Consider the following 57671-nt stretch of genomic DNA (forward strand, 5'->3'; position numbering starts at 1 on the left):
ATCGGTCACTTTGCCATTCGGTACATCGCTGGCCCAGCATTCAACAATGCGCAGGGCGCCAAACTCTTTAAACAGCGGCGCGGCCTTTGCGGCCATTTCACGATAGGCATCCTTTTTGTCGGCAGGAACGGCAACCACAAAACCATCAACATACTTCATCAGACATACCTCCGAAGCGTACTGCGCAGCCAGAAAATTCTTGCGGCATCAGTCGTGATTAAAGTTTAGCCATATTGGGATTTTTTGACGAAACGGTGGGGAGGCAGAAATGGGTGGGGGCCCTGCCAGCTACATCCCGGCACACGCGTCATCTGCCTTGGCTGCTTCCTTCCGGACCTGACCTGGTAAACAGAGTAGCGTTGCGGGAGAACCAACAGAGCCCCCATTGAGAGCGTTGAGAACCAACGCGCAGGCGCATTATCACTGCTGCCCCGGCTAATTGCAACCCATTGCGTGCCGGATGCTGGTTTCTTGCGCAATGCGGCTTCACTCGGACGTTTTTCCAGATTATGCTGAAAAATTACCTCAGGAAGAAAAGATGGAAAAAGAAGATTCATTTCCCCAACGCGTGTGGCAAATCGTAGCCGCTATTCCCGAAGGGTATGTCACTACTTACGGCGATGTCGCGAAACTGGCAGGATCGCCCCGTGCCGCGCGCCAGGTGGGCGGTGTGTTAAAGCGCCTGCCCGAAGGCAGCACTTTGCCCTGGCATCGGGTGGTTAACCGCCACGGCACAATCTCATTAACCGGACCAGATTTACAGCGTCAGCGGCAGGCATTACTGGCAGAAGGCGTGATGGTATCGGGAAACGGACAAATCGACTTACAGCGTTATCGCTGGAACTACTAACCCTCTCCGGGCGGAGAGGGTTAACTTCGCTTAATATTGCGTTGGAGCTGGAACTGCCGAAGACGGATTCACCTGAGTTGGTGAAGTCGAAGGTACGGTGGTCATTGCGCCACCGCTGGTCTGAACCGGCACGGCGGTTTGCTGTACCGGCACCAATGTCAGGTCGGCTTTAGTTCCGCCCTGGTTGATCACCGGCTGAACGGTATCGGTAATAAACACCAATTTGTCATTTACGGTAATCGCCGCACTTAACAGAATACGCGCGTTCGGCTGAACGTCTGCCGGGTTAAATGGCAAAACAAAGCTGAATGGCGACTGTTTACCTTCGGTACGCACCGCTTTTTGCGCCAGTACTTTAGACGGCGCATCGGCTAACGACGCGTCAGAAAGTGTCACGGTCAGCACAGCATCGGGAGGCAGTGCGACTTTCTGACGGATCCAGACCGTACCGGAGACATTAGGTTGCTGTATAGCAGGTTGTTGTGTCGCCGCAATAGAGGTATTTGCAGCAGGTGCTGGCGTCTGGATATCCGCGCTTTTATCAGCGCAAGCCGCCAACGCAATCGCAACCGCTAAACCACTGGCCATGTGCACGAGTTTCATTCACTTCTCCTTATTATCAATGCACCAGCGGGCTAACTTTCCTCGCCGGAAGAGTGGTTAACAAAATCGTAACGTCAATAAGTGTGGCACAAATCACGTATTTACGCCTGCATTTAGCCCGTAATTCAGACCATTGCACCCATCGGACCAGTGACAATATTGCGTTATACTCAACTCACTTTGGCTTGCTGCGGCAGCTTTGTTACTGGAGAGTTAATATGAGTCAGGCCTTAAAAAATTTACTGACATTGTTGAATCTGGAAAAAATTGAGGAAGGACTCTTTCGCGGCCAGAGTGAAGATTTAGGTTTACGCCAGGTGTTTGGCGGCCAGGTCGTGGGTCAGGCCCTGTATGCCGCAAAGGAGACAGTACCCGAAGAGCGTCTGGTGCATTCATTCCACAGCTACTTTCTTCGCCCTGGTGATAGCAAGAAGCCGATTATTTATGATGTCGAAACACTGCGCGACGGCAACAGTTTCAGTGCTCGCCGTGTGGCAGCGATTCAGAACGGCAAACCGATTTTTTATATGACAGCGTCTTTCCAGGCGCCAGAAGTTGGATTCGAACACCAAAAAGAGATGCCTCTGGCCCCAGCGCCTGATGGTTTGCCCTCGGAAACACAGATCGCCCAGTCGCTGGCGCACCTGCTGCCGCCAGTGCTGAAAGATAAATTCATCTGCGATCGTCCGCTGGAAGTGCGTCCGGTGGAATTTCATAACCCACTGAAAGGTCACGTCGCCGCGCCGCATCGTCAGGTATGGATCCGCGCAAATGGTAGCGTACCGGATGATCTGCGCGTTCATCAGTATCTGCTGGGGTACGCTTCTGATCTTAACTTCCTGCCGGTAGCTCTACAGCCGCACGGCATCGGTTTTCTCGAACCGGGGATTCAGATAGCCACCATTGACCATTCGATGTGGTTCCATCGACCATTTAATTTAAACGAATGGCTGCTGTATAGCGTGGAGAGCACGTCAGCGTCCAGCGCACGCGGCTTTGTGCGCGGTGAGTTTTATACCCAGGACGGCGTGCTGGTTGCCTCGACCGTTCAGGAAGGGGTAATGCGTAATCACAATTAAAAAAACAGCCGGAGGTGAAAACCGTCCGGCTGCCAGATAGTTGGTAACATGCTTTTGTTGATGCCGGATGCGGGGTAAACGCCTTATCCGGCCCACCAATTATTGTAAATTCAACAAATTGTGATTTTTATTGTAGGCCTGATAAGCGCAGCGCATCAGGCGAAATTGCATTTGATTGCTTGTTACGCGTTATAGGCATTTTCGCCGTGGCTGTTGACGTCCAGCCCTTCTCGCTCCTGTTCTTCCGGCACACGCAGGCCAACCGTCAGATCCGCCAGTTTGTAGCCGATAAATGCCACCACACCGGACCAGACGATCGTAATGGCGATGCTTTCCAGCTGTATCAGCAACTGATGGCCCATCGTCACACCTTCAGCGAAGCCCACGCCGCCCAGCGAGCTGGCGGCAAAAATCCCGGTCATGATACAGCCGACAATGCCACAAACGCCGTGCACACCGAAGACATCGCAAGGATCATCGACCCGCAACAGGCGTTTGAGCATGGTAACGCCCCACAAGCCCGCCAGACCCGCTACCACGCCGATAATCAACGCGCCGCCAACCCCAATGTAGCCACAGGCTGGCGTCACGCCGACCAGACCGGCAATCGCGCCAGAACACGCCCCCAGCAGTGAAGGTTTACCACGCAGCGCCCATTCACCGAAGATCCAGCCAAGAATTGCCGCCGCCGTTGCCACCACTGTATTCACAAATGCCAGTGCTGCGATTTCATTCGCCGTACCCGCTGACCCGGCATTAAAGCCAAACCAACCGATATAGAGAATGGCAGTTCCGGTGAAGACCATCGGCAGATTGTGCGGTTTAAACGCCTCTTTGCCAAAGCCCACGCGTTTACCTATCAGATACGCGCCCACCAGACCGGCGATTGCGGCGTTAATGTGCACCACCGTGCCACCCGCGAAATCCAGCGCACCATGAGAAGCCAGCAAACCACCGCCCCAGACCATATGCGCAATCGGAATGTAAGAGAGCGTCAGCCATACCACCACGAAAATCAGCACTGCTGAGAAGCGGATCCGTTCCGCCAGCGCCCCGACTATCAAGCCGACGGTAATGCAGGCAAACGATCCCTGAAACGCCACGTGGATATACTGATAAATGCTGCCCATCACCGCCGTCAGTTCGATGTTTTTCAGCATCAACCAGTTGATGTTGCCAAAGAAGTTGTTGCCCTCACCAAACGCCAGCGAGTAACCGTAAACCACCCAGAGAATACAGACCAGTGCAAACGTCACGGTCACCTGCGTTAGCATCGACAGCACGTTTTTGCCGCGAATCAACCCGCCGTAGAACAGGGCAATCCCCGGAATAGTCATAAACAGCACCAGCGCAGTACAAATCATCATAAACGCATTGTCGGCTTTATCGGCCACCGCAGGTGCAGCCATGACCAGTCCCGGCAGCATCGCCAGTGAAGCAAGCCCAGTTTTTATCGTCGCTATCTTCATTTTTCGTTCCTGTTGCTGTGTGCCAGAGATTACAGCGCCGCTTCGTCGGCTTCGCCGGTACGAATACGAATGACGCGTTGCAATTCAGCGACGAATATTTTGCCATCGCCAATTTTTCCGGTGTAAGCCGCCTTACTGACGATATCGATCACTTCATCGAGTTGGTCATCAGCAATCGCCACATCAATTTTTACTTTTGGCAGGAAGTTGACACTGTATTCCGCTCCACGGTACAGCTCGGCATGCCCTTTCTGACGCCCGAAACCTTTCACTTCGGTGACGGTCAGGCCCTGAATACCAATGGAAGATAACGCTTCACGAACGTCTTCCAGCTTGAATGGTTTGATTATCACGGTCACCAGCTTCATAGATCCCCTCCGGTCAGAATTCGGTAATGGTTCTGCTACACGAAGAAGGTATTGCAAGCGGTGTGCCAGAAATGAAAAACGAGAAAGAGAGCAGGAAGTTAAGAAGATTGAAAATAAAAACGCACTATGACAGTGCACAGTGCGTTACATTTTTGCACCAACGATGAAATATTGCGCTAATCAGGCGCTCAGAGATTCATCTTCACGCACGCTGGCTGCCAGCTCTTCGCCCGCAAGTTGCAGTTGATACATCTGCCAGTAGCGCCCCTGGGCGGCCAGCAGTTGCTGGTGAGTACCCTGTTCCACAGCCTGACCACGATGAAGCACCAGAATGGTGTCGGCATCAACAATGGTCGATAAGCGGTGAGCAATCACCACCAGCGTAGTATGTTCACGCACCGCCGCCAGAGCATGTTGAATCGCCTGTTCAGTACCGGAGTCAATGCTGGCGGTTGCCTCATCAAGGATCAGGATTTGCGGCGTCTCCACCAGCACGCGTGCCAGTGCCAGCAGTTGCTTTTGCCCGACTGAGAGATTATTCCCCTGCTCGCCCAGCGGCGCATTAATACCGTCGCTCATGCTACGCGCGAGTTCCGCCAGTTGTACCGTTTCCAGCGCCTGCCAGACGCGCTCTTCGGAGATATCACGTCCCAGCGTCACATTGGCAAGGAAAGTATCCGCCAGCACCACCGGATCTTGCTGCACCATCGCCACGCCCTGACGCAGCGCGCTATGACTGAGCGAACTTAACGGACGTCCATCAAGGCGAATCTCACCTTCTGTTAGTGGGTAATAGCCCATCAGCAAACTTGCCAGGGTACTTTTTCCGCTACCGGTATGCCCCACCAACGCCACAAAGCTGCGCGAAGGAACGGCAAGATTAATATTTTTCAGCACCAGATTGTCATCGCGATAAGCAAATGACACGTTATCAACTTCAATGGTGCCGCTCTGTAACGGGCGATCATCATTGCCATATTGCTGCCGCGGACCGTCCATCAGCTCAAACACACGTTCGCCAGCAACAACAGCCTGTTGCAGCATCGCCTGTTGCGTGGTCAGTTCGATTAAGGGTTCGTTAAGTCGCCCAAGATAGCTGATAAACGCATACAACACGCCCACTTCAATGGTGCCGCTGGCGGAGAAGCCAAACAGCATCAACAAGCCACAAAGAATGAGCGATGAAAACAGACTCAGCAAGGGACGCAGTAAAAAGCCGTCCAGCCGTAGCGTTTGCATTCGCGCCATATAGTGTGAACGGCTGGCTTCGCCCATACGTTCGCCAAATCGCGCCTGCTGGCGGAACTGCTGGATGACGCTCATGCCGTTAATAACTTCGTTAAAGCCGTCGTTGATATCCGCCAGATAGGCGCGTACACGGCGGACAATCGGCGTACTGTAACGCTGGTATATCACCATCACCACCAGCACAACCGGGAATATCATTATCGCTACCAGCGCCATTCGCCAGTCGAGACTGAACATCGCTACCAGCATCGCCCCTACCAGGGCGGCACTACGCAAAACGGTCGCGACCACGGTAACGTAGAGATCGCGGATCACTTCAGTGTCATTAGTGACGCGGGAAATCACCTGCCCGACGGGTTGGGTATCAAACTCGCTTAATGGCTGGCGTAACGCAGCATCCATCACGTCGGTACGCAACTGTTGTACAACGCCTACTGCCGCACGGTTAAACAACAGCGACTGCGCGTAATGTAGCCCGGCGGCAAACAGTTGCAGTACGACATATGCCGCTGCCAGCCCGACAACCATTTTCAGCGGTAGATTATTTTTGGCCACCATATTGTCGATAAAGTAACTGACGAGCAGCGGGCAGCTCACTTCTGCCGCCGCTGCCACCCACATCATCAACACTGCGATACCCAGCGGTTTACGCCATGGTGAACCGTAAGCTAACAGGCGCTTCAGAGTCGGCCAGAGTTGGCTAAAACTACGCATCAACGGCCTCCTCATGATTTTCCGGAGCATCGTTGAGCGCCGCTTCCAGTTGTTGATAGCGATACATATCGCGATACCAGCCGCTTTGCTGCGCCAGCACATCATGATCGCCGCGCTGGGCAATATGCCCATGCTGCATCACAATAATTTCACTCGCTTCGGTCAGGGCAGAAAGGCGATGGGCGCTGATAATCACCGTTCTCCCCTGCCCCCACTGGCGCAGGTTATGGAGAATCTGGTATTCCGTGCGACCATCTACCGCCGATAGAGCATCGTCAAGAATGAGGATTTCCGCATTCACCAGCAATGCCCTGGCAATGGAGATTCGCTGTTTTTGCCCGCCGGAAAGCATCACGCCGCGCTCGCCCACTTCTGTGTCGTAACCTTGCGGCAGACGCAAAATATCGTCATGCACGCTGGCTAACCGCGCTACGTGTTCAATTTCTTGCTGGGTGGCATTTGGGCAACCCAGCGCGATGTTATTAGCAACCGTGTCAGAAAAAAGGAACGGTGTCTGGCTAACTACCGCCAGGCGACTACGCCAGCTGTCGAGTTGCAACTGCGTCAAAGGAATATCATGAAAACGGATATCACCCTCGGTGACATCAAAATGACGTTGAATTAATGACAGCACAGTACTTTTGCCGGAGCCAGTCGGCCCACAAATTCCCAGCATCTGACCCGGTTTCAGCGCAAAACTGATGTTCTCGAGCGCAGGGTGATGAGTTTGAGGATAGGTAAACTGGCGAATATTCACATCCAGTTCACCACGACCTTCTGGCACCTTATCTTTACCATCAATAACGACTGGCGCTTCGGCCAGCATGGTACGAATTCGGCTATACGCCGCGCTGCCGCGCTCCACAATGTTAAACATCCACGCCAGCGCCAGCATCGGCCAAATCATCAAACCAAGGTACATCATAAAACTGGTGAGCTGGCCCAACGTTAAGCTGCCCTGCACGACCATCCAACTACCACCGCCAATCGCCAGTAAATTCGCCATGCCAATCGCGATATAAATGGTCGGGTCGAAACGAGCATCAATGCGCGCTACTCGCATGTTTTTCTTACCGGTATCTTCAGCATCTGCGGCGAACAGCGCAGACTGGCGATCCTCCAGACCAAAGGATTTAATCATGCGAATACTGGTCAGACTCTCCTGGGTACGATCGTTAAGGCTGGAAAAGGCGGCTTGTGCCAGCTTAAAGCGTTCATGCAACGCGTCGCCGTTGCGTTTAATCATGATTGCCATCACTGGCATCGGCAACAGCGCTATTAAAGTTAACTGCCAGCTAATCTGCGTTGACATCATTATCAGCACTGCGCAACCCATCACCAGCGAATCTACCAGCGTTAGCACCCCTTCACCGGCGGCAAATACCACACGATCGACGTCATTTGTCGCACGGGCCATAAGGTCGCCCGTACGATGACGCAGATAAAACTCTGGATGCTGGCGGCTTAGCTGGCGGTAATAGTCTTCACGCAGTTCAACAGCCAGTTGATAAGACGCGCCGAACAGCAGTACGCGCCAGACGTAACGCAGGAGATAAACCACCACTGCAATCAACACCATGGTGGCGATCCACATCAGGATCTGCCCGGTAGTAAAGTGTTTTTCTGTCACGCCATCGACAACAATACCAACGACTTTTGGCGGGATCAGTTGCAGAATCGCAATAATGACAAGCAAGGCGACAGCCCCGAGATAGCGGCGCCATTCCCGGCGGAAATACCAGCTTAGTTGAGCAAATAATCGCACGCGTTATGTCCTGACCTGATCCTGGATAATTATTCGATAGGTAACGAGGTAGTGTACTTAATCTGTTCCATCGCGAAGCTGGAAGTGACGTCCGAAAGCCCCGGCACACTGTTAACCAGACGCTTATAAAACTCATCGTAGCGCTTCATATCAGCAACCTGGACCCGCATCAGATAATCGTATTCACCGGCCATGCGCCAGAAACCGAGAACTTCCGGCATTTCCGTGACGACCGTAACAAAGCGACAATACCATTCACTGCTGTGATGTTGCGTTTTAATCAGCACAAAAGCCGTCAGACCCAGGCCAATTTTTTCCGGATCCAGCAACGCGACTTTGCCGATAAGAATACCGTCATCTTCCAACCGTTTCAGACGCTTCCAGCAAGGCGTGGTTGTCAGATTAACGGCTTCTGCCAGTGCCTGCAAAGAAAGGGTGCAATCCTGCTGTAATAAGGCCAGCAGCTTACGGTCAATTTTATCTAACATAGCCAATCCACAGAGAATTATTTTCTCTTTTGATTCTATTTTAAAGGCCAAATAGCGACAATTTATTCCGTGCGATTTCACAGAGAATGCACAAAATGACAAATTCGGGGCAAAAAAAACCGGGCAGTTGCCCGGTGCTGGAAGGAATCTCGTTATTCGGGGGAATAAGGTAGATGTGGATTATCCAGCCAGTGCGTCAAAAAGTGAGAGACAGCCTGATTACGGCAGTGTCCAATCACCGGTAAATGAGGGAGTTCCGCACGCAATTGCGGCATCGCATTACCCATAATGAAGCCCTTACCGACGCTGCCTAACATTTCGCGATCATTCATCGCGTCACCAAAGGCCATACAGTCACGCAGCGAAAAACCTAAATGTTGGGTCAGCACCGTCAACGCAGCGCCTTTATTGCAGCCCACCGGCAGCACTTCCAGGCAATCAGTCGCGGAAAAACACAAATGTGCATGCTCACCTAAAGCTTCGTGTAGTTGGATCTGCAAGCGTGCAAGATCGTCGTGATCGCCACAGAAACAGATCTTGGTGACACTGCCGAGTGGCATTTTTTTGACATCGATTATCTGATAACGAAAACCGCTATAGACAAATGCCTGCAACAGCGCAGGGATCTCTTTCCCGGTAAACCAACCATCGTCATTGAAGATATGCATGCTGGCTCGGGTATCCCATTGCTGATACAGCACCAGCTCCGCCACATCCGCAGGTAAATCATCACGATGTAAAAGTTCGCCTTCCAGAGAGTGCACACGCGTGCCGTTGCCGGTAATTAAATACGCATCCAGCGATAGCGCCCCGAGAATATGCTGCATCTCCAACGCATGACGCCCCGTAGCAAATGTAAGGGTAATATCGCGTTCACGCAGGCGCGCCAGAGTAGAGAGAGTTTTCTCACCTAAATGATGGTCAGGCATCAATAAAGTGCCGTCCATATCAAATGCTGCCAGACGAGCCATTTCTTTCTCCACTCTGTGACACGATTAATGGTGATTGAGTATCACTTGATATATACGGAAGTAATAGTGAATAGATAAAAAATATTGTTCCGGGTTTATATGCGACTGCTTAATCGTCTTAACCAGTATCAACGTTTGTGGCAACCTTCCGCCGGAACACCACAATCCGTTACCGTCAGCGAACTGGCAGAACGTTGCTTTTGCAGCGAACGCCATGTACGCACATTGTTACGTCAGGCGCAGGAGGCGGGATGGCTGGAGTGGCAGGCGCAATCCGGGCGCGGAAAACGCGGGCAACTGCGCTTTCTGGTGACGCCGGAATCCTTGCGCAATACGATGATGGAACAGGCGCTGGAAAGTGGAAAACAACAGGATGTGCTGGAACTCGCGCAGCTGGCGCCTGGCGAACTGCGTACCCTGTTACAACCGTTTATGGGCGGGCAATGGCAAAACGATACCCCGACATTGCGTATTCCTTATTATCGCCCGCTCGAACCACTGCAACCGGGTTTTTTAGCCGGACGTGCCGAACAGCATCTCGCCGGGCAAATTTTTTCCGGCCTGAGCCGTTTCGACAATAACTCCCAACGCCCAATTGGCGATTTAGCGCATCACTGGGAAACGTCTGCTGACGGGTTACGCTGGGATTTTTATCTTCGCTCAACCCTACACTGGCATAACGGTGATGCAGTAAAAGCAACACAGCTACATCAACGCTTGCTGATGCTGCTACAGTTGCCTGCCCTGAGGCAGTTATTTATTAGCGTGCAGCGTATTGAAGTCACCCACCCGCAGTGTCTGACCTTCTTTTTAAATCGCCCCGATTACTGGCTGGCACACCGACTGGCGAGCTATTGCTGCCATCTGGCGCATCCGCAATTACCACTGGTAGGAACCGGACCTTTCCGCTTAACACAATTCACACCGGAACTGGTGCGCCTCGAAAGCCATGATTATTACCATTTACGTCATCCGCTACTAAAAGCGGTTGAGTACTGGATAACCCCGCCGCTTTTTGAAAAAGATTTGGGTACGAGTTGTCGGCATCCCGTCCAAATCACCATCGGCAAACCAGAGGAATTGCCACGGGTCAGTCAGGTCAGTAGCGGCATCAGTTTAGGTTTTTGCTATTTAACGTTGCGCAAAAGCCCCCGACTGACCCTCTGGCAGGCACGAAAAGTGATCACCATTATTCATCAATCCGGTTTACTACAAACGTTAGAAGTCGGAGAAAATCTGATCACCGCCAGTCATGCATTGCTGCCAGGCTGGACTATTCCACAATGGAAGGTACCGGAGGAAGTCAAACTACCTGAAACGCTGACGCTGGTTTATCACCTGCCGGTGGAACTTCATGTGATGGCAGAACAGTTACGAACGACGCTGGCAGCAGAAGGTTGCGAGCTAAAGATTATTTTTCATAACGCGAAAAACTGGGATGGAGCCACGCCACTGGCGCAAGCAGACCTCATGATGGGCGACAGATTAATTGGCGAAGCGCCGGAATATACCCTTGAACAGTGGCTGCGCTGCGATCCGCTGTGGCCACATGTTTTTACTGCCAGTACATACGCACATCTACAATCGACACTGGATGCCGTGCAAATAATGCCTGACGAAGAAAGCCGATTTAATGCCCTGAAAACAGTGTTTAGCCAGTTAATGGCTGACGCAACGCTGACACCACTGTTCAACTATCACTATCGCATTAGTGCGCCGCCAGGCGTGAACGGTGTGCGACTGACACCGCGCGGCTGGTTTGAATTTACCGAGGCCTGGCTACCCGCACCGTCGCAATGAAGAGCTGGCCCGGGTTAACCGCAGGCGTTACCATAACGTTTTATCGATTTAGCAGGATGATTTATGAAACGTGCTGTCGTTGTATTCAGTGGGGGCCAGGACTCTACAACCTGTCTGGTGCAGGCATTGCAACAATATGATGAAGTCCATTGCGTGACGTTTGATTACGGTCAGCGCCATCGCGCAGAGATCGACGTCGCGCGCGATCTGGCGCTGAAACTGGGCGCACGCGCGCATAAGGTGCTGGATGTCACCCTGCTTAACGAGCTGGCAGTCAGCAGTCTGACGCGTGACAGCATTCCCGTGCCAGATTATGAACCTGAAGCCGATGGCATCCCGAATACGTTTGTTCCAGGGCGTAATATTTTGTTCCTGACGCTCGCGGCGATTTACGCATATCAGGTGAAAGCCGAAGCGGTGATCACCGGCGTCTGCGAAACAGATTTCTCCGGCTACCCGGATTGCCGCGATGAGTTTGTGAAAGCACTAAACCATGCCGTCAGTTTGGGCATGGCGAAAGATATTCGTTTTGAAACGCCGCTGATGTGGATTGATAAAGCGGAAACCTGGGCGCTGGCGGATTATTACGGCAAGCTGGATTTAGTGCGTAACGAAACACTGACCTGCTATAACGGCATCAAAGGCGATGGTTGCGGTCATTGTGCTGCATGTAATCTGCGTAGTAATGGGTTGAATCATTATCTGGCCGATAAACCAGTTGTGATGGCGGCGATGAAGCAGAAGACCGGGTTGAAGTAATTATTCCGGGTGTTGCCGGATGCTCAAGCCGCATCCGGCACAACAAAACGTTTACTTAACCATCTGCTCCAGCTTTTCGCGCAGCTCCCCTTCCAGAGCTAAAGCCTTCTGCGTTTTAAGATCGATACAAACAAACGTGATAAGCGCATCTGCCACCACCTGCCCTTCCGGCTCCAGAGTGATGACCTGGCTTAAGATGCCGCTTTTACCGTTTAATTGCTGTAACTGGCTCGTAATGGTTAACAAGTCACTTAATACCGCCGGGCGGCGATAGTTGATATTGATATTCACCACCACGAAAGCGATGTTATGGGCGGTCATCCATTGAAAACTGTCGCTGTTTTCCAATCCATCCCAGCGGGCTTCTTCGAGAAACTCAAGGTAGCGGGCGTTGTTTACGTGCTGGTAGACGTCGAGATGATATCCACGAACTTTGATTTGTGTTTGCATAGCGCAATAACCTTACGTTGTTGTTATAAGTACAGAGGCCATAACTGGTATGACCTCTTCAGTCTGGCAAAAAATTGCCACTATGCAAATTAATTACAGGGTTAATACCGCCAGATTACGTTCCACCAGCGAATTACCCATCCCCGGCACCTGCTTTAGATCCTCCACCGTTTTAAATGGGCCATACTCTTCGCGATAACTGACAATCGCCTGCGCTTTCTTCAGGCCAACGCCATTCATCGCGCGGGCTAGCTCTTCCGCGCTGGCATTATTAATGCTGACTCTGGTGCCTTCTTCATCACTGGCTTTCGCCGGTACTGCCGCTTTGCTTTGTGCCGCAGGGGCTTCCGCTTTGGTTTCGACCGCCGCCGGTTTCGCTGCAGGAGCTGCCGCCAGCGCGCCATGAGACATTCCGGCACAGGCCAGGGACAGGGTAATGAGCAGTGCTTTGATTCCGTGTTTCATACTGTTTTCTCCTTGTTTGTTAACAGTGGAATCACCTTAACGGCAGTGAAAACAGTAAACAAATGGCAATGTTCAGAAATGGAAAAGGCCGCGAAAGCGACCTTTTTCTTGTTACAGCTACAAAGCATTTTTTTGCGAGGCGGCTTCAGGATTATTGCTGTTCCAGCGCATCGCCAATTTTGATTTTCGCCTCTTTACGCAGGTTACTCATCAGAGCTTCAAAGACGATTTGTGCGTTGTTTTGGGTAATGCCCTGCACCATCGCTTTTTTCTGCTCTTCCGGCATTGAACCTTGTTTCACTTCGTCCAGCGCCAGCAGAACGACATTGCCCTGCATATCGGTCGCCATACCGTAGCTCGGTTTGTCTTTCGCTGGCAGAGGCAGTGCAAATGCCGCCAGGCTAATCGGGTCACGACCAGAACGGCTTAAGGTTTTCGGCTCACCAAATTTCACACCGGCAGCCTGCATAGCTTCCGCACCCTTGCCCGCTTTCAGATCAACCAGCAGTTTTTCAGCATCGATTTTCGCTTGCTGTTCAGCTTTGTTGTGCTGAACCATTGCTTTAACCTGTTCCTGAACATCTGCCAGCGGTTTAACCGCTTCCGGTTTATGCTCACTGATACGCAGAACGAATGCACGATCGCCGTCTACGGTGATGATGTCAGAGTTGATGCCCGGTGCGCCGTTTTCACCAATCAGACCGCCGTTAAAGATAGCGTCCGCCACCGGTTTGAAGTTTAACTCTTCCGGTAGCTTATCTTTGCTGAACCAGCCAGTCTGAGTAGCTTTAACGCCCGCTGCCTGCTCTGCACCTGCCAGAGATTCAGTGTCGTTGCTTGCTGCATCGCTTATTTTCTGTTGCAACGCGTAGTATGCATCCAGCGCTTTTTCGTGTTTCACTTTCGCTGCGATTTCGTCACGAACTTCGTCTAACGACTTCACTTTTGCTGGCTGAATGTCATCCAGACGGACGATCAGGAAACCTACCGAGGATTTGATCACGCCAGAAAGCTGACCTTTTTCTTTCAGACCGGCATTTTTCAGTTCGTCCGGTGTGGTGGCGTCTTCTAACCAACCCATATCACCGCCGTTACGGGCAGAGATAATATCAGCAGATTTTTCTTTTGCTAACGCGGCAAAATCACCGCCTTTGTTCAGCGCATCAAGTACGGCTTTCGCTTCATCTTCAGTTTTGGTCTGGATGATGCTGTAGCGCGTGCGCTGTGGCTGGGTGAATTGATCCTGATGCTGATCGTAGTAGCTCTGGATATCCGCATCGCTAACCGATTGCTGCATCGTGGCAGCATCCAGCTTGATGTAGCTCACGCGGAACTGTTCCGGAGTCATGAAATTGTTTTTGTTTTGCTCGTAGTAGCTGGCGATTTCTGCTTCGGTCACAGCTTGCTTAGCCGCCAGCGCATTAACGTCGATAGTCGCTTCACGCACTACACGTTGTTGAGCGACCAGCGCGGCCAGTTCGTCAGTTTCACCTTTCAGCATAAAGTCGGTGCCGGCAACGCCATTAATCAGCTGTTGGGTGGTGAGCTGGTTACGCAGCGCCTGCGCGTACTGATCGGCACTCATTCCCATTCGGTTGAGGATATCGTTGTAGCGGCTGTTATCGAACTTGCCGTCCACCTGGAAAGCCGGGGTCGCGAAAATCGCTTGCTTGACCTGCTCATCGCTGATACCCAGTTTCAGTTCGCGAGCGTACTGATCCAGTAGAGCCTCGTCAATAAGACGATTCAGCACCTGTTGACGCAGGGTTTTCATATAGCCTTCGTTCGCCGCCAACTCGGAGTATTGATCGCCCAGCTGTTGCTGCATGCGATTACGCTCGCTGTTGAAGGCGTTCTCGAACTGCCCACGGCTGATTTCCTGGTCATTCACTTTTGCGGCGTAGTTATTGCCTCCGCCAATCAGGTAACCACTCACGCCGGTCAATATGAACGACACGATAATGATACCGAAAATAATCTTGAGCACGAGACTGTTTGCAGCCGTGCGTAAGCTGTCCATCATGGTGTAACAACACTCCGCTGTAGATGACTGTATACCTCACGCAACTTATCGCTGCGCGCAAAGGCCTATTGTGACAAGAAACGGGGGCAATTGTCAGCCCACAATGCGCAGAAAGTCACGGAATACAAATAAAAAAGGCACATCAGTAGATGCGCCCTTGAACTTCGTCACATCCCCAATGGGGACAACACTTAGTTTACCGCGTCTTTCAGTGCTTTACCTGCACGGAAGCTCGGTACTTTAGCTGCAGCGATGGTGATCTCTTTACCGGTCTGCGGGTTGCGACCAGTACGGGCAGCACGCTCTTTAACGGCAAAAGTACCAAAACCTACCAGTGCTACATCATCCCCTTCTTTCAGGGATTCAGTTACGGAAGCAATAATAGCATCTAACGCACGGCCAGCCGCAGCTTTAGAGATATCAGCCCCTGCAGCAATCTTGTCAATCAATTGAGATTTATTCACTCTTCTCTTCCTCTTTATAATTTATCTCGCACTTGAATCCTTCAAGGTGCGAACGCGCAGCAGTTATATCAGGCCAGCCATCCCCTTACAACACCCCTTAATAAGGGCAAGCCTAATCCGCCCTCTAACTTAACGAGACAAAAAAAGGCTGGCAAGTCCGAATTTACCTGCCAGCCCTTTTTTTATTAGTGCATTTTGCGCGAGGTCACTATTTTGCGGTTACAACCTGCATGCCAGACGGCTCATTTTGCAACGCGAGAGTCAGAACTTCCTCAATACGTTTCACCGGATGAATGTCCAGATCGGCAATAACATTGTCTGGAATCTCTTCCAGATCGCGTTTATTTTCGTACGGAATTAACACAGTTTTAATTCCACCACGATGCGCCGCCAGCAGTTTTTCTTTCAAACCGCCGATTGGTAACACTTGGCCACGCAAGGTTATCTCGCCCGTCATCGCCACATCGGCGCGAACCGGGTTACCGGTCAGGCAAGAAACCAGCGCAGTGCACATGGCAATACCAGCGCTCGGACCATCTTTCGGCGTCGCACCTTCCGGTACGTGCACATGGATGTCGCGTTTTTCGTAAAAATCTGGATTGATCCCCAGTTTTTCCGCACGCGCACGAACCACCGTTAACGCCGCCTGAATGGACTCTTGCATCACTTCGCCCAGAGAACCGGTATAAGTGAGTTTACCTTTGCCTGGTACACACGCAGTTTCGATGGTCAGTAAGTCGCCGCCGACTTCTGTCCACGCCAGACCCGTTACCTGACCGACGCGGTTTTCGTTATCCGCGCGACCATAGTCGAAACGTTGTACGCCGAGGTAGTCATGCAGGTTATCGCCGTTAATTTCGATATGTTTTAATGACTTATCGAGAAGTAACTGCTTAACCGCTTTACGGCACAGTTTGGAGATTTCACGCTCCAGACCACGCACGCCTGCCTCACGGGTGTAGTAACGAATAATGCCGATAATGGCGCTATCGTCGACGGTCAGCTCACCTTTTTTCAGCGCATTACGTTCAATCTGCTTCGGCAGCAAGTGACGTTTGGCGATGTTCAGTTTTTCATCTTCGGTATAACCGGAGAGGCGAATCACTTCCATACGATCCAGCAGCGGTGCCGGAATGTTCATGGAGTTCGACGTCGCGACAAACATCACGTCACTCAGGTCGTAATCCACTTCCAGGTAATGGTCGCTGAACGCCACGTTCTGCTCTGGATCCAACACTTCAAGCAGTGCAGAAGCCGGATCGCCACGCATGTCAGAAGACATTTTGTCGATCTCATCGAGCAGGAACAGCGGGTTTTTCACGCCCACTTTCGCCATTTTCTGGATCAATTTACCCGGCATAGAACCGATGTAAGTACGGCGGTGACCACGGATTTCCGCTTCATCACGCACGCCGCCCAGTGCCATACGGACATATTTACGTCCTGTGGCTTTGGCTATGGACTGACCCAGGGACGTTTTACCTACCCCCGGCGGCCCTACCAGGCAGAGGATCGGCCCCTTGATTTTGTTTACACGGCTTTGAACCGCGAGGTACTCAAGGATACGATCTTTCACGCGCTCCAGACCATAATGATCGGTATCGAGGATTTCTTGCGCCTGACGCAGGTCTTTTTTGACCTTGCTACGCGCATTCCACGGCACCTGTACCATCCAGTCGATATAACCACGCACCACGGTTGCTTCTGCCGACATCGGAGACATCATTTTCAGCTTCTGCAGTTCTGCTTCCGCTTTTTCTTTTGCCTCTTTCGGCATTTTCGCCGCGTCGATTTTGCGCTTCAGGGCTTCGTTTTCGTCCGGCGCGTCGTCCATTTCGCCGAGTTCTTTCTGAATGGCTTTCATCTGCTCGTTCAGATAGTACTCACGCTGGGATTTCTCCATCTGCTTTTTCACGCGGTTACGAATACGTTTCTCAACCTGCAGCAGATCGATTTCCGATTCCATCATCGCCATCAGATATTCCAGACGCTCGTTAACGTCGGACATCTCAAGAACAGACTGTTTGTCAGCCAGTTTCAGCGGCATATGCGCGGCAATGGTATCTGCCAGACGCGCAGGATCGTCGATGCTGTTAAGCGACGTCAGCACTTCTGGTGGGATTTTCTTATTCAGCTTGATGTAGCCTTCGAACTGGCTGATTGCAGTACGCACCAGCACTTCCTGTTCCCGCTCCTCAATGGTCGGCGATTCCAGATACTCCGCCTTCGCAGAAAAGTGTTCGCCATTGTCAGAGAGCGCAGAAATACGCGCGCGCTGTAACCCCTCGACCAGCACTTTGACGGTGCCGTCAGGCAGCTTCAGCATCTGCAATATAGAGGCCACGGTCCCGACGGTGAAAAGATCGTTTACACCCGGCTCATCCGTTGAAGCTTCTTTCTGCGCGACCAGCATAATTTTTTTATCATGGTCCATCGCCGCTTCCAGACAACGGATAGATTTTTCCCGCCCGACAAATAAGGGGATGACCATGTGCGGATAAACCACCACATCGCGCAGCGGCAATACGGGGATTTCAATGCGTTCAGAACGCTCAGGATTCATAGAGCTCTCTCTTAGTTTAATTTCCGCCAGGTAATCAGATGACACGACTGTGCTTCACGCCATCTATTAACATGTACGTCAGTATATGGGGATGTTTCCCCCACATTCAACGTCGAGAATAGAGGAAAAATGAAAGGGGAGATAAAATCCCCCCTTTTTGGTTAACTGGCTGTATGCGAATGGTTAATTATTCACCAGATGCCTGTTGCGCTTCCGGCTTACCATAAATCAGCAGCGGTTTGCTCTGGCCATCAATTACCGATTCGTCGATAACCACTTTTTCGACATCTTCCATGGACGGCAGATCGTACATGGTATCGAGCAGTGCGGCTTCTACGATGGAGCGCAGACCACGTGCACCGGTTTTACGCGCCATCGCTTTCTTAGCGATAGCATCCAGCGCCTCGTCACGGAACTCCAGATCAACGCCCTCAAGATTAAACAACGCCTGATATTGCTTGGTCAGGGCGTTTTTCGGCTCTTTAAGGATCTGAATCAGGGCTTCTTCGCTCAGTTCATTCAGCGTTGCTACAACTGGCAGACGACCGATGAACTCAGGGATCAGACCAAATTTGATCAGATCTTCCGGTTCTACCTGCGCCAGCAGTTCGCCTTCACTTGCTTTGTCGGACTTCGCTTTTACCGTCGCGCCAAAACCAATGCCGGAGCCGGTTTCTACACGATGGGAAATCACTTTATCCAGACCAGCAAACGCACCACCACAGATAAACAGGATCTTAGAGGTATCTACCTGCAAGAACTCCTGCTGCGGATGCTTACGCCCGCCCTGCGGTGGAACGGCAGCAACTGTACCTTCGATCAGTTTCAACAGTGCCTGCTGTACGCCTTCACCGGAAACGTCACGGGTAATAGACGGGTTGTCAGACTTACGTGAAATCTTGTCAATTTCATCGATGTAGACAATACCGCGCTGCGCTTTCTGTACGTCGTAGTCGCACTTCTGCAACAGCTTCTGAATGATGTTTTCAACGTCTTCGCCCACATAACCGGCTTCGGTCAGTGTAGTCGCATCGGCCATAGTGAACGGAACATCCAGCAGGCGTGCCAGCGTTTCAGCCAGCAGCGTTTTACCGGAACCGGTCGGACCGATCAGCAGAATGTTACTTTTGCCCAACTCGACGCCATTGCTGGTATCGCCATTGCGCAGACGTTTGTAGTGGTTGTATACCGCGACCGCCAGCACTTTTTTCGCCTGTTCCTGACCGATTACGTAATCGTCCAGATGGTTGCGAATTTCATGCGGCGTCGGTAGCGCACTGCGTTCACGATGCGGTGCAACTTCTTTAATCTCTTCGCGAATGATGTCGTTACATAAATCAACACATTCGTCGCAGATATACACGGATGGTCCGGCAATCAGCTTGCGCACTTCATGCTGGCTTTTGCCGCAAAAAGAGCAGTACAACAGTTTGCCTGAGCCATCTTTGCGTTTATCTGTCATGGGTCAAAACCTCTTCTTTGTTCTTTGTGCCGCACACGACGACGCAAATGCCATTCTCAGGCGCAAGTCGCTTATAGCGTTGTGCCGCCCTGGATAAGTATAGCGGCACAGTTGCGCCTCTGGCATCAATTACGATGGGTCAGAATCGAATCGACCAGACCGTATTCCACCGCTTCAGGGGCGGAAAGGAAGCGATCGCGCTCGGTATCTCGTTCAATCTGTTCTAATGATTGACCCGTATGGAGCGCCATAAGTTCATTCATGCGCCCTTTAACTTTCAGAATCTCACGGGCATGAATTTCGATATCGGTCGCCTGGCCCTGGTAGCCGCCCAGCGGCTGGTGAATCATCACGCGCGAGTTCGGCAGGCAGAAACGTTTACCTTTTGCCCCTGCGGTCAGCAGGAATGCGCCCATCGAGGCCGCCTGGCCCATACAGATGGTGCTGACATCAGGCTTGATAAACTGCATGGTGTCATAGATAGACATCCCGGCAGTGATCACTCCGCCTGGGGAGTTAATGTACAGATAGATATCTTTTTCTGGGTTTTCCGCTTCCAGGAACAGCATCTGCGCCACAATCAGGTTAGCCATGTGGTCTTCAACCTGGCCAGTCAGAAAAATGACGCGTTCCTTAAGTAGACGAGAATAGATATCAAAAGAGCGCTCACCGCGTGAGGTCTGTTCAATGACCATCGGCACCAGCGCCATATGGGGTGCAAAGTTATCTCGTTCGCCGCTGTATGACATTTCCGTCTCCTGGATAAAATTGAAAAAACCTGCTGTACCGATTGTAACCTTATGGACGGATTATCAGCTAGTCCCTGTGTTATGGGTACGGCATCACCATATTTCAAGCATAACAATCTTTTGTTGTTACGCTAACACCGAAAGAGCGTTTTCGCACGGTTCCATGCAAAATTCATGACAAAAAAAAGCCCACCACCTGGCGGTGACGGGCCTTTGTGCGAATTTAGCGCGTTATGCTGCGTAAATTACGCCTGCTGGTTCATCAGCTCGTTGAAAGTGGTTTCTTTTTCAGTCACTTTCGCTTTCGCCAGTACAGCTTCTACAGCCTGTTCTTCCAGAGCAACATTGCGCATGTTGTCCATCAGTTCTTTGTTTTTGCTGTAGAACTCGATAACTTCTTTCGGATCTTCGTACGCAGAAGCCATCTCTTCGATCAAGCCTTTCACACGCTCTTCGTCAGCTTTCAGCTCGTTGGTGCGGATAACTTCGCCCAGCAGCAGGCCAACAACTACGCGGCGTTTAGCCTGTTCTTCGAACAGTTCACGCGGCAGTTCCAGCGCTTGTTTCTCGTTGCCACCGAAACGCTGTGCAGCCTGACGACGCAGAACGTCGATTTCGCTGTCGATCAGCGCAGCCGGTACGTCGATGTCGTTAGCTTTTACCAGACCTTCGATCGCCTGAGACTTAACGCGGTTACGGATGGCGCTCTTCAGCTCGCGCTCCATGTTTTTACGCACTTCAGCGCGCAGACCTTCTACAGAACCATCTTCAACGCCGAAACGTTTGATGAATTCTGCAGTCAGTTCCGGCAGTTCACGCTCTTCAACTTTCTTCAGGTTGATAGCGAATTTCGCTGCTTTACCCTTCAGGTTTTCTGCGTGGTATTCTTCCGGGAAGGTCACATCGATGATGAACTCTTCGCCAGCTTTGTGGCCTTTGATACCGTCTTCAAAGCCCGGGATCATGCGACCCTGGCCCATCGCCAGTACGAAATCAGACGCTTTACCGCCTTCGAACTCTTCGCCGTCAACTGAACCGGTGAAGTCGATGGTTACGCGGTCTTCTGCTTCAACAGCGCCGTCTTTTTCTTTCCAGGTAGCCTGCTGTTTACGCAGAGTATCCAGCATGCCGTCAACGTCAGCGTCGGTCACTTCCACGATCGGTTTTTCAACTTCGATCGCTTCCAGACCCTGCAGTTCAACTTCCGGATACACTTCAAACTCTACAGAGTAGGTGAAGTCTTCACCCAGCTTGTATTCGCCCGGAACATAGGTCGGTGCGCCAGCCGGATTGATTTTTTCTTTAATGATGGCGTCAATGAAGTTACGGCTCATCAGGTCGCCCAGAACGTCCTGGCGTACAGACGCGCCATAACGCTGAGCAACGATATTCATTGGCACTTTGCCTTTACGGAAGCCGTCAATACGTACTTTTTTCGCAACGTTGACCAGCTCGCTTTTAACAGCGGTTTCGATGCTGTCAGCAGCGATAGTAATCGTTACACGGCGGCCAAGGCCTTGAGTGGTTTCAACTGAAACTTGCATCTTGTTACCTCAAAAAATCACAGTGCTCGGTCAACTCTTACCCCGCAAGCACAGGTTGTTGGCTTCGCGGTACCGGGATGTTCTTATAATCAATCACATTCCCTGTTACCAGAATCATCCCGAAAGCATTCAAATAGGACGCGGCATTATAGCGGCATCACTTTTATGAGTCGAGAACGGTTATTGCGCGCTACCGCGTATTTTTTCACAATCCCCGGGGAATTTTCGTCTGAATGCTGGGCAAAAAGCACAAAATCCAGACAAAACAAAACGGCCCGCAGGCCGTTTTTCATAAAATCTTTAGCAACATACTGGAAAAGCGCTGACGGTTGCAAATGCGTTTTTACGCGATGCTTCCTGCTCCACGACAGGGAGGAGAGGCAAAAATGGTATCCTGCAACCCTTCCCATTCCTTAATAGTGTAAGTATGCAGAGCCAGCGCATGAACGGTAGTAGAGAGTTCCTCCGCTAAAGTACTGTAAATCATTCGATGACGATTCAGAAAACGTTCACCCGTAAAACGATCGCTGACCAGCACAACTTTAAAATGGCTTTCAGAGCCGGCTGGGACATTGTGACGATAGCTTTCATCCACAACTTCGAGGAATACGGGTTGGAACGACGCCCTTAATTTTTCTTCTATCCGCTCACGTATCATCATGAAATATCTCCTCCGACAACGCTGAGATGTCACCCATCCCTTTAAATACTAGCCGCTTTTACCGTTACCATTACAGCTTAGCAACAAATATTTAGCTTTCGTCCCAGTTTTTCAGTCAACCGTATGAAGTTTACTGATTTAAAGATTAATTCACAGGCTGCGCACGAGTGATTCTTTTACTCACGGTGATTATTTCGTCAACACGATGAATTTACATGCCTTACCCACTTCCCCTCGTCGTTGGCAATGTTATGATGGCGAGAATTTTTACCAAACACGCTTACCAGTCTCTGAGAGCCAGAACATGTTCAAAAAATCCTCTTCCCATTAGTTGCTCTGTTTATGCTTGCAGGATGCGCAACACCACCAACGACGATTGACGTTTCCCCAACGATGACGCTGCCGCAGCAGGATCCAAGCCTGATGGGCGTCACCGTTAGCATTAATGGTGCCGATCAACGTACCGATCAGGCGCTGGCGAAAGTGACCCGCGATAATCAGATTGTCACCCTGACCGCCTCTCGCGATTTGCGTTTCCTGCTGCAAGAAGTGCTGGAAAAACAAATGACCGCACGTGGTTACATGGTCGGCCCAAATGGTCCGGTTAATCTGCAAATCATCGTTAGCCAACTGTATGCTGACGTGTCCCAGGGTAACGTGCGTTACAACATCGCCACTAAAGCAGATATCGCCATCATCGCCACCGCGCAGAATGGCAACAAGATGACCAAAAACTATCGTGCCAGCTACAACGTTGAAGGCGCTTTTCAGGCTTCCAACAAAAATATCGCCGATGCGGTTAACAGTGTGCTGACCGACACCATTGCTGACATGTCTCAGGACACCAGCATTCACGAATTCATCAAGCAGAACGCGCGTTAATTTCTGCCCTCTGGCCCGGTGCAAGCCGGGCCTGTAGACGCCCATGTCCAGTCAATATTTACGTATTTTCCAACAGCCGCGTTCAGCCATTTTGCTGATCCTGGGTTTTGCATCCGGGCTACCGCTTGCCCTGACATCCGGCACGTTACAGGCGTGGATGACCGTTGAGAATATCGATCTTAAAACCATCGGTTTCTTCTCTCTGGTAGGCCAGGCTTATGTATTTAAATTTCTCTGGTCCCCGCTGATGGACCGCTACACCCCACCGTTCCTCGGACGTCGGCGCGGTTGGCTGCTCGCTACACAAACTCTATTGTTACTGTCCATTGCGGCGATGGGTTTTCTCGAACCTGGCACCCAATTACGCTGGATGGCAGCTCTGGCGGTGGTGATCGCTTTTTGCTCCGCCTCCCAGGATATCGTCTTTGATGCCTGGAAAACGGATGTGCTTCCAGCGGAAGAACGCGGCGCAGGTGCAGCAATCAGCGTGCTGGGGTATCGCCTGGGGATGCTGGTATCCGGCGGCCTGGCTTTATGGCTGGCGGATAAATGGTTGGGCTGGCAAGGCATGTACTGGTTGATGGCGGCGCTGCTGATCCCCTGTATTATCGCGACACTGCTTGCACCAGAACCAACCGACACCATTCCTGTACCCAAAACGCTGGAACGGGCCGTTGTAGCACCATTGCGTGATTTCTTTGGCCGCAATAACGCATGGCTGATTCTGCTTTTAATCGTACTGTACAAACTGGGCGATGCTTTCGCCATGAGCCTGACAACCACGTTTTTGATTCGCGGCGTCGGATTTGATGCCGGCGAAGTGGGTGTAGTTAACAAAACGCTCGGTCTACTGGCGACCATCGTCGGCGCATTGTTCGGCGGAATTTTAATGCAGCGCCTGTCATTGTTCCGTGCGCTCATGATTTTCGGCCTTTTACAAGGTGCGTCCAACGCCGGTTACTGGCTACTTTCCGTGACTGATAAGCATCTCTACAGCATGGGCGCGGCTGTCTTTTTCGAAAATCTGTGTGGCGGGATGGGAACATCAGCATTTGTGGCGCTATTAATGACCCTGTGTAATAAGTCATTTTCCGCTACCCAGTTCGCCCTGCTCTCGGCGCTTTCTGCTGTAGGACGGGTTTATGTAGGACCAGTAGCAGGTTGGTTTGTTGAAGCTCACGGCTGGCCGACGTTCTATCTGTTCTCTGTTGCCGCCGCCGTACCTGGACTTATTTTGCTGCTGGTTTGCCGCCGCACGCTGGAGTACACATGGGTCAATAACGACTTTATCCCTCGTACCGGGTATCCGGCAGGTTATGCCTTTGCCATGTCGACGCTGGCAACGGGCGTCAGTCTGTTAGCCGTGTGGTTACTGCTATTGACGATGGACGCGCTGGATTTGACCCACTTCTCTTTCCTGCCAGCTCTGCTGGAAGTCGGCGTTTTAGTCGCCCTGGGCGGAGTCGTGTTTGGTGGTTTGCTGGATTATCTGGCGCTACGAAAAACACATCTGACGTAATCTGTGAATATTATTTAGCTGTAGTAATCACCAGGCGTAATTATTACGGCTAAATAAACATCAGCATCGCTTAATAATATTTGTTCTTTTGTGCGGCTTAGATTTCTAAAATTATTGACGCCATTTATAAATTCTATTTTTCTTACACGATTCAGCTAATGACACTTTATTTCCCCTTACCTAAATTGTCACCTCAATGATAATTATTTGTTAAATAATTGTTTTGTTTTGAGATTGGTTATACCAATTGCCCTGCTACCCCCCTTCCGCGAGCCCCTTTCGTTATAACGCCCTTTTGCAACAGCTTCTTAAAACCAGCTTGATATGTTTTGCAACATATGTGACCTGACAGCCAAATCCAAGTAACAGGAATTTAATCATGTTTACAGTAATGTAACCCTCCCGTAAAATGCCCACACACTTTAAACGCCACCAGATCCCGTGGAATTGAGGTCGTTAAATGAGACTCAGGAAATACAATAAAAGTTTGGGATGGTTGTCATTATTTGCAGGCACTGTATTGCTCAGTGGTTGTAATTCTGCGCTGTTAGATCCCAAAGGACAGATTGGTCTGGAGCAACGTTCACTGATACTGACGGCATTTGGCCTGATGTTGATTGTCGTTATTCCCGCAATCTTGATGGCTGTTGGTTTCGCCTGGAAGTACCGTGCGAGCAATAAAGATGCTAAGTACAGCCCGAACTGGTCACACTCCAATAAAGTGGAAGCTGTGGTCTGGACGGTACCTATCTTAATCATCATCTTCCTTGCGGTACTGACCTGGAAAACCACTCACGCACTTGAGCCTAGCAAGCCGCTGGCACACGACGAGAAGCCCATTACCATCGAAGTGGTTTCCATGGACTGGAAATGGTTCTTCATCTACCCGGAACAGGGAATTGCTACCGTGAATGAAATCGCTTTCCCGGCGAACACTCCGGTGTACTTCAAAGTGACCTCCAACTCCGTGATGAACTCCTTCTTCATTCCGCGTCTGGGTAGCCAGATTTATGCCATGGCCGGTATGCAGACTCGCCTGCATCTGATCGCCAACGAACCCGGTACTTATGACGGTATCTCCGCCAGCTACAGCGGTCCGGGCTTCTCAGGCATGAAGTTCAAAGCTATCGCAACGCCGGATCGCGCCGAATTCGACCAGTGGGTCGCAAAAGCGAAACAGTCGCCGAACAGCATGTCTGACATGGCAGCGTTCGAAAAACTGGCCGCGCCTAGCGAATACAACCAGGTGGAATATTTCTCCAACGTGAAACCAGACTTGTTTGCCGATGTGATTAATAAGTTTATGGCTCACGGTAAGAGCATGGACATGACCCAGCCAGAAGGTGAGCACAGCGCACACGAAGGTATGGAAGGCATGGACATGAGCCACGCGGAATCCGCCCATTAAAGGGGTTGAGGAAGAATAAAGATGTTCGGAAAATTATCACTTGATGCAGTCCCGTACCATGAACCTATCGTCATGGTTACGATCGCTGGCATTATTTTGGGAGGTCTGGCGCTCGTTGGCCTGATCACTTACTTCGGTAAGTGGACCTACCTGTGGAAAGAGTGGCTGACCTCCGTCGACCATAAACGCCTCGGTATCATGTATATCATCGTGGCGATTGTGATGTTGCTGCGTGGTTTTGCTGACGCCATTATGATGCGTAGCCAGCAGGCCCTTGCCTCGGCGGGCGAAGCGGGCTTCCTTCCGCCTCACCACTACGATCAGATCTTCACCGCGCACGGCGTGATTATGATCTTCTTCGTGGCGATGCCTTTCGTTATCGGTCTGATGAACCTGGTGGTTCCGCTGCAGATCGGCGCGCGTGACGTTGCGTTCCCGTTCCTCAACAACTTAAGCTTCTGGTTTACCGTTGTTGGTGTGATTCTGGTTAACGTTTCTCTCGGTGTGGGCGAATTTGCGCAGACCGGCTGGCTGGCCTATCCACCGTTATCGGGAATAGAGTACAGTCCAGGAGTCGGTGTCGATTACTGGATATGGAGTCTCCAGCTATCCGGTATAGGTACGACGCTAACCGGTATCAACTTCTTCGTTACCATTCTGAAGATGCGTGCACCGGGCATGACCATGTTTAAGATGCCAGTATTTACCTGGGCATCACTGTGCGCAAACATTCTGATTATTGCTTCCTTCCCAATTCTGACGGTTACCGTCGCGTTGTTGACCCTGGATCGCTATCTGGGCACCCATTTCTTTACCAACGATATGGGTGGCAACATGATGATGTACATCAACCTGATTTGGGCTTGGGGCCACCCGGAAGTTTACATCCTGATCCTGCCTGTTTTCGGTGTGTTCTCCGAAATTGCGGCAACCTTCTCGCGTAAACGCCTGTTTGGTTATACCTCGCTGGTATGGGCAACCGTCTGTATCACCGTGCTGTCGTTCATCGTCTGGCTGCACCACTTCTTTACGATGGGTGCGGGCGCGAACGTAAACGCCTTCTTTGGTATCACCACCATGATTATCGCCATCCCGACCGGGGTGAAGATCTTCAACTGGCTGTTCACCATGTATCAGGGCCGCATCGTGTTCCATTCTGCGATGCTGTGGACCATCGGCTTTATCGTCACCTTCTCGGTGGGCGGTATGACTGGTGTGCTGCTGGCAGTACCGGGCGCGGACTTCGTTCTGCATAACAGCCTGTTCCTGATTGCGCACTTCCATAACGTTATCATCGGCGGCGTGGTCTTCGGCTGCTTCGCAGGGATGACCTACTGGTGGCCTAAAGCGTTCGGTTTCAAACTGAACGAAACCTGGGGTAAACGCGCGTTCTGGTTCTGGATCATCGGCTTCTTCGTTGCCTTTATGCCGCTGTATGCGCTGGGCTTCATGGGTATGACTCGTCGCTTGAGCCAGCAGATTGACCCGCAGTTCCACACCATGCTGATGATTGCAGCCAGCGGTGCGGTACTGATTGCGCTGGGTATCCTCTGCCTCGTTATTCAGATGTACGTTTCCATTCGCGACCGCGACCAGAACCGTGACCTGACTGGCGACCCGTGGGGTGGCCGTACGCTGGAGTGGGCAACCTCTTCCCCGCCTCCGTTCTATAACTTTGCCATTGTGCCGCACGTTCACGAGCGTGATGCATTCTGGGAAATGAAAGAGAAAGGCGAAGCGTACAAAAAGCCTGACCACTATGAAGAAATTCATATGCCGAAAAACAGCGGCGCCGGTATCGTCATTGCGGCTTTCTCCACCATCTTCGGTTTCGCCATGATCTGGCATATCTGGTGGCTGGCGATTGTTGGCTTCGCAGGCATGATCATCACCTGGATTGTGAAAAGCTTCGACGAGGACGTGGATTACTACGTGCCGGTGGCAGAAATCGAAAAACTGGAAAACCAGCATTTCGATGAGATTACTAAGGCAGGGCTGAAAAATGGCAACTGATACTTTGACGCACGCGACTGCCCACGCGCACGAACACGGGCACCACGATGCAGGCGGAACCAAAATCTTCGGATTTTGGATCTACCTGATGAGCGACTGCATTCTGTTCTCTATCTTGTTTGCTACCTATGCCGTTCTGGTGAACGGCACCGCAGGCGGCCCGACAGGTAAGGACATTTTCGAACTGCCGTTCGTTCTGGTTGAAACTTTCTTGCTGTTGTTCAGCTCCATCACCTACGGCATGGCGGCTATCGCCATGTACAAAAACAACAAAAGCCAGGTTATCTCCTGGCTGGCGTTGACCTGGTTGTTTGGTGCCGGATTTATCGGGATGGAAATCTATGAATTCCATCACCTGATTGTTAACGGCATGGGTCCGGATCGCAGCGGCTTCCTGTCAGCGTTCTTTGCGCTGGTCGGCACGCACGGTCTGCACGTCACTTCCGGTCTTATCTGGATGGCGGTGCTGATGGTACAAATCGCTCGTCGCGGCCTGACCAGCACTAACCGTACCCGCATCATGTGCCTGAGCCTGTTCTGGCACTTCCTGGATGTGGTTTGGATCTGTGTGTTCACTGTTGTTTATCTGATGGGGGCGATGTAATGAGTCATTCTAACGAACATAGCGGCGCATCCCATGGCAGCGTAAAAACCTACATGACAGGCTTTATCCTGTCGGTAATCCTGACGGTGATCCCGTTCTGGATGGTAATGACAGGTTCTGCCTCTCCGGCCGTAATTCTGGGAACAATCCTGGTAATGGCTGTGGTACAGGTTCTGGTGCATCTGGTGTGCTTCCTGCACATGAATACCAAATCAGATGAAGGCTGGAACATGACGGCGTTTGTCTTCACCGTGCTAATCATCGCTATCCTGGTTGTAGGCTCCATCTGGATTATGTGGAACCTCAACTACAACATGATGATGCACTAAGAGCGGCGGTTATGATGTTTAAGCAATACCTGCAAGTAACGAAACCAGGCATCATCTTTGGCAACCTGATCTCGGTGATTGGGGGATTCCTGCTGGCCTCAAAGGGCAGCATTGATTATCCCCTGTTTATCTACACGCTGGTTGGGGTGTCACTGGTTGTGGCGTCGGGTTGTGTGTTTAACAACTACATCGACAGGGATATCGACAGAAAGATGGAAAGGACGAAGAATCGGGTGCTGGTTAAAGGCCTGATCTCTCCTGCTGTCTCGCTGGTGTACGCCACCTTGCTGGGTATTGCTGGCTTTATGCTGCTGTGGTTTGGCGCGAATCCGCTGGCCTGCTGGCTGGGGGTGATGGGCTTTGTGGTTTATGTCGGCGTTTATAGCCTGTACATGAAACGCCACTCGGTCTACGGCACATTGATTGGTTCGCTCTCCGGCGCAGCGCCGCCGGTGATCGGCTACTGTGCAGTAACCGGCGAGTTCGATAGCGGCGCAGCGATTCTGCTGGCTATCTTCAGCCTGTGGCAGATGCCTCACTCCTATGCCATCGCCATTTTCCGCTTTAAGGATTATCAGGCGGCAAACATTCCGGTACTGCCGGTGGTAAAAGGCATTTCGGTGGCGAAGAATCACATCACGCTGTATATCATCGCCTTTGCCGTTGCCACGCTGATGCTCTCTCTTGGCGGTTACGCTGGATATAAATATCTGGTGGTCGCCGCGGCGGTGAGCGTCTGGTGGTTAGGTATGGCCCTGCGCGGTTATAAAGTTGCTGATGACAGAATCTGGGCGCGCAAGCTGTTCGGCTTCTCTATCATCGCCATCACTGCCCTCTCGGTAATGATGTCCATTGATTTTATGGTGCCGGACTCGCATACGCTGCTGGCGTCTGTTTGGTAAATCTTATCGTCATCAAAAAACCCGCTTACTCTGGCGGGTTTTTTATTGCCCCCACTTTTAGCAGATCCACTTCTTTACCCTTTATCGTTGCCGTTGCGGCAATAATGCGAGTCTTCACCTGTGAACACATTTTCGACTCAAAATCGGATCTATAAAGAAGGAGCAATGAATTGCTGCTAAACGAACCGATTATGTAATCAGTAAAGTTAATATTCAGCCGGTTTAAGCCGAAAGGCTCGAAACCAACCGTTTGGATAATTTCTTTACCAGACGGACTCTTAATGTTGTACGTAACACGAAGATTGGCCACTTCGCCTAATTTATTGGTTTCTGCAAAGAGGCTATCCATACAGGAAAAGCTCTCATCTAAAAAATTATCCCGCATTCCAGAATGGGTAATCGTGATCACTGGTAATGTATCGTCAACCGTTTTTCTGTCAATCATGTCTTTTCGACAGGCGGCAAGAAAGTTCTGCGGGCCACCATAAATGTGGACACCCTTATCAAGATATTCCTTCGCTTTCTTACAATCTACCTCAACATACTGACCATTGGCGTACATCATACCCAATCTGGACCATGCTAAATTTATACCGTGCTGCGCGGCCTGATTAAATAACGTATACGCTTTGGCGTAATCCACCCGTATAAGTGTACCGGAATAGTAAATATCTCCCAGTGCCAGCAAAGCATCTCCATGACCTTGCCTGGCGGCTAACTCGAACCATTTAATCGCTTCCTGCACGTTGGGTTTCGTATCATAGCGGGGCTGATAATATTCCCAGCCTAACAGGCTCTGCGCGTCGACATCCCCCGATTCAGCCATTTTATGCAGTGTACTTATAACATCGGGCGCAGGTTTACCATCGTATATGCTGTCATACAATTCATGCGCTTTCTCACTTGCCACCACGCCTGGTGAAACTATCAGCATTAAAGAAAATAATATTCTTTTAGGCAACATAAAATATCCCTTATTTATCTTGCACCTGAATATGCTCTTCTTTTAATAAATCACGTTGTTTTCCATTCAGTATCGCCGTCGCAGCTTTAACAGAATAAGTCAAATCATGAAAATCGCATAAATTACGATTATACATTGGGATGTCTATATAGCTTTTTCTTATATAACTGGAATTATTATACATATCCACACCGAGCGTATTCAAACTAAAAGGAGGGACAGAAAGGGTATATTCTTTACTCATTCCCTCACTCCCCTTTAGCTCAAGCGTCAACTGCAAATTAGTTATACCACTAATTTTATCTGCATTAATTTCAATACTGACATCGCATATTTTTGGTTTTTCATTTGCGTTAAAGCCATAGGTCCCGTAATGTTTTAACGTGAGATAAGGTAAAATATCACCCTGTGTTTCTCGGGTTTTCTGATCTTGATTACAACGGGTTAAATATTCATCCTTATTAAATTTCATTGAATATTTCCCCGCACCTTTTTCGTAATAATCCCATGCCTTATTACAATCAAGCGTTTCACCTAATCCGTTGTAATACATCCAACTTAACCACAACGCGGCTTTTTTTGCCCCTTGCTGTTCAGCCTTGTCAAAAAGCACGCTCGCTTTAGAATAATCAACCTCACCGGTCAACCCAGAATAGTAAATATTCCCCAGGGCCACTAATGCTTTTTCGTCATTCTTATTTGCAGCTAATTCGTACCATTTTTTGGCTTCGACAGCATCAATTGTTAAACCAGCACTGCCATTTTCGTAGGCATCGCCCATGGTATACTGCGCCATCGGATAACCTTTTTCTGCCGCAGTGCGAAACCATTGCAGTGCTTTCTTTATGGTGTCTAAAGAACGTCTATCATCAGAAGGTGAAAAATCATCGAGATAAAGATTTCCGACAATATAATCCATTTCGGGGTCGCCTTCCTGCGCCCATAGAGTCGCCAGACGCAGAATTTCCGGTTTACTGAAACCAATTCGCCCCCAAAAAAGCAAATCATTCTCGGGTGCCTGTCCGACATAACGACTGACAAATTCAATTAAACTCGCCCGTTTCGTTTTGTCTGTCTCGGCCCCGGATTTCAATTCATAGGCCTGATTAATTATTTTATTCATCAAATCAGGCGGAATATTAAGATCGTCAGTTTTCGACTTACTGGCATACATCTGTGCTCGTGTCACATCCAGGGTTATGCCTTTACCATATTGAAAGAAATAACGTGCATTATAACAACCGTATTCGCCCCCCTGGTTACAGGCTTTCTCATACCACTGAATCGCCTTTGGGATGTCAACAGATACTGTCACTCCGTGTTCATAAACAAATCCCAGTAGCACTAGCGCCTGCGTGTTATTGGTATCAGCTAATTTTTGCAGTTCTTTTAACGCCGTCTGATCTTTATTGACAATACGTTCATACAGTTGATCAATATCTGTTGAAGCATAACAAAAAGAAGCCAGAGATAAACCCAATGATAATAAAATAACTTTACCAGACCACATACATTCCTCCTTGATATATTCAACCACCAAACATCCACCTCATGAATAAATACGCTGCCATAACGGCCCAGGTAATAAGTAAACATTTAAGTTGAAACAGCATAACCAGTGCCTCCAACGTTTCTATTTATTGCGATAAAATAACACCATCCTTTGATAAAAAGTTACACGCCCATCAATAAATCCGAAAATAATGTCATTAGTTGCAGGATAAAATCATTTGAGCTTTTCATTTGTTATATTTAATGCATGATATATTAATGGCAAGAATATGAGAGAAGCTCATACCTGACGTAAAAATCACTCTCTTATGTAATATTTACTCATTAACACTCTGTTTACCTAACATGCGCTCCGCACTACACTATGTGGGCAATTTTTTAAGAGGTGGTAATGAACGATTATAAAATGACGCCAGGTGAGCGGCGCGCGACCTGGGGTTTAGGGACCGTATTTTCATTGCGCATGCTGGGCATGTTTATGGTACTGCCGGTTCTGACTACGTACGGTATGGCACTGCAAGGCGCCAGCGAAGCATTAATCGGTATTGCCATTGGTATTTATGGTCTGACCCAGGCCGTTTTTCAGATTCCGTTTGGCCTGCTTTCCGACCGTATTGGTCGCAAACCATTAATTGTCGGCGGACTGGCAGTATTTGCTGCCGGTAGCGTTATTGCTGCACTTTCCGACTCCATCTGGGGAATTATTCTGGGCCGGGCGCTACAAGGCTCCGGCGCCATAGCCGCAGCCGTTATGGCGCTGCTTTCCGATCTTACGCGCGAACAAAACCGCACCAAAGCGATGGCGTTTATCGGCGTGAGCTTTGGCATTACCTTCGCCATTGCGATGGTGCTTGGCCCGATCATTACTCACAAACTTGGGCTGCACGCGCTGTTCTGGATGATCGCTATTCTGGCAACGATCGGCATTGCGTTGACCATTTGGGTTGTACCCAACAGCAGCACGCACGTACTTAATCGTGAGTCCGGGATGGTGAAAGGCAGTTTCAGCAAAGTGCTGGCGGAACCACGGCTGCTGAAACTCAACTTCGGCATTATGTGTCTGCACATGCTGCTGATGTCGACGTTTGTTGCCCTGCCAGGGCAACTGGCTGATGCGGGTTTCCCGGCGGCTGAACACTGGAAGGTCTATCTGGCAACGATGTTAATCGCCTTTGGCTCTGTCGTACCTTTCATTATCTACGCTGAAGTTAAGCGTAAAATGAAACAAGTCTTTGTCTTCTGCGTCGGGCTGATCGTGGTTGCGGAAATCGTGTTGTGGAACGCACAAACGCAGTTCTGGCAACTGGTGGTCGGCGTGCAGCTTTTCTTTGTGGCGTTTAATTTGATGGAAGCCCTTCTGCCTTCGCTTATCAGTAAAGAGTCTCCTGCTGGTTACAAAGGTACGGCGATGGGCGTTTACTCCACCAGCCAGTTTCTTGGCGTGGCGATTGGTGGTTCGCTGGGCGGCTGGATTGACGGCATGTTTGACGGTCAGGGCGTATTTCTCGCTGGCGCAATGCTGGCAGCATTGTGGCTGGCAGTCGCCAGTACCATGAAAGAGCCACCGTATGTCAGCAGCTTGCGCATTGAAATCCCGGCGGACATTGCCGCAAACGAGGCGTTAAAAGTGCGTTTGCTGGAAACTGAAGGCGTCAAAGAAGTGTTGATTGCAGAAGAAGAACATTCAGCTTACGTGAAAATCGATAGCAAAGTGACGAATCGCTTTGAGGTTGAACAGGCAATTCGTCAGGCATAAAAAACGAGGCGAATTGCCTGCTGCGCTACGCTTACCAGGCCTACAAAGTTCCTGAGTTACAAGCCTTTGTAGGCCGAATTAGGCGTTCATGCCGCATTCGGCATGAACAAAACGCACATTGTCGCGATTAATCGCGGAAGTTTTTGAACTGGAACGGCTGACCGAGATCGCCACCGCGCACCATCGCCATGACAGCCTGCAAATCATCACGAGATTTGCCAGTCACGCGGATCTCATCGCCCTGAATTTGCGCCTGCACTTTCAGTTTGCTGTCTTTGATCATCTTGACGATTTTCTTCTGGGTCGCGCTCTCAATGCCCTGTTTCAGTTTCGCTTCCACAAACCAGGTTTTACCGCTATGAACGATATTTTCCGGTACATCCAGCGAACTGCCTTCAATGCCGCGCTTCAGCAGCTTGGCACGCAGAATATCCAGCAACTGATTGACCTGGAAATCGGACTCGCTCAACACTTTAATGGTTTTGCTGGCGTCGTTCAGCTCAAATGAGGCTTCAACGTTACGGAAGTCAAAACGGGACTCCACTTCGCGGCTCGCGTTATCAACCGCGTTACGTGCTTCCTGAAGATCAACTTCAGAGACAATATCGAAAGATGGCATCTTTTCCTCTCCCTTCATTTTTGATGCGAAGCATAATACCTGCAAAGTTAAATAACCAACAGTCCTGCACCAGGACGTATCCCTTAATTGTGCATAGTCGCAACAGCATGCACAATTAAGGGATAGCCTTATTGAACACCCGGAGTGGTTGCGGGTGAGGAGGAACAATGAAAATTACCGTATTGGGATGCGGTGCCTTAGGGCAATTATGGCTTACAGCACTTTGCAAACAGGGTCACGAAGTTCAGGGCTGGCTGCGCGTACCGCAACCTTATTGTAGCGTGAATCTGGTTGAGACTGACGGTTCGATATTTAACGAGTCTCTGACCGCTAACGATCCCGATTTTCTGGCCACCAGCGATCTGTTACTGGTGACGCTGAAAGCATGGCAGGTTTCCGATGCCGTCAAAAGCCTCGCGTCCACACTGCCTGTAACCACGCCAATACTGTTAATTCACAACGGCATGGGTACCATCGAAGAGTTGCAAAACATTCAGCAGCCGTTACTGATGGGCACCACCACCCATGCCGCCCGCCGCGACGGCAATGTCATTATTCATGTGGCAAACGGTATCACGCATATTGGTCCGGCACGGCAACAGGATGGCGATTACAGTTATCTGGCGGATATTTTACAAACCGTGTTACCTGACGTTGCCTGGCATAACAATATTCGCGCCGAGCTGTGGCGCAAGCTGGCAGTCAACTGTGTGATTAATCCACTGACCGCCATCTGGAATTGTCCGAACGGTGAATTACGTCATCATCCGCAAGAAATTATGCAGATATGCGAAGAAGTCGCGGCAGTGATTGAACGCGATGGGCATCATACTTCAGCAGAAGATTTGCGTGATTACGTAATGCAGGTGATTGATGCCACAGCGGAAAATATCTCGTCGATGTTGCAGGATATCCGCGCGCTGCGCCACACTGAAATCGACTATATCAATGGTTTTCTCTTACGCCGCGCCCGCGCGCATGGGATTGCCGTACCGGAAAACACCCGCCTGTTTGAAATGGTAAAAAGAAAGGAGAGTGAATATGAGCGCATCGGCACTGGTTTGCCTCGCCCCTGGTAGTGAAGAGACTGAAGCCGTCACCACTATCGATCTGCTGGTTCGCGGCGGAATCAAAGTCACCACTGCCAGCGTCGCCAGCGATGGTAACCTGGCGATTACCTGCTCGCGCGGCGTGAAGCTGCTGGCGGATGCGCCGCTGGTCGAGGTGGCTGATGGCGAATATGACGTGATCGTGCTGCCTGGTGGCATTAAAGGCGCGGAATGTTTTCGCGATAGCACCCTGCTGGTTGAAACCGTTAAACAGTTCCACCGTTCCGGGCGTATCGTCGCGGCGATTTGCGCCGCGCCAGCCACCGTGCTGGTGCCGCACGATATCTTCCCGATTGGCAATATGACCGGATTCCCAACGCTGAAAGACAAAATTCCCGCCGAACAATGGCAGGACAAGCGCGTCGTCTGGGATGCACGGGTAAAATTGCTGACCAGCCAGGGGCCGGGTACAGCTATCGACTTTGGTCTGAAAATTATCGACCTGCTGGTTGGGCGTGAAAAAGCCCATGAAGTGGCATCACAACTGGTGATGGCGGCAGGGATTTATAATTATTACGAGTAATGTCGGATGCGGTAAACGTCGCATCTGACCAGATGCGACGTCACAACCACAAATTATGGGCGATATACCTTCACATTGTTAAAGCCCTGCTCGCGCAGATAGAGCGCCTGCAGGCGGCTCATCACCCCGCGCTCACACCACAACAGCCAGGTTTTGTTCTGGTCGAGATCGCCAAATTTGGTGCTCAGTTTATAGAACGGCAGAGAAACCACATCAACCCCTTCGACTTTCAGTGGCTTATCTTCCTGTTCATCGATAGAACGGATATCGAGGATCACGTCGTTCGGACCGAAGCCATTGACGGTTTCCACTTCCACCACTTCCTGCTCGGTCTGCTGGGCGATTTCGCGGATATCAACGTTATTCGCTTCCTCAACCACTTTATCGAGGATGCTGAAGTCGAACTTCTCTTCTTCCGCTTCAATCTTCGATTTAACCGCTTTCACCGTCGGGCTTTTGGAGATCACGCCACAATATTCCGGCATCGTGCGGGCAAAGTCTTCGGTGCCAATCTGGCGAGCCAGGTTGATGATGTGCTCTTTGTCGTAAGAGATCAGCGGACGCAGGATCAGCGTATCGGAGACGTTATCAATCAGGCGCAGGTTGGTCAGCGTCTGGCTGGACACCTGACCCAGTGCTTCGCCGGTGACCAGCGCCTGTACGCCGTAACGTTCAGCCACTTTAGATGCGGCACGCACCATCATACGTTTGAGGATAACGCCCATCTGACCGTCGTCGATTTTCTCGAGAATTTCCCCGACGACTGGTTCGAAATTAATAGCGACAAATCGCACACGGTGGGAGCTGCCAAAGCGGTTCCACAGATAATGTGCCACCTGACGCACGCCAATTTCATGCGCCGCGCCGCCGAGGTTAAAGAAGCAGTAATGCACGCGGCAGCCGCGACGCATCAACATATAACTGGAAACACCGGAGTCGAAACCACCGGAAATGAGCGACAGCACATCTTCCTGGGTGCCGATCGGGAAACCGCCAATACCTTCGTAGCGGCCTTTAATCAGCAGCAGACGATCGTCTTCCACTTCCAGATGGACAGTCACTTCCGGATTCGTCAGCTTCACGCGCGCGGATTCAATATGCTGATTTAAACCACCGCCGACGTAACGTTCCACATCAATCGAGCTAAAATCATGCTTACCGCGGCGCTTCACGCGCACGCAGAAGGTTTTGCCTTCCAGCTGATCGCGATACTGAACCAACGCTTTCTCGAAAATATCGTGCATGTCGGTAAACGGCACGTCTTCGACTTCGAGAATATGGTGGATACCCGGAATACGGGTCAGGGCGTCGCGAATGGCCAGACGCTGGTTTTCATCTTTCGCGCGAACTTCGATGTTATCCCAGTGGCGGACGACAGCGAGCGTCTCATCATAGTGCTTTAAAACGTTACGAATGTTCCCGGTAAGGATTTTTATAAAGCGCAAGCGCACAGATTGGCTTTTGATGGTGATTTCCGGGAACAATTTAATGATAAACTTCATGGCGGCAATGGTTCGTTGGCAAGTCTTAAGCGACTTGTATAGGGAAAAATACAGCAGCCCACACCTGCGGCTGCATCCAGGCGCGGAAGTATACCACTAACATCGCTTTGCTGCGCACATCACCTTACCATTGCGCGTTATTTGCTATTTGCCCTGAGTCCGTTACCATGACGGGGCGAAAAATATTGAGAGTCAGACATTCATTATGCCGAAGAAAAATGAGGCGCCCGCCAGCTTTGAAAAGGCGCTGAGCGAGCTGGAACAGATTGTAACCCGTCTGGAAAGTGGCGACCTGCCGCTGGAAGAGGCGCTGAACGAGTTCGAACGCGGCGTGCAGCTGGCACGTCAGGGGCAGGCCAAATTACAACAAGCCGAACAGCGCGTACAAATTCTGCTGTCTGACAATGAAGACGCCTCTCTAACCCCTTTTACACCGGACAATGAGTAATGGACTTTCCGCAGCAACTCGAAGCCTGCGTTAAGCAGGCCAACCAGGCGCTGAGCCGTTTTATCGCCCCACTGCCCTTTCAGAACACTCCCGTGGTAGAAACCATGCAGTATGGCGCATTATTAGGTGGTAAGCGCCTGCGGCCTTTCCTGGTTTATGCCACCGGTCAAATGCTCGGCGTAAGTCTGAATACTCTGGACGCACCCGCCGCCGCCGTAGAGTGTATCCACGCTTACTCATTAATTCATGATGATTTACCGGCAATGGATGATGACGATCTGCGTCGCGGCTTGCCGACCTGCCATGTGAAGTTTGGCGAAGCGAACGCGATTCTCGCTGGCGACGCTTTACAAACGCTGGCGTTCTCGATTCTAAGCGATGCCGATATGCCGGAAGTGTCGGACCGCGACAGAATTTCGATGATTTCAGAACTGGCGAGCGCCAGCGGTATTGCCGGAATGTGCGGTGGTCAGGCATTAGATTTAGATGCGGAAGGCAAACACGTACCTCTGGACGCACTCGAGCGTATTCATCGTCATAAAACCGGCGCATTGATTCGCGCCGCCGTTCGCCTTGGTGCATTAAGCGCCGGAGATAAAGGGCGTCGTGCTCTGCCAGTACTCGACAAGTACGCAGAGAGCATCGGCCTTGCCTTCCAGGTTCAGGATGACATCCTGGATGTGGTGGGAGATACTGCAACGTTGGGAAAACGCCAGGGTGCCGACCAGCAACTTGGTAAAAGTACCTACCTGCACTTCTGGGTCTTGAGCAAGCCCGGAAGAAAGCCCGGGATCTAATCGACGATGCCCGTCAGTCGCTGAAACAACTGGCTGAACAGTCACTCGATACCTCGGCACTGGAAGCGCTAGCGGACTACATCATCCAGCGTAATAAATAAACAATAAGTATTAATAGGCCCCTGATGAGTTTTGATATTGCCAAATACCCGACCCTGGCACTGGTCGACTCCACCCAGGAGTTACGACTGTTGCCAAAAGAGAGTTTACCGAAACTCTGCGACGAACTGCGCCGCTATTTACTCGACAGCGTGAGCCGTTCCAGCGGGCACTTCGCCTCCGGGCTGGGCACGGTCGAACTGACCGTGGCGCTGCACTATGTCTATAACACTCCGTTTGACCAGTTAATCTGGGATGTGGGGCATCAGGCTTATCCGCATAAAATTTTGACCGGACGCCGCGACAAAATCGGCACTATCCGTCAGAAAGGTGGCCTGCACCCGTTCCCGTGGCGTGGCGAAAGCGAATATGACGTATTAAGCGTCGGGCATTCATCAACCTCCATCAGTGCCGGAATTGGTATTGCGGTTGCTGCCGAGAAAGAAGGCAAAAATCGCCGCACCGTCTGTGTGATTGGCGATGGCGCGATTACCGCTGGCATGGCTTTTGAAGCGATGAATCACGCGGGCGATATTCGTCCTGATATGCTGGTGGTCCTCAACGACAATGAAATGTCGATTTCCGAAAATGTTGGCGCGCTTAACAACCATCTGGCGCAGCTGCTTTCCGGTAAGCTTTACTCTTCGCTGCGCGAAGGCGGGAAAAAAGTTTTCTCTGGCGTGCCGCCCATTAAAGAGCTGCTCAAACGTACCGAAGAACATATTAAAGGCATGGTAGTGCCTGGCACATTGTTTGAAGAGCTGGGCTTTAACTACATCGGCCCGGTTGACGGTCACGATGTGCTGGGGCTTATCACCACGCTTAAGAACATGCGCGACCTGAAAGGCCCGCAGTTCCTGCATATCATGACTAAAAAAGGTCGTGGTTATGAACCGGCAGAAAAAGACCCAATCACCTTCCACGCCGTGCCTAAATTTGATCCCTCCAGTGGTTGTTTGCCGAAAAGTAGCGGCGGTTTGCCAAGCTATTCAAAAATCTTTGGCGACTGGTTGTGCGAAACCGCAGCGAAAGACAACAAGCTGATGGCGATTACTCCGGCGATGCGTGAAGGTTCCGGCATGGTCGAGTTTTCACGTAAATTCCCGGATCGCTACTTTGACGTGGCAATTGCCGAGCAACACGCAGTGACCTTTGCTGCGGGTCTGGCGATTGGTGGATACAAACCCATTGTCGCGATCTACTCCACCTTCCTGCAACGCGCCTATGATCAGGTGCTGCATGACGTGGCAATTCAAAAACTCCCGGTCCTGTTCGCCATCGACCGCGCGGGCATTGTTGGTGCTGATGGTCAAACCCACCAGGGCGCTTTTGATCTCTCTTACCTGCGCTGCATACCAGAAATGGTCATCATGACCCCGAGCGATGAAAACGAATGTCGCCAGATGCTCTATACCGGCTATCACTATAACGATGGCCCGTCCGCGGTGCGCTACCCGCGCGGCAACGCGGTTGGCGTGGAACTGACGCCGCTGGAAAAACTGCCAATTGGCAAAGGCATTGTGAAGCGTCGTGGCGAGAAGCTGGCGATCCTCAACTTTGGTACGCTGATGCCAGAAGCGGCGAAAGTCGCTGAATCGCTGAACGCTACGCTGGTCGATATGCGTTTTGTGAAACCGCTTGATGAAGCGTTAATTTTGGAAATGGCCGCCAGCCATGAAGCGCTGGTCACCGTAGAAGAAAACGCCATTATGGGCGGCGCAGGCAGCGGCGTGAACGAAGTGCTGATGGCCCATCGTAAACCAGTACCCGTGCTGAACATTGGCCTGCCGGACTTCTTTATTCCGCAAGGAACGCAGGAAGAAATGCGCGCCGAACTCGGCCTCGATGCCGCCGGTATGGAAGCCAAAATCAAGGCCTGGCTGGCATAATCCCTACTCCACTCCTGCTATGCTTAAGAAATTATTCATGGCAGGAGTGGCAGCATGCAATACAACCCCTTAGGAAAAACCGACCTTCGCGTTTCCCGACTTTGCCTCGGCTGTATGACCTTTGGCGAGCCTGATCGTGGTAATCACGCATGGACACTGCCGGAAGAGAGCAGCCGTCCCATAATTAAACGTGCATTGGAAGGCGGCATAAATTTCTTTGACACCGCCAATAGCTATTCCGATGGCAGCAGCGAAGAGATCGTCGGTCGCGCACTGCGGGATTTCGCCCGTCGTGAAGATGTGGTCGTTGCCACCAAAGTGTTCCATCGCGTTGGTGATTTACCGGAAGGATTATCCCGTGCGCAAATTTTGCGCTCTATCGACGACAGCCTGCGACGTCTCGGCATGGATTATGTCGATATCCTGCAAATTCATCGCTGGGATTACAACACGCCGATCGAAGAGACGCTGGAAGCCCTGAACGACGTGGTAAAAACCGGGAAAGCGCGTTATATCGGCGCGTCATCAATGCACGCTTCGCAGTTTGCTCAGGCACTGGAGCTACAAAAACAGCACGGCTGGGCGCAGTTTGTCAGTATGCAGGATCACTACAATCTGATTTATCGTGAAGAAGAGCGCGAGATGCTGCCACTGTGTTATCAGGAGGGGGTGGCGGTCATTCCGTGGAGCCCACTGGCGCGGGGCCGTCTGACACGTCCGTGGGGAGAAACCACTGCACGCCTGGTGTCTGATGAAGTGGGGAAAAATCTCTACAAAGAAAGCGATGAAAATGACGCGCAAATTGCAGAACGCTTAACGGGCATCAGTGAAGAACTGGGCGCGACACGAGCACAAGTTGCGCTGGCCTGGTTGTTGAGCAAACCAGGTATTGCTGCACCCATTATTGGTACATCGCGGGAAGAACAACTTGATGAACTACTGAACGCGGTGGATATCACCTTGAAGCCGGAACAGATTGCCGAGCTGGAAACACCCTATAAACCGCATCCGGTGGTAGGATTTAAATAGGAATCCAGGCCTGATAAGACGCGACGGTGCACAACCGCCGGATGCGGCGTGAACGCCTTATCCGGCCGACTATAGGATACCAATCGGCCAGTGATGACCGATAAAATACAGGATGCCTGCGGAAATCACCCCGGCGACAATATCATCGATCATGATCCCCATGCCCCCATGCACATTGCGATCAAACCAACGGATCGGCCACGGTTTCCACATATCCAGAATACGGAAAATCACAAACCCGGCGGCGACCCACTGCCAGTCATTGGTCGGCAGCGCCATGAGCGTGATCCACATACCGATAAATTCGTCCCAGACAATGCTGCCATGATCGTGCACGCCCATATCTTTCGCGGTCTGATGACAAAGATAAACGCCAATACAGATCCCCAGCATGACTACCAGCGAATAAAGCTGCCAGGGTAAAAAGGTCATCAGATACCAGAACGGAATCGCCGCCAGCGATCCCATCGTGCCAGGAACAATCGGGCTTAATCCACTTCCGAATCCGACAGCAAGCAGATGCCACGGATTACTCATCTTCAGGCGACTTTTCGCGACATCTTTATGGCGTGGCAAAATGGTCATATCCTTTCCAGTCTAACGTGACAGGTTCGCCGTCACGAACAAAACAGAGTCCTTCTATATCGGCGGTCATTTGCCCGATACAGGTAAATGGTACGCCCAGATGTCCCAAAGCGACATCCAGCGCGCCACGGTTCAGTTCTGGCACAGTGAAACACAACTCGTAATCTTCGCCACCAGAGAGCGCCCAGCGCAGCGCCTGTTCCGGTTCAACGTGGCGAGAAAGTGCGTCAGAAAACGGCAGCAATGCCAGGTCAATGCGTGCACCGCAGTCGCTGGCTTTCACGATATGCCCGAGATCGGAAATCAAACCGTCAGAGAGATCGATGGCTGAATTTGCCAGATCGCGCAATGCCTGCCCCTGTAAAATACGCGGCGACGGACGGAGGTGACGTTTAATCAAGTAGTCCGCAACTTTAGCATCGGCAACCTGCAAACGGTTTTGCAAAATCGCCAGCCCGGCGGCGCTATCGCCCGGCGTACCGGTCACATAAATCCAGTCACCCGGTTTCGCCCCAGAGCGCGTTAAGGCTCGTCCCATCGGAACAAAGCCGTGGATACCCAACGTCATTGATAATGGCCCACGCGTGGTATCGCCGCCAATGAGTTGCATATCGTAATAATTGAGGAGCTCAAACAAACTGTCGCTGAAGGACTCAAGCCACGATTCGTCTACGTCCGGTAAGGTTAATGCCAGCGTCAGCCAGGCCGGATCGGCGCCCATCGCTGCCAGATCGCTTAGGTTTACCGCCAGTGCTTTATATGCCAGATCCGCAGGGTCGATATCAGGGAGGAAATGGTTACCCGCCACCAGCGTATCAGTGCTGATCGCCAGGGTCTGTTTCTCGGGGATATTGAGAAGTGCGCAATCGTCGCCAATGCCAAGTTCGACATCAAGACGAGAGCTTCTTACACGGTCAAAATAACGGGCAATCAGGGAGAACTCGCCACATGCCATACGTTATGCCTCAGCAGGTAAAAAAGAAAAGGCCGGCGAGTGCGGAACTGTTTTTCCGTTACTCTGCCGGCCTGGATATCACTTTTTGTTAGGGCGAATCACAGGTGCTGCTTTATCCAGTACGCCATTGACGAACTTATGGCTGTCTTCTGCGCCGAACGATTTCGCCAGTTCGATCGCTTCGTTAATGGCCACTTTGTACGGCACATCGCTACGTTTAGACAGCTCGTACAGCGCAATGCGCAGTACCGCTTTTTCTACCTGGCCCAGCTCTTCCAGCAGGCGAGACAGATATGGCTTCATCAGTCCGTCGAGGTATGCGGTGTTAGTCGCCACCCCGGCCAGCAGCTCACGGAAGTACAGGATGTCAACGTCTTTTACATCCTGTTCAGCCAGGAACTGGTATTCAACATCAGCGATGTCGTTCTGGGACAACTGCCAGGAGTAGAGCGCCTGGACGGCACACTCACGAGCGCGGCGACGAGCAGCAGGTTTCACGGATTTCCCCTTACTAATTTCAGGCCTTGATGGCTTTCAATACATTAATCATTTCAAGCGCGGTCAGTGCAGCTTCTGCACCTTTGTTACCAGCTTTGGTGCCAGCACGTTCGATCGCTTGTTCAATGCTTTCAGTGGTCAAAACCCCAAAAGCAACCGGAATTTCGCTGTCCTGGGCAACATGCGCCAGGCCGTTGCTTGCACCACCAGCGACATATTCAAAGTGGGCAGTGCCACCACGAATAACCGTACCCAGCGCAATCACCGCGTCATATTTACCGGTTTTAGCCAGTGCACCCGCCGCCAGCGGCAGCTCATAGGCACCAGGCACCCAAACAACGGTAATGTTTTCATCTTTTACCTGACCGATACGTTTCAGTGCGTCAATTGCACCTTCCAGCAGGCTGTCATTGATAAAGTTGTTGAAACGCGCAATGGTGATGGCGACGCGAGCGTCCGGGGTAGCAACGTTAGCTTCAATAATGTTCATTTTCTTCCTTCGGGTTCGAGTATGGCCCCGCAGGGGGGCGGATTTTAGCATAATATTTCGTGCGCTGCTTCCCTTTCGAGCCGGGAGATCATGCACCCACTAAATGCAGGCAAACATCCGGGCCTACATGACGTATCTCTTTGAATTTAAATTGGGGCGCGTCGGCTAATTTCTCAAGCCCCGGCAGCGTACATAATCCGCGGGCGTCGCTGCCTAATAGTTTAGGTGCGATATAGACAATCAGCTCATCGACTAAACCCGCCTGTAGCAATGCGCCAGCGAGCGTTGGCCCCGCTTCCACCCAGATGCTGTTAATCTGCTGTTTACCCAGTTGCATCATCAGAACAACCAGATCCAGATGACCTTTATGCTCTGGAATCAGCAAAGTACGCACCGTTTCCGGCCATTCACGAGAATCTTCCTGCGTACGCGCGAACCAGGTTTCGCCGGGCTGCTGCACAATGCGATGTTCCGGCGTCACGCGATTTTGGCTATCAATCACAATACGTACCGGCTGACGGAGATTTTGTTGCGGATAGAGCGCCTGAGTTTGTTCATCCAGTTCAGACCAACGCACCGTTAAGGCTGGATCGTCCGCCAGCACCGTGGCGCTGCTGGTTAAAATAGCATGACTTTGCGCGCGCAGACGCTGAACATCGCGTCGAGCCTGAGGTGAAGTGATCCACTGGCTTTCACCGCTGGCCATCGCCGTGCGACCATCTAGCGACGCGCCGAGTTTCAACTGTATATAAGGAAAGCCGGTGCGCATGCGCTTGAGGAAGCCTTTATTCAATTGCTCGGCTTCGCCCATCATCAGGCCGTGGCTGACGTCAATGCCAGCTTGTTGCAAACGGTAAAGTCCACGCCCAGCAACCTGCGGATTAGGGTCCTGCATCGCAGCCACCACGCGCGCCACGCCAGCAGCAATTAATGCGTCACAACACGGCGGCGTACGACCATGATGACTACAAGGTTCGAGTGTCACATACGCCGTTGCGCCTTTGGCTTTTTCACCTGCCATGCGCAACGCGTGTACCTCAGCATGCGGTTCGCCCGCGCGGTGATGGTAACCTTCACCGACAATTTCGCCATCTTTCACAATGACGCAACCGACATTCGGGTTAGGGTGAGTGGTGAAGCGCCCTCGTTGCGCCAGCTTTAGCGCCCGCGCCATGTATAACTCGTCCTGCACGGTTTAATCCTCCAGGCGCGCAATCTCTTCGCCAAATTCTTTGATATCTTCGAAACTGCGATAGACAGAGGCAAAACGGATATAGGCGACTTTGTCGAGCTTTTTCAATTGCTCCATCACCAGATTGCCAATCATTTTGCTCGGCACTTCGCGCTCACCGGTGGCGCGGAGTTGCGATTTAATATGGTTGATCGCCATTTCGACGTCATCGGAACTCACCGGACGTTTTTCCAGCGCCCGCAGCATTCCGCTACGCAATTTTTCTTCATTAAACGGTTCGCGCACGTCGTTGCTTTTCACGACACGCGGCATAACCAGCTCCGCCACTTCAAAAGTAGTGAAACGTTCATTACACACCAGACACTGCCGACGGCGGCGTACGGAAGAACCCTCGCTCACGAGACGAGAGTCAATTACCTTAGTGTCCACGGCGAAACAGAATGGGCAATGCATACGGCGTCCTGACCAGGTGGTTAATAGAAATCTATTTTACCCTGAACTGGCGATACAACAAAGGCGCAACGCTTTTGAGATAAAGGATCGATGCTTTCACGGCTTTAAGCCTCTACCATTAGGATAATTGTGACGAGAAAGGGACTACCTATGAACATTAAAGTATGTTTTCGACTACTCCTGCTGGGAAGCCTGTTCAGCCTGAGCGCCTGCGTGCAGCAAAGCGAAGTACGCCAGATGAAACACAGCGTCAACACGTTGAATAAAGAGATGACTCAGCTCAACAAAGAAACTGTCAAAATCACCCAGCAAAATACGCTGAACGCAAAATCCAGCAGTGGGGTTTACCTGTTGCCTGGAGCAAATACACCGGCACGGCTGGAAAGCCAAATCGGCACCTTACGTATGTCGCTGGTGAATATTACGCCAAATGCAGATGGCACTACGCTGACGCTGCGTATTCAGGGCGAGTCCAATGATCCTTTACCCGCTTTCAGCGGAACCGTTGAATATGGACAAATTCAGGGAACAATCGACAACTTTCAGGAAATCAATGTGCAGAATCAATTGATTAATGCACCTGCCAGCGTCCTCGCTCCGAGCGATGTTGATATTCCGTTACAGTTAAAGGGTATTTCTGTGGATCAGTTAGGTTTTGTACGTATACACGACATTCAACCTGTTGTGCAGTAAACGTATCGCGGGGCGTTTTGTGCGTCCCGCAACATCCTCCCCCGTCATTTTGTTACTCCGCTTACATCACCCAGATTGATAGTAAAAGTTTGCAACAAGGGTGAAAGTCAGTACAATCCCCGCCCGAATATGTGTAAACGTGAACGCAATCGATTACGTAAATGATAGAACTGTGAAACGAAACATATTTTTGTGAGCAATGATTTTTATAATAGGCTCCTCTGTATAGGAAATATTTAGAAACGCAATTTGCGCCTTTTTCACTCCCGTAAGGGATTTTCAAACAGTGGCATACATATGAAAAAAACATTACTGGCAGCCGGTGCGGTACTGGCGCTCTCTTCGTCTTTTACTGTCAACGCAGCTGAAAACGATAAACCGCAGTACCTTTCCGACTGGTGGCACCAGAGCGTTAACGTAGTTGGTAGCTATCACACTCGTTTCGGACCGCAGATCCGTAACGATACTTACCTGGAGTACGAAGCATTCGCTAAAAAAGACTGGTTCGACTTCTATGGTTACGCGGATGCGCCGGTATTCTTCGGCGGTAACTCCGATGCAAAAGGTATCTGGAACCACGGTTCTCCGCTGTTTATGGAAATCGAACCGCGTTTCTCCATCGATAAGCTGACCAATACTGACCTTAGCTTCGGTCCGTTCAAAGAGTGGTACTTCGCGAACAACTACATTTACGACATGGGCCGTAACAAAGATGGTCGCCAGAGCACCTGGTATATGGGTCTGGGTACTGACATCGACACTGGCCTGCCGATGAGCCTGTCCATGAACGTGTATGCGAAATACCAGTGGCAGAACTATGGCGCAGCGAACGAAAACGAGTGGGACGGTTACCGTTTCAAAATTAAATACTTTGTGCCGATTACCGATCTGTGGGGCGGTCAGCTGAGCTACATCGGTTTCACCAACTTCGACTGGGGTTCCGATCTGGGTGATGACAGCGGTAACGCAATCAACGGTATTAAGACGCGCAGCAATAACTCCATCGCTTCCAGCCATATTCTGGCGCTGAACTACGATCACTGGCACTACTCTGTCGTAGCTCGTTACTGGCACGACGGTGGTCAGTGGAACGATGATGCAGAGCTGAACTTCGGCAACGGCAACTTCAACGTTCGCTCTACCGGCTGGGGTGGTTACCTGGTGGTAGGTTACAACTTCTAATTATGAAAATGCCGGGATTTATTCCCGGCATTTCAGATTGTTGACAACGTGCACTTTGTTCATGCCGGATGCGGAGTAAACGCCTTATCCGGTCTACAAAAGCACGTGAATTCAATACATTGCTGATATTACGTAGGCCTGATAAGCGTAGCGCATCAGGCAATTTTTCGTTTGTCACAAAGCTCAAATAGCGGATTTTATATCCGGTATTTTTTATTACTTCTTCTTGTTCATCATCGCTTTTAAATCAGCAAACGGGTTGTATTTCGCCTCACCGACATCTTTCTGCGCATCTTCCCCTGCGATAACGGTCGTACCATACTGATCCGCTTCGGTATATTTCGAATGCTCATGATCGTGGCAATAGAGACAAAGTAATTCCCAGTTACTGCCATCTTCCGGGTTATTGGTATGGTCGTGATCGATATGGTGAACGGTAAGCTCACGCAGGTTGGAATAGACAAACTCGCGGGAACAGCGACCGCAGACCCATGGATAGAGTTTTAATGCTTTTTCGCGATAGCCGCTTTCTAACCGCGCATAGTTTTTTGGGATGATAGCCATGAAAAGTTACCTGGATGAAATGTAGGGTTACGCGCAGTTTCCCAAGATGCGGGGATTTTCGCAATCACCATACATCAAAAAAATCCCGATCTTCTGACCGGGATTTTCAACATCAACGGGAACTTGATTAAGGCAGAATTGACGGCTGGTCCGCCCCTTCTTTTTCCACTTTCTGCTGCAACATGTGTTCGCGCTTCATACCCAGTTTCAGGGCCAGCGCCGATGCTACGTAGATAGAAGATGCAGTACCGATAGTCACACCAATCAGCATGGTCAGCGAGAAGCCTTCCAGCACCGGGCCACCAAAGAGATACAGCATCAGGATAACCATCAAGGTGGTACCGGATGTGATCAAGGTACGGTGCAGCGTCTGGGTCAAGGACACGTTAAAGATTTCGTAAGGCGTACCGCGACGGATCTTGCGGAAGTTCTCACGAATACGGTCCGATACCACGATACTGTCGTTAAGCGAGTAACCGATAACCGACATCAACGATGCCACAATGGTCAGGTCAATCTCGATATGGAATAACGACAAAATACCCAGCGTAATGATAACGTCGTGCGCCAGCGCGATTACTACCCCTGCAGCCAGTCGCCACTCAAAGCGGAAACCAACGTATACAAGGATAGACAGCAGCGCCGCCATCAGCGCCATCGCACCGGTTTGCGCAAGGTCTGCCCCTACGCTCGGACCGACGAACTCAATACGCTTCACCGCCGCGTTCTGATTGGTAGCTTCGTTAATCACCTTCAGAACTTTGCTGCCCAGCACCTGACCACCAGTTTCGCCTTCAGCTGGCGGCATGCGGACCATGATGTCGTGGCTGCTACCGAAGTTTTGCAGCATCGGCTCTTCAAAGCCCGCTTTCTGCAATGCATCACGCATTACATCAATTTCAGCCGGTTTTTCGAGCGTAATTTCAATAACCGTACCACCGGTGAAATCCAGCCCCCAGTTAAAGCCGCGCACGCCCATAATGACGATCGCGGCGATTAACAGTAGACCAGAGATGCCGAAAGCCCAGTAGTCCCAGCGCATAAAGTCGTAGACTTTACGGCCGTGGTTTAGTTGTTCAACAGTATATTCCTGTGCCACATCGCACTCCTCAGATTGACAGCTTCTTGACGCGCTTGCCGCCATATAGCAGGTTTACGATGGCACGCGTACCGACAATCGCGGTAAACATCGACGTCGCCACACCGATACCGGTAGTAATCGCGAACCCTTTAATTGCCCCGGTACCCACCGCGTACAGGATGATGACTTTAATCAGCGTGGTGATGTTCGCATCGAAGATGGAACTGAACGCGCCACGATAACCTTCATCAATTGCCTGCTGAACAGTACGCCCGTTGCTTAACTCTTCTTTAATACGTTCGTTGATCAGTACGTTAGCATCGACCGCTACCGCAAGGGTTAAGACGATACCCGCGATACCCGGCATACTCAGCGTTGCGCCTGGCAACAGCGACATAATGCCGACAATCAAGATCAAGTTCGCAATCAGAGCACTGGTCGCAATCAGACCAAACTTCTTATAGAAGAGGATCATGAACAGAATAGAAACCAGCAGGCCAGCCAGACACGCTTCCAGCCCCTGTTCAATGTTCTGCATACCCAGAGTCGGGCCAATGGTACGTTCTTCAACAATCTGAATCGGCGCGATCAACGCACCGGCACGCAGCAGCAGTGACAGTTGGCGGGCTTCGTTCGGGTTGTTGATACCAGTGATACGGAAGCTGTTACCCAGACGAGACTGGATATTCGCGATGTTAATCACCTCTTCCTGTTTCACCAGAACCGCACGACCGTTAGCATCTTTCTTACCGCTGTCTTTGTACTCCACAAACAGGGTCGCCATCGGTTTGCCGATGTTGTCCTTAGTGAAGTTAGACATGATGTTGCCACCAGCGCTATCGAGCGAGATGTTAACCTGCGGCTGGTTGTATTCGTCCTGGCTGGAAGTGGAGTCGGTGATATGGTCACCGGTCAGAATTACGCGTTTGTACAGCACAACCGGCTGACCTTCGCGGGTCTGTTTCACTTCAGAGTCGCCCGGTACGCGGCCAGATGCAGCAGCGGCCTGGTCAACGTTGGTGTTTACCAGACGGAACTCCAGCGTCGCGGTCGCGCCAAGAATCTCTTTCGCGCGAGCGGTATCCTGAATACCTGGCAGCTCAACGACAATGCGGTCTGCGCCCTGACGTTGTACTACAGGCTCCGCCACACCAAGCTGGTTTACACGGTTACGCAGGATGTTAATGTTCTGCTGCACCGCATATTCACGCGCTTCACTGAGACGCGCATCGCTCATGACCGCACGCAGCTGGTTGCTACCCTGGCTGCTAATGACCAGATCGGGATGACGCTTGCTCAGATATGCAATGGCTTCATCACGGGCGTTGCCATCGCGGAAAGTGATGCTCAGACCGTAATTATTTTCTTTACGAACAGTGGTATACGGGATGCCTTTTTCACGCAGATCGCTGCGCAGGCTATCGATATTTTGTTCCTGAAGTTTGCCAAGCGCAGTGTCCATATCCACTTCCATCAGGAAGTGAACGCCGCCACGCAAGTCAAGACCGAGCTTCATCGGCTCAGCGTGAATAGCTGCCAGCCAGCGCGGCGTAGCCGGGGCAAGGTTAAGCGCCACGACATATTTGTCACCCAGAATGCCCATTAATGCTTCACGAGCGCGTAGCTGGGTGTCAGTGGAGTCGAAGCGCGCAAGAATAGCGCCCTCTTCCAGTGCCACAGACTTAGCAGTTATTTTTTCTTCTTGTAACGTTTTCTGGACCTGGATCAGCGTTTGCTCACTGGCGGCGACTCCGCGCGCGCCAGTGATCTGAACAGCCGGATCCTCACCAAACAGGTTGGGAAGCGCATACAGCAGACCGATGACAATCACCACGATCAGCATGACGTACTTCCACAAAGGATAACGGTTTAACACGGCAATTCCCTTAGGGAAAAATTTTAATTACAGCGCCTTCATGGTGCCTTTCGGCAGAACGGCGGCTACGAAGTCACGTTTAATAACTACTTCAGTGGTGTCATTCAGCGCGATAGCAATGTAGCCGTTTTCTGCTACTTTGGTTACGCGACCGACCAGGCCACCGTTCGTCAGCACTTCATCACCTTTCGCGATGGAGTCCATCAGCTTTTTGTGTTCTTTGGTGCGCTTCTGCTGTGGGCGCAGGATCATGAAATAGAAAATCAGACCGAATACCACCAGCATCAAAATCAAAGACATCGGGCTACCTTGTGCCGGAGCACCCGTTGCCGCTACCGCATCAGAAATAAAAAAGCTCATTAAATTTCCCTCATTATTAATATTAATCAACGTTCAAAGGTGGTACTTCTCGCCCCTGACGCTGGTAAAAATCAGCTACGAAGCTCTCTAATTTACCCTCTTCAATAGCCTTGCGTAAACCCGCCATCAAACGCTGGTAGTAACGAAGGTTATGAATGGTGTTGAGTCGCGCGCCTAATATTTCGTTGCAACGGTCGAGATGATGCAAGTAGGCACGTGAATAATTGCGACAGGTGTAGCAATCACACTCAGGATCGAGCGGGCCAGTGTCGCTCTTATACTTCGCATTGCGGATTTTCACCACGCCATCGGTCACGAACAGATGACCGTTACGCGCATTACGTGTTGGCATTACGCAGTCAAACATATCGATACCGCGGCGCACGCCTTCAACCAGGTCTTCCGGTTTACCAACGCCCATCAGGTAACGTGGTTTGTCTGCCGGAATTTGCGGGCACACATGCTCCAGGATACGGTGCATATCTGCTTTCGGCTCACCCACTGCCAGACCGCCGACAGCGTAGCCATCAAAACCGATATCTACCAGACCTTTAACAGAGATATCACGTAAATCTTCGTAAACGCTGCCCTGAATGATACCAAAGAGCGCATTTTTGTTGCCGAGGCTGTCAAAACGCTCGCGGCTACGCTTCGCCCAACGCAGCGACATCTCCATAGAGCGCTTCGCGTAATCCCAGTCAGCAGGATACGGCGTACACTCGTCAAAAATCATGACGATGTCTGAGCCAAGATCGTATTGAATCTCCATCGATTTTTCGGGATCGAGGAAAATCGGGTCGCCGTTAATGGGGTTACGGAAGTGCACGCCCTGTTCGGTGATTTTACGGATATCGCCGAGACTGAAGACCTGGAAGCCGCCGGAGTCGGTAAGGATCGGGCCTTTCCACTGCATAAAATCGTGCAGATCGCCATGCAGTTTCATGATTTCCTGACCCGGGCGTAGCCACAGGTGGAAAGTGTTACCCAGAATAATTTGCGCGCCAGTGGCTTCAACTTCTTCCGGCGTCATCCCTTTTACGGTGCCGTAGGTGCCAACAGGCATAAAACAAGGCGTTTCCACTACGCCACGATCGAAGACCAGGCGGCCACGGCGTGCGCGACCGTCGGTGGTGTCCAGTTCAAATTTCATTTTTTCTCCACTACGTCAGAAAAACAGTCCAACGTTTAAACCAGCGCCGCGGAATTACTCCCCGACGCGCTCATTAATTGCCTGCGGATTGTACGTGATAAACATCGCATCACCGTAACTAAAAAAGCGATATTTCTCTTCTACTGCCGCTTTATAGGCGTTCATGGTGTGTTGATAACCGGCAAATGCGGAAACCAGCATAATCAGCGTTGACTCCGGCAGATGGAAGTTAGTCACCAGCGCATCGACCACTTTGTACTGGAAGCCGGGATAGATAAAGATTTGTGTATCATCGAAAAACGGTTCAATCAGATTGTTTTTCGCCGCCTGGGCCGCGCTCTCAAGCGAGCGAACAGAGGTGGTGCCAACCGCAATCACCCGATTTCCACGTGCTTTCGCAGCCAGCACTGCGTCAACCACATCCTGCGGCACTTCTGCATATTCCGAGTGCATGATGTGGTCTTCAATGGTGTCGACGCGTACCGGCTGGAAGGTACCCGCCCCCACATGCAGGGTCACGAATGCCATCTCCACGCCTTTGGCGCGTAATTTTTCCAGCAGCGGTTCGTCAAAGTGCAGTCCGGCGGTCGGTGCTGCTACCGCGCCTGGTTTTTCGCTATAAACCGTTTGATAAAGTTCGCGGTCTGCATCTTCGTCCGGACGGTCGATGTACGGCGGCAGTGGCATATGGCCGATGCTGTTGAGAATATCCAGCACCGAGCGCTCATCGTTAAAATCGACTTCAAACAGCGCGCCATGACGAGCGGTCATTGTTGCTTTGATGCTTTCGTCATCGCCCAGCAGCAGTTCAGCGCCCGGTTTTGGCGCTTTCGAGGCGCGAATATGCGCGAGAATGCGTTTGTCGTCGAGCATCCGCTCAACCAGCACTTCAATTTTACCGCCGCTGGATTTTCGCCCAAACAGACGCGCCGGGATCACGCGGGTATTGTTAAAAACCAGAAGATCGCCGGGGTTGAGCTTATCGAGTAAATCGGTGAAAGTACCGTGCGTCAGCGCGCCCGTCGGCCCGTCCAGCGACAGTAAACGACAGCTACTGCGTTCAGGCATGGGATAGTGGGCAATCAGGGATTCGGGCAATTCAAAGGAGAAATCGGTAACGCGCATGACACTGACTCAGACTAAAATAAGAGGCGGGTAGTCTAGTGCCGGGGCGCTCTCCCTGCAACCTTTACCCCCCTTTGGATAGAATATAATCGATGAATTTTTTAGCTCACCTGCATTTAGCCCATCTCGCTGAAAGTTCGCTTTCCGGCAACTTACTGGCTGATTTTGTTCGCGGAAATCCTGACGAAAGTTTTCCGCCCGACGTGGTTGCAGGTATTCATATGCATCGGCGTATCGATGTGTTAACCGACAATCTGCCGGAAGTCCGCGAAGCGCGGGAGTGGTTTCGCAACGAAACTCGCCGCGTTGCGCCTATTACGCTGGATGTGATGTGGGATCACTTTCTGTCCCGCCACTGGTCGCAGTTGTCGCCCGACTTTCCGCTACAGGAATTTGTCTGTTATGCCCGCGAGCAAGTGATGACGATTTTGCCAGACTCACCGCCGCGCTTTATCAATCTGAATAATTACTTATGGTCAGAGCAATGGCTGGTGCGCTATCGCGATATGGATTTCATCCAGAGCGTGTTAAACGGCATGGCAAGCCGTCGCCCACGTCTGGATGCTCTGCGTGACTCCTGGTACGATTTAGACACCCATTACGACGCCCTTGAAACCCGCTTCTGGCAATTTTATCCGCGGATGATGGAGCAGGCGTCACGCAAAGCGTTGTAGGGTATTAATTCATCCACACCGTGGCTGATATCGCGGGCAACGCCAGGATCCCATCTACCCGTTGTCCGTTCCCTTCTTTGCATTGCCATTGCGCGACATTAAGCAACGGCGATGCGGGTAGCACCACTTCACACGCTTCACCACGGTTGATTGCCACTAGCACACGCTGCTGATTGAGCACACGCACAAACACCACCACGTTATCTTCCGCATACAACACCTGACAGCCGCCACGACGCAATGCCAGGCTCTTCTTACGCAGCGCAATCATTCGCTGGTACAGCGCGAATAGCTCCGTATCTTGTTTTTCCGGGTCCCAGGGAAACGGTTTACGACAAAATGGATCGTTATTGCCGTCCAACCCCACTTCATCGCCGTAATAAATACACGGCACACCAGGCCAGGTGAACAGCCAGACGACCGCCAGTGGCAGACGCGCAACATCCCGTCCGAGTAACGTTTTAAATCGCGCGGTATCGTGACTATCGAGCTGGTTAAACATACGCAGTTGCTGTTGATGAGAAAGCCCGGCACGGTAATTGTCCATCCAGGTCATACAGATTTGAGCGTTAATCTGCTGCGGATCGTAAGAGACATCGGTATTAGCGAGAAAGCCCCACAGCGGAAAAGTAAAGCCGCGATAGTTCATCGATGCATCTTCCACATCGGCCTGTAACCATTGCCGCGCATCGCCAAAATATTCACCGACAATGTACGCTTCTGGCTGGGTTTCTTTCGCCGCCTCAGTGATGCCGGCGACATGCTGCAAATTATTGCACGCCCCGCCCGCTTCCCCCAGCATATGCACCACATCCAGCCGCCAGCCGTCCATATTCCACGGCGCTTTCAGCCAGTGACGGACAATGCTGTCTTCACCGCGATAAATTTCATTCACCAGACTTTCCGACTGATAATCCAGTTTTGGCAGGCTGGCATAGCCCAGCCAATCGAGCGCCGTGCCGTCATCGCGAAACGAGTACCAGTCGCGCCAGGGCGATTCGGGGTTATGGCAAGCGCCGCCCGTCCCGCGATTGTGCCTGTCAAACCAGGCATGAGAATCGCCACTGTGGTTAAACACGCCGTCCAGCATCAGGCGCATTCCTTGCTGCTGCGTGTTGTGTCTCAAACGCAGCAACGCCCCGTCGCCGCCAAACTGCGGATCGACGTGGCGATAATCTTCGGTATCGTATTTATGCACGCTGGGTGCTTTAAACACCGGATTAAGATACAGCGCCGTCACGCCGAGCTTTTTCAGGTACGGCAGTTTTTCGCTTATCCCGTCCAGATCGCCGCCATAGAACGTTGATCCGCCCGCCTGTGCCGTGACCGGTTCATCCCAGTCACGCAATATGATTTCCCGCCCGGCGGCGTGATGATAATAGACATGATCCTGATCGGCATTACGAGGCAGACTCCGGGCAAAACGATCCGGGAAGATCTGATAAAAAATCTGATCCGCCGCCCATTGTGGTCCGATATCCGGCACATCGACGGCAAACTGTTCCAGCCGTGCTGGTGGTATTGGGCTGAAACCTTGCGGCGTAAACCAACGCTGGCGATCGTGCCACAGCAATTTGAAACTGTAGCGCCGCCGTGGTTGCCCGGTGACGAGAGAGAGCGCTCCCCGCCACGCCGTCACACCAGGCTGCGGCTGGCTGCGCTGTTTATGCATCGGTATTGATGTTTCTTCGTTATCGTTTTCCATGCGCAACATAATGCGCTGTGGCGGCTCTTCGCCCGTCAGCCACAGTGTAATGAGCAGTTGATCTTTGCTTTGTTTAACAAACGGGGACACCGGCAGGTGCCATGCATTCAACATCATAATTCCCCTGCGATTAAAATGTGTTCACCTTGCCATAGCCTAATGCAGGATCAATCATCATCTGAAGGATATTTGGGGGAGGAGGACGGGGGCGGATAATTTTCGGAATAGCCGGATCAGGTTTTGCTCCTGATCCGGCGACAAAAGGCAGGAATTAGTGGTTTTCTGCCAACTGACGATCGTGGCGGCGTTTAAACATCCAGCCAATCAACAGCACCACAATCCACGCAAAACCAACGTACAGAGAGATACGCGTTTCAGGGTGATAACCAATCAGTCCGATGATAAAGACCAGGAAAACCAGCCCCGTGATGGTCGTTGCCACCCCGCCAGGAACTTTAAATTTCAACGCTTTAACTTCTTCTGGTGGCAGGCGGCGACGGAAGGCAATCTGCGACAGCAGGATCATAATCCACACCCACACGGTAGCGAAGGTCGCCAGCGAGGCAATCACCAGGAAGACGTTTTCCGGCATGATGTAGTTCAGATACACAGCAAACAGCAGCGCGGTAGTCATGACCAGCACCGTGACCCACGGAATACCGCGACGCGACGTTTTGCTGAAAATTTTC

At 51.3% G+C, this 57671-nt stretch carries 55 protein-coding genes, 1 other RNA gene and 1 pseudogene (2 of these 57 running past the window's edge); 21 read left to right on the forward strand and 36 right to left on the reverse strand.

Translation table 11 applies throughout. The features are described 5' to 3' along the window. Positions 1-159, reverse strand: partial view of a DUF1428 domain-containing protein gene (locus AACU94_RS14990; protein ID WP_064529090.1) — the 5' end (the start) only. The gene continues 195 nt to the left of window position 1, outside the view; 159 of the gene's 354 nt are visible here — the first part of the coding sequence; its start codon is at positions 157-159; its stop codon lies beyond the left edge, outside the window. A 120-nt stretch (positions 160-279) separates the two neighbouring features. After that, an RNA gene (ffs, locus tag AACU94_RS14995) (signal recognition particle sRNA small type) lies at positions 280-376 on the reverse strand. Between the two features lie 162 nt (positions 377-538). On the opposite strand from ffs, the gene AACU94_RS15000 reads away from it, so the two are divergent. After that, positions 539-850, forward strand: coding sequence for an MGMT family protein (locus AACU94_RS15000; RefSeq protein ID WP_130215477.1), 312 nt, complete (start codon positions 539-541; stop codon positions 848-850). Positions 851-880: 30 nt separating this feature from the next. On the opposite strand, the gene AACU94_RS15005 is transcribed toward AACU94_RS15000, so the two are convergent. Further along, a complete protein-coding gene (locus AACU94_RS15005; protein ID WP_135489682.1) occupies positions 881-1453 on the reverse strand; it encodes a YbaY family lipoprotein in 573 nt (190 codons plus the stop codon). Positions 1454-1671: 218 nt separating this feature from the next. Between AACU94_RS15005 and tesB the strand changes: the two genes are divergently transcribed. Continuing rightward, complete coding sequence (tesB, locus tag AACU94_RS15010) at positions 1672-2532, forward strand: acyl-CoA thioesterase II (RefSeq protein ID WP_130215473.1); 861 nt, start codon at positions 1672-1674, stop codon at positions 2530-2532. Between the two features lie 182 nt (positions 2533-2714). On the opposite strand, the gene amtB is transcribed toward tesB, so the two are convergent. The 6 genes from amtB to cof all read right to left on the reverse strand — a co-directional run bounded on the left by amtB (position 2715) and on the right by cof (position 9555). Further along, on the reverse strand, positions 2715-4001 hold the full coding sequence (amtB, locus tag AACU94_RS15015) for an ammonium transporter AmtB (protein ID WP_105284667.1): 1287 nt from the start codon (positions 3999-4001) through the stop codon (positions 2715-2717). Positions 4002-4030: 29 nt separating this feature from the next. Then, complete coding sequence (gene glnK, locus AACU94_RS15020; protein ID WP_000780338.1) at positions 4031-4369, reverse strand: P-II family nitrogen regulator; 339 nt, start codon at positions 4367-4369, stop codon at positions 4031-4033. Positions 4370-4549: 180 nt separating this feature from the next. Further along, the gene (locus AACU94_RS15025; protein ID WP_135489683.1) at positions 4550-6331 is read right to left on the reverse strand and encodes a SmdB family multidrug efflux ABC transporter permease/ATP-binding protein; all 1782 of its coding nucleotides are present in this window, start codon (positions 6329-6331) and stop codon (positions 4550-4552) included. Beyond that, positions 6324-8096 (reverse strand): SmdA family multidrug ABC transporter permease/ATP-binding protein, encoded by a 1773-nt coding sequence (locus tag AACU94_RS15030; protein WP_130215467.1) that lies wholly within the window; start codon positions 8094-8096, stop codon positions 6324-6326. The genes AACU94_RS15025 and AACU94_RS15030 overlap by 8 nt, the downstream gene beginning before the upstream one ends. Positions 8097-8125: 29 nt before the next feature. Further along, positions 8126-8584: a DNA-binding transcriptional regulator DecR gene (gene decR, locus AACU94_RS15035; protein ID WP_000884589.1), complete on the reverse strand. Its 459-nt coding sequence runs from the start codon at positions 8582-8584 to the stop codon at positions 8126-8128. Between the two features lie 152 nt (positions 8585-8736). Then, a complete protein-coding gene (gene cof, locus AACU94_RS15040; RefSeq protein WP_130258547.1) occupies positions 8737-9555 on the reverse strand; it encodes an HMP-PP phosphatase in 819 nt (272 codons plus the stop codon). A gap of 99 nt (positions 9556-9654) precedes the next feature. Between cof and AACU94_RS15045 the strand changes: the two genes are divergently transcribed. Together AACU94_RS15045 and queC are read left to right on the forward strand one after the other, a co-directional pair. Next, positions 9655-11355, forward strand: a complete 1701-nt coding sequence (locus AACU94_RS15045) for an SgrR family transcriptional regulator (protein WP_135489684.1) — start codon at positions 9655-9657, stop codon at positions 11353-11355. Between the two features lie 63 nt (positions 11356-11418). After that, positions 11419-12114 (forward strand): 7-cyano-7-deazaguanine synthase QueC, encoded by a 696-nt coding sequence (gene queC / locus AACU94_RS15050; protein WP_130258545.1) that lies wholly within the window; start codon positions 11419-11421, stop codon positions 12112-12114. 51 nt (positions 12115-12165) lie between these two features. Here the strand turns inward: queC and fadM are convergent, their stop codons facing one another. The 9 genes from fadM to bolA form a co-directional block, all read right to left on the reverse strand. Beyond that, a complete protein-coding gene (gene fadM, locus AACU94_RS15055; RefSeq protein ID WP_001194534.1) occupies positions 12166-12564 on the reverse strand; it encodes a long-chain acyl-CoA thioesterase FadM in 399 nt (132 codons plus the stop codon). Between the two features lie 93 nt (positions 12565-12657). Beyond that, complete coding sequence (locus tag AACU94_RS15060) at positions 12658-13029, reverse strand: helix-hairpin-helix domain-containing protein (protein ID WP_135489685.1); 372 nt, start codon at positions 13027-13029, stop codon at positions 12658-12660. Positions 13030-13180: 151 nt separating this feature from the next. After that, positions 13181-15052, reverse strand: a complete 1872-nt coding sequence (gene ppiD, locus AACU94_RS15065) for a peptidylprolyl isomerase (RefSeq protein ID WP_135489686.1) — start codon at positions 15050-15052, stop codon at positions 13181-13183. Positions 15053-15243: 191 nt separating this feature from the next. After that, entirely contained in the window at positions 15244-15534 is a 291-nt protein-coding gene (gene hupB, locus AACU94_RS15070) for a nucleoid-associated protein HU-beta (RefSeq protein ID WP_254892905.1), read from the reverse strand. 190 nt (positions 15535-15724) lie between these two features. Continuing rightward, complete coding sequence (gene lon, locus AACU94_RS15075) at positions 15725-18079, reverse strand: endopeptidase La (protein WP_064527151.1); 2355 nt, start codon at positions 18077-18079, stop codon at positions 15725-15727. A 187-nt stretch (positions 18080-18266) separates the two neighbouring features. Continuing rightward, entirely contained in the window at positions 18267-19541 is a 1275-nt protein-coding gene (gene clpX / locus AACU94_RS15080; RefSeq protein WP_000130305.1) for an ATP-dependent protease ATP-binding subunit ClpX, read from the reverse strand. Between the two features lie 125 nt (positions 19542-19666). Further along, positions 19667-20290, reverse strand: a complete 624-nt coding sequence (gene clpP / locus AACU94_RS15085; RefSeq protein WP_000122253.1) for an ATP-dependent Clp endopeptidase proteolytic subunit ClpP — start codon at positions 20288-20290, stop codon at positions 19667-19669. Between the two features lie 245 nt (positions 20291-20535). Further along, the gene (tig, locus tag AACU94_RS15090) at positions 20536-21834 is read right to left on the reverse strand and encodes a trigger factor (protein ID WP_135489687.1); all 1299 of its coding nucleotides are present in this window, start codon (positions 21832-21834) and stop codon (positions 20536-20538) included. Positions 21835-22177: 343 nt separating this feature from the next. After that, positions 22178-22495, reverse strand: coding sequence for a transcriptional regulator BolA (gene bolA / locus AACU94_RS15095; RefSeq protein ID WP_130215453.1), 318 nt, complete (start codon positions 22493-22495; stop codon positions 22178-22180). 315 nt (positions 22496-22810) lie between these two features. Between bolA and AACU94_RS15100 the strand changes: the two genes are divergently transcribed. The 7 genes from AACU94_RS15100 to cyoE all read left to right on the forward strand — a co-directional run bounded on the left by AACU94_RS15100 (position 22811) and on the right by cyoE (position 30152). Then, positions 22811-23377: a lipoprotein gene (locus AACU94_RS15100; protein ID WP_240726487.1), complete on the forward strand. Its 567-nt coding sequence runs from the start codon at positions 22811-22813 to the stop codon at positions 23375-23377. A gap of 43 nt (positions 23378-23420) precedes the next feature. Continuing rightward, complete coding sequence (gene ampG / locus AACU94_RS15105; protein WP_135489688.1) at positions 23421-24896, forward strand: muropeptide MFS transporter AmpG; 1476 nt, start codon at positions 23421-23423, stop codon at positions 24894-24896. A gap of 460 nt (positions 24897-25356) precedes the next feature. Further along, complete coding sequence (gene cyoA, locus AACU94_RS15110; protein ID WP_001239440.1) at positions 25357-26304, forward strand: cytochrome o ubiquinol oxidase subunit II; 948 nt, start codon at positions 25357-25359, stop codon at positions 26302-26304. A gap of 21 nt (positions 26305-26325) precedes the next feature. Continuing rightward, complete coding sequence (gene cyoB / locus AACU94_RS15115) at positions 26326-28317, forward strand: cytochrome o ubiquinol oxidase subunit I (protein ID WP_130215449.1); 1992 nt, start codon at positions 26326-26328, stop codon at positions 28315-28317. Beyond that, positions 28307-28921, forward strand: a complete 615-nt coding sequence (locus AACU94_RS15120; protein WP_000179819.1) for a cytochrome o ubiquinol oxidase subunit III — start codon at positions 28307-28309, stop codon at positions 28919-28921. Before cyoB ends, AACU94_RS15120 begins: the two co-directional genes overlap by 11 nt. After that, a complete protein-coding gene (locus AACU94_RS15125; protein WP_130237752.1) occupies positions 28921-29250 on the forward strand; it encodes a cytochrome o ubiquinol oxidase subunit IV in 330 nt (109 codons plus the stop codon). Before AACU94_RS15120 ends, AACU94_RS15125 begins: the two co-directional genes overlap by 1 nt. Before the next feature lie 11 nt (positions 29251-29261). Further along, positions 29262-30152 carry a heme o synthase gene (gene cyoE / locus AACU94_RS15130; protein ID WP_130223227.1) on the forward strand — a complete coding sequence of 297 codons (891 nt, stop codon included), beginning with the start codon at positions 29262-29264 and terminating at the stop codon, positions 30150-30152. A 25-nt stretch (positions 30153-30177) separates the two neighbouring features. Here cyoE and AACU94_RS15135 read toward each other — a convergent pair whose 3' ends face one another. Together AACU94_RS15135 and AACU94_RS15140 are read right to left on the reverse strand one after the other, a co-directional pair. After that, complete coding sequence (locus AACU94_RS15135) at positions 30178-31116, reverse strand: tetratricopeptide repeat protein (RefSeq protein WP_135489689.1); 939 nt, start codon at positions 31114-31116, stop codon at positions 30178-30180. A 10-nt stretch (positions 31117-31126) separates the two neighbouring features. Continuing rightward, entirely contained in the window at positions 31127-32626 is a 1500-nt protein-coding gene (locus AACU94_RS15140) for an SEL1-like repeat protein (protein ID WP_135489690.1), read from the reverse strand. Between the two features lie 393 nt (positions 32627-33019). On the opposite strand from AACU94_RS15140, the gene AACU94_RS15145 reads away from it, so the two are divergent. Then, positions 33020-34384, forward strand: coding sequence for an MFS transporter (locus AACU94_RS15145; RefSeq protein ID WP_135489691.1), 1365 nt, complete (start codon positions 33020-33022; stop codon positions 34382-34384). A 127-nt stretch (positions 34385-34511) separates the two neighbouring features. Here the strand turns inward: AACU94_RS15145 and yajQ are convergent, their stop codons facing one another. Further along, positions 34512-35003: a nucleotide binding protein YajQ gene (gene yajQ, locus AACU94_RS15150; RefSeq protein ID WP_001138904.1), complete on the reverse strand. Its 492-nt coding sequence runs from the start codon at positions 35001-35003 to the stop codon at positions 34512-34514. A 167-nt stretch (positions 35004-35170) separates the two neighbouring features. Between yajQ and panE the strand changes: the two genes are divergently transcribed. Then, on the forward strand, positions 35171-36082 hold the full coding sequence (panE, locus tag AACU94_RS15155; protein ID WP_135489692.1) for a 2-dehydropantoate 2-reductase: 912 nt from the start codon (positions 35171-35173) through the stop codon (positions 36080-36082). Further along, a complete protein-coding gene (gene yajL, locus AACU94_RS15160; protein ID WP_001276309.1) occupies positions 36045-36635 on the forward strand; it encodes a protein deglycase YajL in 591 nt (196 codons plus the stop codon). The genes panE and yajL overlap by 38 nt, the downstream gene beginning before the upstream one ends. A gap of 53 nt (positions 36636-36688) precedes the next feature. Here the strand turns inward: yajL and thiI are convergent, their stop codons facing one another. Further along, a complete protein-coding gene (gene thiI / locus AACU94_RS15165) occupies positions 36689-38137 on the reverse strand; it encodes a tRNA uracil 4-sulfurtransferase ThiI (RefSeq protein WP_095785302.1) in 1449 nt (482 codons plus the stop codon). A 205-nt stretch (positions 38138-38342) separates the two neighbouring features. Here thiI and xseB point away from each other — a divergent pair, with 205 nt between their 5' ends. From xseB to yajO, 4 genes and pseudogenes are all read left to right on the forward strand, one after another. Continuing rightward, positions 38343-38585 (forward strand): exodeoxyribonuclease VII small subunit, encoded by a 243-nt coding sequence (xseB, locus tag AACU94_RS15170; RefSeq protein WP_001124935.1) that lies wholly within the window; start codon positions 38343-38345, stop codon positions 38583-38585. Continuing rightward, positions 38585-39483 (forward strand): annotated as a pseudogene (gene ispA, locus AACU94_RS15175) ((2E,6E)-farnesyl diphosphate synthase). Before xseB ends, ispA begins: the two are co-directional and overlap by 1 nt. Positions 39484-39507: 24 nt before the next feature. Then, on the forward strand, positions 39508-41370 hold the full coding sequence (gene dxs / locus AACU94_RS15180; protein WP_000006815.1) for a 1-deoxy-D-xylulose-5-phosphate synthase: 1863 nt from the start codon (positions 39508-39510) through the stop codon (positions 41368-41370). A gap of 54 nt (positions 41371-41424) precedes the next feature. Continuing rightward, positions 41425-42399, forward strand: coding sequence for a 1-deoxyxylulose-5-phosphate synthase YajO (yajO, locus tag AACU94_RS15185; protein ID WP_135489693.1), 975 nt, complete (start codon positions 41425-41427; stop codon positions 42397-42399). A gap of 69 nt (positions 42400-42468) precedes the next feature. On the opposite strand, the gene pgpA is transcribed toward yajO, so the two are convergent. The 6 genes from pgpA to nrdR all read right to left on the reverse strand — a co-directional run bounded on the left by pgpA (position 42469) and on the right by nrdR (position 46572). Next, the gene (pgpA, locus tag AACU94_RS15190; protein ID WP_053883271.1) at positions 42469-42984 is read right to left on the reverse strand and encodes a phosphatidylglycerophosphatase A; all 516 of its coding nucleotides are present in this window, start codon (positions 42982-42984) and stop codon (positions 42469-42471) included. Further along, on the reverse strand, positions 42962-43939 hold the full coding sequence (gene thiL, locus AACU94_RS15195) for a thiamine-phosphate kinase (RefSeq protein ID WP_135489694.1): 978 nt from the start codon (positions 43937-43939) through the stop codon (positions 42962-42964). Before thiL ends, pgpA begins: the two co-directional genes overlap by 23 nt. Positions 43940-44017: 78 nt before the next feature. Then, positions 44018-44437 carry a transcription antitermination factor NusB gene (nusB, locus tag AACU94_RS15200; protein ID WP_000801121.1) on the reverse strand — a complete coding sequence of 140 codons (420 nt, stop codon included), beginning with the start codon at positions 44435-44437 and terminating at the stop codon, positions 44018-44020. A 19-nt stretch (positions 44438-44456) separates the two neighbouring features. Then, complete coding sequence (gene ribH / locus AACU94_RS15205; protein ID WP_001021161.1) at positions 44457-44927, reverse strand: 6,7-dimethyl-8-ribityllumazine synthase; 471 nt, start codon at positions 44925-44927, stop codon at positions 44457-44459. Positions 44928-45015: 88 nt separating this feature from the next. Beyond that, a complete protein-coding gene (gene ribD, locus AACU94_RS15210; RefSeq protein ID WP_135489695.1) occupies positions 45016-46119 on the reverse strand; it encodes a bifunctional diaminohydroxyphosphoribosylaminopyrimidine deaminase/5-amino-6-(5-phosphoribosylamino)uracil reductase RibD in 1104 nt (367 codons plus the stop codon). Positions 46120-46122: 3 nt separating this feature from the next. Then, entirely contained in the window at positions 46123-46572 is a 450-nt protein-coding gene (gene nrdR / locus AACU94_RS15215) for a transcriptional regulator NrdR (protein ID WP_064527125.1), read from the reverse strand. Positions 46573-46722: 150 nt separating this feature from the next. Here nrdR and AACU94_RS15220 point away from each other — a divergent pair, with 150 nt between their 5' ends. Together AACU94_RS15220 and tsx are read left to right on the forward strand one after the other, a co-directional pair. Further along, on the forward strand, positions 46723-47265 hold the full coding sequence (locus tag AACU94_RS15220; RefSeq protein WP_135403893.1) for a SadB/YajI family lipoprotein: 543 nt from the start codon (positions 46723-46725) through the stop codon (positions 47263-47265). A gap of 297 nt (positions 47266-47562) precedes the next feature. Next, complete coding sequence (gene tsx / locus AACU94_RS15225) at positions 47563-48447, forward strand: nucleoside-specific channel-forming protein Tsx (protein WP_116836751.1); 885 nt, start codon at positions 47563-47565, stop codon at positions 48445-48447. A 216-nt stretch (positions 48448-48663) separates the two neighbouring features. Here tsx and yajD read toward each other — a convergent pair whose 3' ends face one another. The 6 genes from yajD to queA all read right to left on the reverse strand — a co-directional run bounded on the left by yajD (position 48664) and on the right by queA (position 54603). Next, positions 48664-49011, reverse strand: a complete 348-nt coding sequence (gene yajD, locus AACU94_RS15230; protein WP_000974823.1) for an HNH nuclease YajD — start codon at positions 49009-49011, stop codon at positions 48664-48666. Between the two features lie 127 nt (positions 49012-49138). Further along, positions 49139-50110, reverse strand: a complete 972-nt coding sequence (gene secF / locus AACU94_RS15235; protein WP_130206230.1) for a protein translocase subunit SecF — start codon at positions 50108-50110, stop codon at positions 49139-49141. 10 nt (positions 50111-50120) lie between these two features. Then, positions 50121-51968: a protein translocase subunit SecD gene (secD, locus tag AACU94_RS15240; protein ID WP_130215424.1), complete on the reverse strand. Its 1848-nt coding sequence runs from the start codon at positions 51966-51968 to the stop codon at positions 50121-50123. Positions 51969-51995: 27 nt separating this feature from the next. Then, complete coding sequence (gene yajC / locus AACU94_RS15245; protein WP_000007629.1) at positions 51996-52328, reverse strand: preprotein translocase subunit YajC; 333 nt, start codon at positions 52326-52328, stop codon at positions 51996-51998. A gap of 22 nt (positions 52329-52350) precedes the next feature. Then, entirely contained in the window at positions 52351-53478 is a 1128-nt protein-coding gene (gene tgt, locus AACU94_RS15250; protein WP_000667317.1) for a tRNA guanosine(34) transglycosylase Tgt, read from the reverse strand. 54 nt (positions 53479-53532) lie between these two features. Then, on the reverse strand, positions 53533-54603 hold the full coding sequence (gene queA / locus AACU94_RS15255; protein WP_135489696.1) for a tRNA preQ1(34) S-adenosylmethionine ribosyltransferase-isomerase QueA: 1071 nt from the start codon (positions 54601-54603) through the stop codon (positions 53533-53535). 92 nt (positions 54604-54695) lie between these two features. Between queA and acpH the strand changes: the two genes are divergently transcribed. Further along, positions 54696-55277, forward strand: a complete 582-nt coding sequence (acpH, locus tag AACU94_RS15260) for an ACP phosphodiesterase (protein WP_130223247.1) — start codon at positions 54696-54698, stop codon at positions 55275-55277. Positions 55278-55281: 4 nt separating this feature from the next. On the opposite strand, the gene malZ is transcribed toward acpH, so the two are convergent. Both malZ and proY read right to left on the reverse strand, forming a co-directional pair. Then, positions 55282-57099, reverse strand: a complete 1818-nt coding sequence (malZ, locus tag AACU94_RS15265; protein ID WP_135489697.1) for a maltodextrin glucosidase — start codon at positions 57097-57099, stop codon at positions 55282-55284. Positions 57100-57253: 154 nt separating this feature from the next. Further along, positions 57254-57671: the 3' portion of a proline-specific permease ProY gene (gene proY / locus AACU94_RS15270; RefSeq protein ID WP_130223251.1), read on the reverse strand. Its footprint extends 956 nt past the window's final position; 418 of the gene's 1374 nt are visible here — the last part of the coding sequence; its start codon lies beyond the right edge, outside the window — the gene reads right to left on this strand; it ends in the stop codon at positions 57254-57256.

The organism is Escherichia sp. E4702 (assembly GCF_963883545.1).
Lineage (GTDB): Bacteria > Pseudomonadota > Gammaproteobacteria > Enterobacterales > Enterobacteriaceae > Escherichia.

What these genes read in the sequence shown, in the direction of transcription:
- AACU94_RS15000 (WP_130215477.1), top strand. Translation starts at nt 539, where the DNA reads ATGGAAAAAGAAGATTCATTTCCCCAACGCGTGTGGCAAATCGTAGCC.
- AACU94_RS15005 (WP_135489682.1), bottom strand. Translation starts at nt 1,453, where the DNA reads ATGAAACTCGTGCACATGGCCAGTGGTTTAGCGGTTGCGATTGCGTTG.
- tesB (WP_130215473.1), top strand. Translation starts at nt 1,672, where the DNA reads ATGAGTCAGGCCTTAAAAAATTTACTGACATTGTTGAATCTGGAAAAA.
- amtB (WP_105284667.1), bottom strand. Translation starts at nt 4,001, where the DNA reads ATGAAGATAGCGACGATAAAAACTGGGCTTGCTTCACTGGCGATGCTG.
- glnK (WP_000780338.1), bottom strand. Translation starts at nt 4,369, where the DNA reads ATGAAGCTGGTGACCGTGATAATCAAACCATTCAAGCTGGAAGACGTT.
- AACU94_RS15025 (WP_135489683.1), bottom strand. Translation starts at nt 6,331, where the DNA reads ATGCGTAGTTTTAGCCAACTCTGGCCGACTCTGAAGCGCCTGTTAGCT.
- decR (WP_000884589.1), bottom strand. Translation starts at nt 8,584, where the DNA reads ATGTTAGATAAAATTGACCGTAAGCTGCTGGCCTTATTACAGCAGGAT.
- cof (WP_130258547.1), bottom strand. Translation starts at nt 9,555, where the DNA reads ATGGCTCGTCTGGCAGCATTTGATATGGACGGCACTTTATTGATGCCT.
- AACU94_RS15045 (WP_135489684.1), top strand. Translation starts at nt 9,655, where the DNA reads ATGCGACTGCTTAATCGTCTTAACCAGTATCAACGTTTGTGGCAACCT.
- queC (WP_130258545.1), top strand. Translation starts at nt 11,419, where the DNA reads ATGAAACGTGCTGTCGTTGTATTCAGTGGGGGCCAGGACTCTACAACC.
- fadM (WP_001194534.1), bottom strand. Translation starts at nt 12,564, where the DNA reads ATGCAAACACAAATCAAAGTTCGTGGATATCATCTCGACGTCTACCAG.
- AACU94_RS15060 (WP_135489685.1), bottom strand. Translation starts at nt 13,029, where the DNA reads ATGAAACACGGAATCAAAGCACTGCTCATTACCCTGTCCCTGGCCTGT.
- ppiD (WP_135489686.1), bottom strand. Translation starts at nt 15,052, where the DNA reads ATGATGGACAGCTTACGCACGGCTGCAAACAGTCTCGTGCTCAAGATT.
- lon (WP_064527151.1), bottom strand. Translation starts at nt 18,079, where the DNA reads ATGAATCCTGAGCGTTCTGAACGCATTGAAATCCCCGTATTGCCGCTG.
- clpX (WP_000130305.1), bottom strand. Translation starts at nt 19,541, where the DNA reads ATGACAGATAAACGCAAAGATGGCTCAGGCAAACTGTTGTACTGCTCT.
- clpP (WP_000122253.1), bottom strand. Translation starts at nt 20,290, where the DNA reads ATGTCATACAGCGGCGAACGAGATAACTTTGCACCCCATATGGCGCTG.
- tig (WP_135489687.1), bottom strand. Translation starts at nt 21,834, where the DNA reads ATGCAAGTTTCAGTTGAAACCACTCAAGGCCTTGGCCGCCGTGTAACG.
- bolA (WP_130215453.1), bottom strand. Translation starts at nt 22,495, where the DNA reads ATGATGATACGTGAGCGGATAGAAGAAAAATTAAGGGCGTCGTTCCAA.
- ampG (WP_135489688.1), top strand. Translation starts at nt 23,421, where the DNA reads ATGTCCAGTCAATATTTACGTATTTTCCAACAGCCGCGTTCAGCCATT.
- cyoA (WP_001239440.1), top strand. Translation starts at nt 25,357, where the DNA reads ATGAGACTCAGGAAATACAATAAAAGTTTGGGATGGTTGTCATTATTT.
- cyoB (WP_130215449.1), top strand. Translation starts at nt 26,326, where the DNA reads ATGTTCGGAAAATTATCACTTGATGCAGTCCCGTACCATGAACCTATC.
- AACU94_RS15120 (WP_000179819.1), top strand. Translation starts at nt 28,307, where the DNA reads ATGGCAACTGATACTTTGACGCACGCGACTGCCCACGCGCACGAACAC.
- AACU94_RS15125 (WP_130237752.1), top strand. Translation starts at nt 28,921, where the DNA reads ATGAGTCATTCTAACGAACATAGCGGCGCATCCCATGGCAGCGTAAAA.
- cyoE (WP_130223227.1), top strand. Translation starts at nt 29,262, where the DNA reads ATGATGTTTAAGCAATACCTGCAAGTAACGAAACCAGGCATCATCTTT.
- AACU94_RS15135 (WP_135489689.1), bottom strand. Translation starts at nt 31,116, where the DNA reads ATGTTGCCTAAAAGAATATTATTTTCTTTAATGCTGATAGTTTCACCA.
- AACU94_RS15140 (WP_135489690.1), bottom strand. Translation starts at nt 32,626, where the DNA reads ATGTGGTCTGGTAAAGTTATTTTATTATCATTGGGTTTATCTCTGGCT.
- AACU94_RS15145 (WP_135489691.1), top strand. Translation starts at nt 33,020, where the DNA reads ATGAACGATTATAAAATGACGCCAGGTGAGCGGCGCGCGACCTGGGGT.
- yajQ (WP_001138904.1), bottom strand. Translation starts at nt 35,003, where the DNA reads ATGCCATCTTTCGATATTGTCTCTGAAGTTGATCTTCAGGAAGCACGT.
- panE (WP_135489692.1), top strand. Translation starts at nt 35,171, where the DNA reads ATGAAAATTACCGTATTGGGATGCGGTGCCTTAGGGCAATTATGGCTT.
- yajL (WP_001276309.1), top strand. Translation starts at nt 36,045, where the DNA reads ATGAGCGCATCGGCACTGGTTTGCCTCGCCCCTGGTAGTGAAGAGACT.
- thiI (WP_095785302.1), bottom strand. Translation starts at nt 38,137, where the DNA reads ATGAAGTTTATCATTAAATTGTTCCCGGAAATCACCATCAAAAGCCAA.
- xseB (WP_001124935.1), top strand. Translation starts at nt 38,343, where the DNA reads ATGCCGAAGAAAAATGAGGCGCCCGCCAGCTTTGAAAAGGCGCTGAGC.
- dxs (WP_000006815.1), top strand. Translation starts at nt 39,508, where the DNA reads ATGAGTTTTGATATTGCCAAATACCCGACCCTGGCACTGGTCGACTCC.
- yajO (WP_135489693.1), top strand. Translation starts at nt 41,425, where the DNA reads ATGCAATACAACCCCTTAGGAAAAACCGACCTTCGCGTTTCCCGACTT.
- pgpA (WP_053883271.1), bottom strand. Translation starts at nt 42,984, where the DNA reads ATGACCATTTTGCCACGCCATAAAGATGTCGCGAAAAGTCGCCTGAAG.
- thiL (WP_135489694.1), bottom strand. Translation starts at nt 43,939, where the DNA reads ATGGCATGTGGCGAGTTCTCCCTGATTGCCCGTTATTTTGACCGTGTA.
- ribH (WP_001021161.1), bottom strand. Translation starts at nt 44,927, where the DNA reads ATGAACATTATTGAAGCTAACGTTGCTACCCCGGACGCTCGCGTCGCC.
- nrdR (WP_064527125.1), bottom strand. Translation starts at nt 46,572, where the DNA reads ATGCATTGCCCATTCTGTTTCGCCGTGGACACTAAGGTAATTGACTCT.
- AACU94_RS15220 (WP_135403893.1), top strand. Translation starts at nt 46,723, where the DNA reads ATGAACATTAAAGTATGTTTTCGACTACTCCTGCTGGGAAGCCTGTTC.
- tsx (WP_116836751.1), top strand. Translation starts at nt 47,563, where the DNA reads ATGAAAAAAACATTACTGGCAGCCGGTGCGGTACTGGCGCTCTCTTCG.
- yajD (WP_000974823.1), bottom strand. Translation starts at nt 49,011, where the DNA reads ATGGCTATCATCCCAAAAAACTATGCGCGGTTAGAAAGCGGCTATCGC.
- yajC (WP_000007629.1), bottom strand. Translation starts at nt 52,328, where the DNA reads ATGAGCTTTTTTATTTCTGATGCGGTAGCGGCAACGGGTGCTCCGGCA.
- tgt (WP_000667317.1), bottom strand. Translation starts at nt 53,478, where the DNA reads ATGAAATTTGAACTGGACACCACCGACGGTCGCGCACGCCGTGGCCGC.
- queA (WP_135489696.1), bottom strand. Translation starts at nt 54,603, where the DNA reads ATGCGCGTTACCGATTTCTCCTTTGAATTGCCCGAATCCCTGATTGCC.
- acpH (WP_130223247.1), top strand. Translation starts at nt 54,696, where the DNA reads ATGAATTTTTTAGCTCACCTGCATTTAGCCCATCTCGCTGAAAGTTCG.
- malZ (WP_135489697.1), bottom strand. Translation starts at nt 57,099, where the DNA reads ATGATGTTGAATGCATGGCACCTGCCGGTGTCCCCGTTTGTTAAACAA.